At 48.9% G+C, this 57671-nt stretch carries 55 protein-coding genes, 1 tRNA gene and 1 pseudogene (1 of these 57 running past the window's edge); 53 read left to right on the top strand and 4 right to left on the bottom strand.

The annotated features are described in order from the left end of the window. The 5 genes from IEW11_RS07000 to IEW11_RS06980 form a co-directional block, all read left to right on the top strand. A protein-coding gene (locus tag IEW11_RS07000; RefSeq protein WP_188530350.1) for an alpha-N-arabinofuranosidase crosses the window boundary here: on the top strand, nt 1–302 show its 3' end. Its footprint begins 1183 nt before the window's first position; 302 of the gene's 1485 nt are visible here — the last part of the coding sequence; the start codon falls outside the window, past its left edge; its stop codon occupies nt 300–302. A 14-nt stretch (nt 303–316) separates the two neighbouring features. After that, complete coding sequence (locus tag IEW11_RS06995; protein ID WP_188530349.1) at nt 317–586, top strand: DUF6171 family protein; 270 nt, start codon at nt 317–319, stop codon at nt 584–586. Between the two features lie 141 nt (nt 587–727). Beyond that, nucleotides 728–895, top strand: a complete 168-nt coding sequence (locus tag IEW11_RS06990; protein WP_188530348.1) for a hypothetical protein — start codon at nt 728–730, stop codon at nt 893–895. Between the two features lie 144 nt (nt 896–1039). Beyond that, nucleotides 1040–1564, top strand: a complete 525-nt coding sequence (locus IEW11_RS06985; protein WP_229724997.1) for a DUF420 domain-containing protein — start codon at nt 1040–1042, stop codon at nt 1562–1564. A gap of 209 nt (nt 1565–1773) precedes the next feature. Then, the gene (locus IEW11_RS06980; protein WP_188530346.1) at nt 1774–2934 is read left to right on the top strand and encodes a methyl-accepting chemotaxis protein; all 1161 of its coding nucleotides are present in this window, start codon (nt 1774–1776) and stop codon (nt 2932–2934) included. An 89-nt stretch (nt 2935–3023) separates the two neighbouring features. Here the strand turns inward: IEW11_RS06980 and IEW11_RS06975 are convergent, their stop codons facing one another. Then, entirely contained in the window at nt 3024–3893 is an 870-nt protein-coding gene (locus IEW11_RS06975) for a LysR family transcriptional regulator (RefSeq protein WP_188530345.1), read from the bottom strand. Between the two features lie 181 nt (nt 3894–4074). On the opposite strand from IEW11_RS06975, the gene IEW11_RS06970 reads away from it, so the two are divergent. The 12 genes from IEW11_RS06970 (at nt 4075) to IEW11_RS06915 (ending at nt 15248) form a co-directional block, all read left to right on the top strand. Continuing rightward, nucleotides 4075–4998 (top strand): phosphate ABC transporter substrate-binding protein, encoded by a 924-nt coding sequence (locus IEW11_RS06970; RefSeq protein ID WP_188530344.1) that lies wholly within the window; start codon nt 4075–4077, stop codon nt 4996–4998. A gap of 76 nt (nt 4999–5074) precedes the next feature. Continuing rightward, the gene (gene pstC / locus IEW11_RS06965; protein ID WP_188530343.1) at nt 5075–5974 is read left to right on the top strand and encodes a phosphate ABC transporter permease subunit PstC; all 900 of its coding nucleotides are present in this window, start codon (nt 5075–5077) and stop codon (nt 5972–5974) included. Then, nucleotides 5974–6861, top strand: coding sequence for a phosphate ABC transporter permease PstA (gene pstA / locus IEW11_RS06960; protein WP_188530623.1), 888 nt, complete (start codon nt 5974–5976; stop codon nt 6859–6861). The genes pstC and pstA overlap by 1 nt, the downstream gene beginning before the upstream one ends. A gap of 15 nt (nt 6862–6876) precedes the next feature. Further along, a complete protein-coding gene (gene pstB, locus IEW11_RS06955; RefSeq protein WP_188530341.1) occupies nt 6877–7635 on the top strand; it encodes a phosphate ABC transporter ATP-binding protein PstB in 759 nt (252 codons plus the stop codon). Between the two features lie 17 nt (nt 7636–7652). Next, the gene (gene pstB / locus IEW11_RS06950) at nt 7653–8408 is read left to right on the top strand and encodes a phosphate ABC transporter ATP-binding protein PstB (protein WP_188530339.1); all 756 of its coding nucleotides are present in this window, start codon (nt 7653–7655) and stop codon (nt 8406–8408) included. A gap of 72 nt (nt 8409–8480) precedes the next feature. After that, nucleotides 8481–9140 (top strand): phosphate signaling complex protein PhoU, encoded by a 660-nt coding sequence (phoU, locus tag IEW11_RS06945; protein WP_188530337.1) that lies wholly within the window; start codon nt 8481–8483, stop codon nt 9138–9140. Between the two features lie 192 nt (nt 9141–9332). Continuing rightward, nucleotides 9333–9509, top strand: a complete 177-nt coding sequence (locus IEW11_RS06940; protein ID WP_188530336.1) for a hypothetical protein — start codon at nt 9333–9335, stop codon at nt 9507–9509. Nucleotides 9510–9623: 114 nt separating this feature from the next. After that, entirely contained in the window at nt 9624–12278 is a 2655-nt protein-coding gene (gene polA, locus IEW11_RS06935) for a DNA polymerase I (protein WP_188530334.1), read from the top strand. A gap of 38 nt (nt 12279–12316) precedes the next feature. Further along, nucleotides 12317–13177 carry a DNA-formamidopyrimidine glycosylase gene (gene mutM, locus IEW11_RS06930; RefSeq protein WP_188530332.1) on the top strand — a complete coding sequence of 287 codons (861 nt, stop codon included), beginning with the start codon at nt 12317–12319 and terminating at the stop codon, nt 13175–13177. Nucleotides 13178–13285: 108 nt separating this feature from the next. Beyond that, complete coding sequence (gene ytaF, locus IEW11_RS06925) at nt 13286–13987, top strand: sporulation membrane protein YtaF (RefSeq protein ID WP_373289310.1); 702 nt, start codon at nt 13286–13288, stop codon at nt 13985–13987. Nucleotides 13988–14082: 95 nt separating this feature from the next. After that, nucleotides 14083–14685 carry a dephospho-CoA kinase gene (coaE, locus tag IEW11_RS06920; protein ID WP_188530330.1) on the top strand — a complete coding sequence of 201 codons (603 nt, stop codon included), beginning with the start codon at nt 14083–14085 and terminating at the stop codon, nt 14683–14685. 89 nt (nt 14686–14774) lie between these two features. Next, nucleotides 14775–15248 (top strand): lytic transglycosylase domain-containing protein, encoded by a 474-nt coding sequence (locus IEW11_RS06915; protein ID WP_308422711.1) that lies wholly within the window; start codon nt 14775–14777, stop codon nt 15246–15248. Nucleotides 15249–15326: 78 nt separating this feature from the next. Here the strand turns inward: IEW11_RS06915 and IEW11_RS06910 are convergent, their stop codons facing one another. Further along, nucleotides 15327–15545, bottom strand: a complete 219-nt coding sequence (locus IEW11_RS06910) for an alpha/beta-type small acid-soluble spore protein (RefSeq protein WP_188530326.1) — start codon at nt 15543–15545, stop codon at nt 15327–15329. A gap of 139 nt (nt 15546–15684) precedes the next feature. Between IEW11_RS06910 and nrdR the strand changes: the two genes are divergently transcribed. Then, the gene (gene nrdR / locus IEW11_RS06905; RefSeq protein ID WP_188530324.1) at nt 15685–16167 is read left to right on the top strand and encodes a transcriptional regulator NrdR; all 483 of its coding nucleotides are present in this window, start codon (nt 15685–15687) and stop codon (nt 16165–16167) included. Between the two features lie 71 nt (nt 16168–16238). Next, nucleotides 16239–16314, top strand: a tRNA-Ala gene (locus IEW11_RS06900). Between the two features lie 906 nt (nt 16315–17220). Here the strand turns inward: IEW11_RS06900 and IEW11_RS06895 are convergent. Continuing rightward, nucleotides 17221–17901 (bottom strand): transcriptional regulator, encoded by a 681-nt coding sequence (locus IEW11_RS06895; protein WP_188530322.1) that lies wholly within the window; start codon nt 17899–17901, stop codon nt 17221–17223. Nucleotides 17902–18124: 223 nt separating this feature from the next. Here IEW11_RS06895 and IEW11_RS25305 point away from each other — a divergent pair, with 223 nt between their 5' ends. From IEW11_RS25305 to IEW11_RS06800, 19 genes and pseudogenes are all read left to right on the top strand, one after another. After that, on the top strand, nt 18125–18406 hold the full coding sequence (locus tag IEW11_RS25305; protein WP_373289309.1) for a helix-turn-helix domain-containing protein: 282 nt from the start codon (nt 18125–18127) through the stop codon (nt 18404–18406). 58 nt (nt 18407–18464) lie between these two features. Further along, nucleotides 18465–18659, top strand: coding sequence for a hypothetical protein (locus IEW11_RS06885; protein ID WP_188530318.1), 195 nt, complete (start codon nt 18465–18467; stop codon nt 18657–18659). A 270-nt stretch (nt 18660–18929) separates the two neighbouring features. Beyond that, complete coding sequence (locus IEW11_RS06880; protein WP_188530316.1) at nt 18930–19883, top strand: helix-turn-helix transcriptional regulator; 954 nt, start codon at nt 18930–18932, stop codon at nt 19881–19883. 472 nt (nt 19884–20355) lie between these two features. Then, complete coding sequence (locus IEW11_RS06875; RefSeq protein WP_188530314.1) at nt 20356–20889, top strand: FmdE family protein; 534 nt, start codon at nt 20356–20358, stop codon at nt 20887–20889. Between the two features lie 169 nt (nt 20890–21058). Further along, complete coding sequence (locus tag IEW11_RS06870; RefSeq protein ID WP_188530313.1) at nt 21059–22702, top strand: ABC transporter substrate-binding protein; 1644 nt, start codon at nt 21059–21061, stop codon at nt 22700–22702. A 113-nt stretch (nt 22703–22815) separates the two neighbouring features. Next, a complete protein-coding gene (locus tag IEW11_RS06865) occupies nt 22816–23748 on the top strand; it encodes an ABC transporter permease (protein ID WP_229724996.1) in 933 nt (310 codons plus the stop codon). Beyond that, complete coding sequence (locus IEW11_RS06860) at nt 23745–25457, top strand: dipeptide/oligopeptide/nickel ABC transporter permease/ATP-binding protein (RefSeq protein ID WP_188530311.1); 1713 nt, start codon at nt 23745–23747, stop codon at nt 25455–25457. Before IEW11_RS06865 ends, IEW11_RS06860 begins: the two co-directional genes overlap by 4 nt. A 92-nt stretch (nt 25458–25549) precedes the next feature. Continuing rightward, on the top strand, nt 25550–26368 hold the full coding sequence (locus tag IEW11_RS06855) for an ABC transporter ATP-binding protein (RefSeq protein WP_188530309.1): 819 nt from the start codon (nt 25550–25552) through the stop codon (nt 26366–26368). A gap of 85 nt (nt 26369–26453) precedes the next feature. After that, nucleotides 26454–27101, top strand: coding sequence for a phosphate starvation-inducible protein PhoH (locus tag IEW11_RS06850; RefSeq protein ID WP_188530307.1), 648 nt, complete (start codon nt 26454–26456; stop codon nt 27099–27101). After that, nucleotides 27098–27706, top strand: a complete 609-nt coding sequence (locus IEW11_RS06845) for a hypothetical protein (protein WP_188530305.1) — start codon at nt 27098–27100, stop codon at nt 27704–27706. Before IEW11_RS06850 ends, IEW11_RS06845 begins: the two co-directional genes overlap by 4 nt. Nucleotides 27707–28132: 426 nt before the next feature. Continuing rightward, complete coding sequence (locus tag IEW11_RS06840) at nt 28133–29146, top strand: LLM class flavin-dependent oxidoreductase (RefSeq protein ID WP_188530304.1); 1014 nt, start codon at nt 28133–28135, stop codon at nt 29144–29146. Nucleotides 29147–29420: 274 nt separating this feature from the next. After that, nucleotides 29421–30305 (top strand): alpha/beta fold hydrolase, encoded by an 885-nt coding sequence (locus tag IEW11_RS06835; protein WP_188530302.1) that lies wholly within the window; start codon nt 29421–29423, stop codon nt 30303–30305. Between the two features lie 98 nt (nt 30306–30403). Further along, the gene (locus IEW11_RS06830; RefSeq protein WP_188530300.1) at nt 30404–31666 is read left to right on the top strand and encodes a substrate-binding domain-containing protein; all 1263 of its coding nucleotides are present in this window, start codon (nt 30404–30406) and stop codon (nt 31664–31666) included. A 71-nt stretch (nt 31667–31737) separates the two neighbouring features. Continuing rightward, nucleotides 31738–33234 (top strand): sugar ABC transporter ATP-binding protein, encoded by a 1497-nt coding sequence (locus tag IEW11_RS06825; RefSeq protein ID WP_188530298.1) that lies wholly within the window; start codon nt 31738–31740, stop codon nt 33232–33234. Continuing rightward, a complete protein-coding gene (locus IEW11_RS06820; RefSeq protein ID WP_188530296.1) occupies nt 33215–34198 on the top strand; it encodes an ABC transporter permease in 984 nt (327 codons plus the stop codon). The genes IEW11_RS06825 and IEW11_RS06820 overlap by 20 nt, the downstream gene beginning before the upstream one ends. 235 nt (nt 34199–34433) lie before the next feature. After that, the gene (locus IEW11_RS06815) at nt 34434–35984 is read left to right on the top strand and encodes a response regulator (RefSeq protein WP_188530294.1); all 1551 of its coding nucleotides are present in this window, start codon (nt 34434–34436) and stop codon (nt 35982–35984) included. Then, entirely contained in the window at nt 35981–37654 is a 1674-nt protein-coding gene (locus IEW11_RS06810; RefSeq protein WP_188530292.1) for a sensor histidine kinase, read from the top strand. Before IEW11_RS06815 ends, IEW11_RS06810 begins: the two co-directional genes overlap by 4 nt. 425 nt (nt 37655–38079) lie before the next feature. After that, a complete protein-coding gene (locus IEW11_RS06805) occupies nt 38080–39918 on the top strand; it encodes a UbiD family decarboxylase (RefSeq protein WP_188530290.1) in 1839 nt (612 codons plus the stop codon). Nucleotides 39919–40431: 513 nt separating this feature from the next. Further along, a pseudogene (locus tag IEW11_RS06800) lies at nt 40432–40545 on the top strand (IS1595 family transposase); the annotation flags it as partial. Between the two features lie 89 nt (nt 40546–40634). Here the strand turns inward: IEW11_RS06800 and IEW11_RS06795 are convergent. Continuing rightward, nucleotides 40635–41777, bottom strand: a complete 1143-nt coding sequence (locus IEW11_RS06795) for a zinc-dependent alcohol dehydrogenase (protein ID WP_188530288.1) — start codon at nt 41775–41777, stop codon at nt 40635–40637. Nucleotides 41778–42078: 301 nt separating this feature from the next. Between IEW11_RS06795 and IEW11_RS06790 the strand changes: the two genes are divergently transcribed. The 15 genes from IEW11_RS06790 to IEW11_RS06720 all read left to right on the top strand — a co-directional run bounded on the left by IEW11_RS06790 (nt 42079) and on the right by IEW11_RS06720 (nt 57565). Then, nucleotides 42079–42321, top strand: coding sequence for a hypothetical protein (locus IEW11_RS06790; protein WP_188530287.1), 243 nt, complete (start codon nt 42079–42081; stop codon nt 42319–42321). A gap of 24 nt (nt 42322–42345) precedes the next feature. Continuing rightward, entirely contained in the window at nt 42346–42576 is a 231-nt protein-coding gene (locus tag IEW11_RS06785) for a hypothetical protein (RefSeq protein ID WP_188530285.1), read from the top strand. 179 nt (nt 42577–42755) lie between these two features. After that, complete coding sequence (locus IEW11_RS06780) at nt 42756–43445, top strand: ABC transporter ATP-binding protein (RefSeq protein ID WP_229724995.1); 690 nt, start codon at nt 42756–42758, stop codon at nt 43443–43445. Further along, nucleotides 43408–44469 carry an efflux RND transporter periplasmic adaptor subunit gene (locus IEW11_RS06775; protein ID WP_229724994.1) on the top strand — a complete coding sequence of 354 codons (1062 nt, stop codon included), beginning with the start codon at nt 43408–43410 and terminating at the stop codon, nt 44467–44469. The genes IEW11_RS06780 and IEW11_RS06775 overlap by 38 nt, the downstream gene beginning before the upstream one ends. Nucleotides 44470–44518: 49 nt before the next feature. Continuing rightward, complete coding sequence (locus IEW11_RS06770) at nt 44519–47410, top strand: ABC transporter permease (RefSeq protein WP_188530281.1); 2892 nt, start codon at nt 44519–44521, stop codon at nt 47408–47410. A gap of 2 nt (nt 47411–47412) precedes the next feature. Beyond that, complete coding sequence (locus IEW11_RS06765; protein WP_188530279.1) at nt 47413–48303, top strand: ABC transporter ATP-binding protein; 891 nt, start codon at nt 47413–47415, stop codon at nt 48301–48303. 233 nt (nt 48304–48536) lie between these two features. Then, complete coding sequence (locus IEW11_RS06760; RefSeq protein ID WP_188530277.1) at nt 48537–49676, top strand: Gfo/Idh/MocA family protein; 1140 nt, start codon at nt 48537–48539, stop codon at nt 49674–49676. A 37-nt stretch (nt 49677–49713) separates the two neighbouring features. Next, a complete protein-coding gene (locus IEW11_RS06755) occupies nt 49714–50472 on the top strand; it encodes a sugar phosphate isomerase/epimerase family protein (protein ID WP_188530275.1) in 759 nt (252 codons plus the stop codon). A gap of 58 nt (nt 50473–50530) precedes the next feature. Next, nucleotides 50531–51361, top strand: a complete 831-nt coding sequence (locus IEW11_RS06750; RefSeq protein ID WP_229725045.1) for a sugar phosphate isomerase/epimerase family protein — start codon at nt 50531–50533, stop codon at nt 51359–51361. A gap of 238 nt (nt 51362–51599) precedes the next feature. Next, complete coding sequence (locus IEW11_RS06745; RefSeq protein ID WP_188530271.1) at nt 51600–52400, top strand: IclR family transcriptional regulator; 801 nt, start codon at nt 51600–51602, stop codon at nt 52398–52400. A gap of 125 nt (nt 52401–52525) precedes the next feature. Then, nucleotides 52526–54925, top strand: coding sequence for a xanthine dehydrogenase family protein molybdopterin-binding subunit (locus tag IEW11_RS06740; RefSeq protein WP_188530269.1), 2400 nt, complete (start codon nt 52526–52528; stop codon nt 54923–54925). Beyond that, nucleotides 54912–55709, top strand: coding sequence for an N-acyl homoserine lactonase family protein (locus IEW11_RS06735; RefSeq protein ID WP_188530267.1), 798 nt, complete (start codon nt 54912–54914; stop codon nt 55707–55709). Before IEW11_RS06740 ends, IEW11_RS06735 begins: the two co-directional genes overlap by 14 nt. A gap of 1 nt (nt 55710) precedes the next feature. Further along, nucleotides 55711–56100: a VOC family protein gene (locus IEW11_RS06730; RefSeq protein ID WP_188530265.1), complete on the top strand. Its 390-nt coding sequence runs from the start codon at nt 55711–55713 to the stop codon at nt 56098–56100. 25 nt (nt 56101–56125) lie between these two features. Next, nucleotides 56126–57064, top strand: a complete 939-nt coding sequence (locus IEW11_RS06725; protein WP_229725044.1) for an FAD binding domain-containing protein — start codon at nt 56126–56128, stop codon at nt 57062–57064. Then, nucleotides 57065–57565 (top strand): (2Fe-2S)-binding protein, encoded by a 501-nt coding sequence (locus IEW11_RS06720; RefSeq protein WP_308422709.1) that lies wholly within the window; start codon nt 57065–57067, stop codon nt 57563–57565. Nucleotides 57566–57671: the final 106 nt, after the last annotated feature.

Raw genomic sequence — 57671 nt, 5'->3', positions numbered from 1 at the left:
GTCGCAATCTTCCGAAGGTATCGGTGTCCGCTTCCAAGGATGCGGAAGGCCGGATGCATATCAGCCTATGCAATTTGGACCATAAATCGGGAGCTGAGGTCCACATTGATCTTCGCGGACTCAATGGACGCAGTGTGCGTATCAGCGGTACGGAGTTGACTTCAGATAGGATGGAGGCTCATAACACCTTCGATCGTCCTGATGCCGTGAAACCTTCCGAATTCAAGGCATTTTCCTTGGAAGGCTCGACGCTTACGGCGAATTTGTCCCCTATGTCCGTCACGGTGCTTGAACTGACCTAAAGGATGGTAGCGAGATGAAAGATAACCGATCCTGCAAGGGCTGTGATGACAGCTACCGCGTGATGGAGGAGCAAATCTCCCGGATGCTGCTTTCGCCTATGTTTCAGTCGCCTGAACGATGCGTTCCGGAGCCGGTTTATGAGAAGCGGCTGGAGGCCTGTATGGACTGTCCTAATCTATTGGAAGGCACGACATGCTCTCTATGCGGGTGTATCGTCCGAATAACAGCCAAGCTTAAAGAACGGAGCTGCCCGAAGCCAGGCGATAACCGCTGGACGTATTGACCGGGAAAATATACTGGGCTGTCTTGAAGTTTCGACTTCGAGGCAGCCTATTTCTTTTAGCCCCTTGACGTTATCTTTAAAGTTAAAATGCAACGTTTTGCCGGCTGCATCCGTATAACGAAGTATTGGAGGTGGACCGTTATGAAAATGAACCCGTTTATGTTATCGATTTCTTCAACAATATTCATTTTGGCCGGAATCGTATTGTATTGGCAAGAGATGGTGACACTTGGTATACCGCTTGTTGTAATCGGCTTATGCATGAGTGTTGTCAGTTCCGTTATCAGGTGGCGGCAGTCAAAGGAATAAAGTTACAGCCCCCAATAGGTTCAAGATTCATAATTTTGTTACATTCAAGCAGTGTTGGATGTTGTTTATGTTGGAGGGATTGTCTATTCTAATATAGACAATGTTAATATGAGCTATAGCCTGAACATATTGGGGGGAAAGGAATTGAGTAAACCACGTAACTTTACACCATTGATCGCCGCGTTTTCCGTCGTTCTTATCGGGGTTATCACCCTTTTGTTTTTTCTTCCGGAATATGATGGCACGCTGCAATTTGATGTGACCATTTTTCCGCTGCTGAATGCGATCTTCAATCTGTTCACTTTCTCTTTCCTGGTAATTGCACTGGTTGCCGTTAAGAAAAAGAACATCCCGATGCATCGCAATTTTATTTTCTTGGCTTTTGTATCGACTGCGTTTTTCCTCGTTTCCTATGTCATTTATCACTACCTTACCGAACCGACGAAGTTTGGCGGAGGCGATGCGTTAAGATATACGTATTATTTTATCCTGATCACCCATGTGATGCTGGCGATTGTAAACGTGCCGCTTGCTTTGCTTTCGGTTACAAAGGCGCTTAACATGCAGATCGAGAAACACCGCAGGATCGCCCGCTGGACGATGCCGATCTGGCTGTATGTCAGCAGTACCGGCGTAATTGTGTACCTGTTGATCTCACCTTACTATTAAATCGATTATCGATGAAAATGGGACAAGCCGCTTCATTAGAAGCTCTTGTCCTTTTTTTGCGTTGGGCGCAGGTTGGATCACACCAGTACATTTTGTTTGAACGATAGTACATGGAAAGCTCTAATTTAACATGCTCTTTACATTGTCTAACGTTACAGATGATATTAGTGAGGTATAGTAACAGCAAAAAGGTGGACAGGAGAGGGAATATGGCGATGTTGATGAATGATATGATTCCGAGCAATGAGGGAAGCAAGCAGCGGAGCGACGCAGCCCCACCGGGGAAGCCTTCACAACATGATGATTCACTCATACATAAATTTCTTAGAAGATCACCATCCGTATTGCCATCCCAGAAGTGCGGGGAGATCATTACTCTGTTTGAACAAAAGCAAGATGGAGAATGTGTTGTCGTATGCGATGAGAAGCTGCGCCCGCTTGGACTGGTTATGCGCGATAAATTTTTTCGGAGCTTGGGAAAAAGATTCGGTGCGGCGTTGTATAATGAACGTTCGATTGCAAAGCTTATGGACAGGCAGCCGCTTCAAATTGATATTCGCATTTCTGTACAGCAATTGATCGGCCAGGCGTTAAGCAGGAATGAACATACGCTTTATGATTGTGTAGTCATTATCGACCAAGGGAGCTATGAAGGGATTCTAACCGTTGCGGATCTGCTGAAGATCTCCAGCATGCTGCAACATCAGGCGGTTGCTTCGCAGGTTGAGACGATTAAGGGAACGGAAGCCATGCTGGGCGAGATTGATGCCGCAATCTCCAAGGTCAGGCAATCGACGGAGCATGGAGAGGCGTTATCGCAGGATATGGTTGATCTGACATTGCGGGGCAAGAATGAATTGGACAAGGTGACGCAGGCATTCAGGCGGATCTCCGATAATGCAACCCAGCAAGAAAGTCAGATTCACGAGCTGCAGGGGAGAGCAGATGCGATCGGCACTGTCTCGGAGCTGATTCGCGAGCTGGCCGATCAATGCAATCTGCTAGCTGTCAACGCGGCCATCGAAGCGGCGCATGCGGGCCAGCACGGACGCGGCTTTGCCGTTGTTGCCGATGAGGTGAGGCAGTTGGCCGCACAAACGAAGCAATCCGCTGAGGAGATTAATAAGCTGATTCGCTCCATTCATGAAGCGGTAGCCAAAACCGCGGCACTTGTCGGCTCAGGCCGCGAGGAGAGCTTATCGAGCGAGGCCTTTGTGAGTGAGGCGTCACTGCTGTTCGAACAGCTGTTCCACGCTGCCGCCGATAATCAGAGCAGCAGCAAGGAAATTGTGTCCATGACGGATCGCGCTTATCAGCACTCCGAGCGGGTGACCAAAGAGATCAATCGCTTATTAACTGAAATGCAGTGAACTGGAAGTAGCGAGTAACCCATGTCCGCGACGAAGCGGGCATTTTTTTGTTTTTTGTAGATGTAGAGAATGACAAGACGGAAGGAAGGTTAGAATAACGTTAGAATTTGCTGTAACAGGGAAGGATTCCAATAATCTTTCCTCCAGCTTGCATAAAGGGTCCATTCCGGCAGATTGCCGGGCAGATGGATGCCGCTAACTCTTCTGGCGGGATCCGAGAGCACACAATCGGGCAGAATGGAGAGCCCCATCTGCGCATGGACAGCTCCGATAACCATTTCGACAGATTCCAGCGTCACCCGGATATCCAGCGGCTGCTCAAGCCCGGTTTCCCACAATCTTGTCCGTTCATTAATTGATGGATCGGAATGAGCAATAAAGGGGTATGCATACAGGTCGTTTGGACTGATCTCATCGTTATCCGCAAAGGTATGGCCGGTGGGCACAACAAGCTTCAGGGGAGAGGAAAGGACAGGTTCATACAGCAGGGTAACCGAAGATGCATGTACTGGAGGTTTCCCGCACAGCACAAGATCGAGCACACCGGACTGTAAGCTGTTGTAAAGCTCGTCTTCACTGCCGGTCCGCATCGTTAAGCCGATATCCTTAATCGCTCCGATTTTTGTCATCCAGTCAGAACGCGCTAAGGTGGCAGCGGCACAATCAGTAAATCCGATAACAAACCGATTCCTCCCGCTTCCGCGCATTTCGGCTATTCTCGATTCCGCCTCTTCATGCAGCGCTACAATCTGAGAGGCATAAGGCAGCAGCATTTTACCTGCGCCTGTCAACATAATTCGCCCGGTTCGCGCTTCAAACAGCTTCACTCCCCAATCGGCTTCCATCTTCTTCATATGAAAGCTGACGGAGGGCTGCTTCAGGTTCAAGGCATTTGCGACGGCTGTCACTTGTTTCAATCGATCGATTAGGACAAGTAATCGCATTTTTAATACGCTCATTACAGACATCTCTCCTGATTTGCTGAATTATATTATTTATCTATAATATCACCTTTTGTATAGAATTTATCTATTATTTTTTATTATGGAGTTTACATACGGAAAACATCAGTTTAACGACAAGGTTCTACAATGTTCATGTAAACAAAAAACAAGTGGATTAGGAAGGGGAAACAAAAGAATGAAAAAGGCAGTATTGTTGGTGATGGCATTGGTACTTACATTTACACTTGCAGCATGTGGTCAAAGCAACAATGGAGGCACGAATGGTGCAGCTGCAAATAACGGTGGACAGGCAGCAGGTGGTGCAAGCGAGCTGACCGGATCCATTCTTGCGTCAGGTTCTTCCGCACTTCAACCGCTTGTTGACCAAGCATCCAAAAAATTCATGGATCAAAATCCTGGCGTTACAATTCAAGTACAAGGCGGCGGCAGCGGTACAGGCTTAGCGCAAATCACAGCAGGCCAAGTCGACATCGGCAACTCCGACGTATTCGCGGAAGAGAAGCTGGATGCGGCACAAGCTGAAGGTCTTGTTGATCATCAAGTCGCAGTCGTTGCCATGTCAACGGTTGTAAATCCGGATGTAGCAGTAGATAGCTTAACAAAACAACAGCTCGTTGACATTTTCTCCGGTAAAGTTAAAAACTGGAGTGAAATAGGCGGCAACGATCAAGCCATTCAAATCATCAACCGTCCGGCAAGCTCGGGTACACGTGCAACTTTTGAGAAATATGCACTCGGCATGAAAGCGGAAGATCTTCAAGGCTCCATTCAAGAGGATTCCTCCGGTACAGTTAGAAAGCTCGTTGGCGAAACGCCGGGAGCAATCGGTTACCTTGCACTTTCTTACCTGAATGATTCGGTTAAAGCTGTTCAATACGAAGGTGTTGCAGCTACAGAAGAAAATGTGGCAAACGGTACGTATCCGGTATGGGCTTACGAGCACATGTACACAAAAGGCGAGCCAAACGAAGTAACTAAAGCTTTCCTGGATTTCATGATGAGCCCTGAAGTTCAAGACAGTGTGGTTGTTGAAATGGGTTATATCCCGGCCGGCAAAATGCAAGTAAAACGTGATGTTGAAGGTAACATTACAAAATAATATACGGTTCTTATCATGGGCCAAAAAGAGGCAGGATTCATCTGCCTCTTCTGGCTGTTAAAAAAGGGAGAGGTCTATGGCTCAGTCGAAGCAGCATGAATCAAAGCCACATTTAGTGGAAGAATGGGTAGGGAAAGTATATACGGCGCTTTGTATCCTTTTCTTAGTCGTGACCATTTTTTCAATGGTCTATTTTGTCGCGTCAAAAGGTTTAACCACCTTTTTTAAAGACAAAGTAAACGTCATTGATTTATTAACGGGCATAAAATGGAATCCCGGCGGCGATCCGCCGCTTTTCGGCGCGCTTCCATTTATTTTCGGTTCCTTCAGCACATCCATTCTAGCTGCCGTCATTGCAGCGCCGCTTGCATTCTGTGCAGCAGTCTTCATGATTGAGATTGCGCCGAAGTTCGGGCGTAAATATTTGCAGCCGGTCATTGAATTGCTAGCCGGCATTCCATCGGTAGTCTACGGCTTCGTAGGTTTGAGTGTCATTGTTCCGTTATTTCGGGATATATTCCCTGGCCAAGGCATCGGTATTGCTGCAGGGGCACTTGTTCTATCTGTAATGATTCTTCCTACAATTACGACAATCGCAACGGATGCGCTCGCCTCGCTGCCGTCAGGCCTTAAAGAAGGGTCTTATGCGCTTGGCTCCACCCGTTGGCAAACCATATATCGCATCGTTCTTCCAACGATGCTTCCTGCATTGATGACTGGTGTCGTGCTCGGCATTGCCCGGGCGTTCGGCGAAGCGCTCGCGGTCCAGATGGTAATCGGTAACGCTCCTCATATTCCCGGTTCTCTCTTTGAGTCAACGTCTACGCTTACCAGCGCCATAACGCTTAGTATGGGTAACACGGTTATGGGATCAACGCATAACAATGCGCTTTGGTCGCTTGCACTTATATTAATGACGATGACGTTTGTGTTCGTATTTATCGTGCGCTGGCTGGAGAGGAGATCGAAGATATGATGAAAGCGAAAACGGTAGACAAAATTGCAACAGCTGTCATCATTTCGGTTGCGGCATTCATTGTTATTCTGCTGGCCGGCTTACTCGGTTATATTCTTGTGCGGGGCCTCGGACATGTTAGCGTGGATTTCCTTACTTCTCCACCGGAAACGATCAGCGAGGGCGGCGGGATCGGTCCGCAGCTGTTTAACTCGTTGTTCCTGCTGTTCCTGACGATGATTATTACCGTGCCGCTAGGCTTGGGTGCGGGTATTTATATGAGTGAATATGCGAAGCCGGGCCGCGTGACGGATTTTATCCGCTTGCTGGTGGAGGTATTGTCTTCCTTCCCGTCTATCGTCGTGGGCCTGTTCGGTCTATTGGTTCTTGTAAATATGTTCGGTCTTGGATTCTCTCTATTTGCCGGTGCATTGGCTTTAACGGTATTCAACCTGCCTCTGATGGTGAGGATTACGGAGCAGGGATTGAAAAGCGTGCCAAGAGAACAAAAAGAAGCGGGCCTGGCGCTTGGCCTGTCCAAATGGAAGACGATCACATCGATTATGATGCCAATCGCGATTCCGGTCATTCTTACCGGTACGATCCTTGCTTCGGGACGTGTATTCGGCGAAGCGGCTGCGCTGCTGTTCACAGCGGGAATGAGCTCGCCAAGATTGGACTTTTCCGATTGGAATCCGCTCAGCCCGTTCTCGCCGCTTAATCCTTTCCGTCCTGCGGAAACGTTGGCGGTTCATATCTGGAAAATCAACTCGGAGGGTCTGGCTCCTGATGCAGCTGAGATCGCTGCCGGCGCATCAGCGGTTCTGATCATTACGGTATTACTATTCAATCTTGTGGCTAGATGGCTCGGACGCTTAATCCACCGCAAGTTTACCGCAAGCAAATAGGAAGGGGTTCATCGCATGCACGAAATCGGATTATCTGCCAAAAACTTATACGTGTCTTACAATGATAAACCGGCTGTTAAAAATGTATCGCTAGATTTCGCATCCAAGCAGGTGACGGCTTTGATCGGACCTTCCGGCTGCGGGAAATCTACTTTTTTACGAAGCTTGAACCGAATGAATGATACGATTCCAGGGGCAAAAGTAACAGGAGAAATATGGATCGGTGACGAAAATATAAATAGCCCGAAGACCGATGTTGTATCCTTACGCCAAAAAATCGGCATGGTATGGCAGCGGCCTAATCCGTTCCACAAATCGATCTATGAGAATATCGCCTTCGGGCCTCGTTATCATGGCATCAAAAACAAGAAAAAGCTTGATGAAATTGTGGAAGAATCATTGAAAAAAGCGGCGCTGTGGAATGAAACGAAGGATCGGCTGCATACCTCGGCACTCGCATTATCAGGCGGCCAGCAGCAGCGTCTATGCATCGCCCGTTCGATCGCGGTTAAACCAAGCATCATTCTTATGGATGAGCCGGCTTCTGCACTTGATCCGGTCTCCACAGCTAAGATTGAGGAGTTGATTACAGAACTCAAACAGGAGTACTGTATTATTATCGTGACGCATAACATGCAGCAAGCTGCGCGGATTTCGGAAAAAACGGCATTCTTCCTGATGGGCGATCTGGTGGAATACGACAGCACTGACAAGATGTTTACCGATCCTCAGAAAAAGCAAACCAGCGATTATATTTCCGGACGCTTCGGTTAAGGGAAGGAGCAAGACTGATGCAGGCGCTTATCGAGATTGACAAATTAAACTTATATTATGGTGCTTTTCAAGCGTTAAAGAACGTATCTTTAACTATCCCCGAGAAAGCAATTACCGCTTTTATCGGGCCGTCCGGCTGCGGGAAATCTACGCTTTTGCGTACATTAAACCGAATGAACGACATGATTCCCGGCACGCGGATTGAAGGCTCCATTAAAATTTCGGGTAAAGATATTTATTCATCCGAGGTGGAGGTAGAGTCGCTCCGCAAAAATGTCGGGATGGTGTTCCAACAGCCGAATCCGTTTCCCAAATCGATCTATGACAATGTGGCTTACGGCCCAAGACTGCATGGCATGACCAATAAAAAAAAGCTGGATGAAATCGTAGAGTCGAGCTTACGTTCCGCGGCATTATGGGATGAAGTAAAAGACTACCTGAAGCGTTCCGCGCTCAGTATGTCCGGCGGCCAGCAGCAGCGACTATGCATTGCCCGCGCGCTTGCGGTTAATCCGGACGTGCTGCTGATGGACGAGTCGACATCGGCGCTGGACCCGATCTCTACACTGAAGATCGAAGAGCTGGTCCAGGAACTGAAAAGCCAATACACCATTGTCATGGTTACGCACAACATGCACCAAGCCGCACGGGTATCGAATCAGACAGTATTTTTCTTAAACGGAGAAGTAGTCGAATCTACGGACACGGAGACACTCTTCTCGAATCCAAGCGATCGTCGTACGGAAGATTACATTAGCGGACGCTTCGGATAATTGATCGCCAGATTTGCGAATGCCAATTGTATAGCTGCTATGAATCGCTAATATATAGGAGGAACTATTAAGATGACGATACGTAAAGAATTCGATCAAGGACTCCAAGGTATGCATGATTTGCTTGTGGACATGGGCGGCCGTGTGGAAAAGGCACTCAGTGAATCGATGAACGCGCTGCAAAATGGCGATGTAGACAAAGCAAAGATCATTATTAAAGAAGATGCCGAGCTCAATGCAATCGAAGAGAAAATTACCGAAATCGGCTCCAAGCTGATCGCTACGCAGCAGCCGGTGGCGAAGGACCTGCGTCGCATCCTCTCGGCATTCAGAATCGCAAGCGATCTGGAGCGGATGGGTGACCTTTCCGTTGATATCGCTAAAGCCGTGGTTCGCCTGGATGGCCAAAAGCTGATCAAGCCGCTTATCGACCTGCCGCGTATGGCTGAAATTACACAGACGATGATTTATGAATCGATCCAATCGTTTATCCAAGAAAATGTGGATCTGGCCTACAAGGTAGGCAAGGATGATGACCAAGTCGATGCGCTGTACAGTCAAATTCTATCCGAGCTATTCAATCTGATGGCGGAGAAGCCGACGACGATTTCCCAAGCGTCGTTTCTCTGTTTCGTCGGACGGTACATTGAGCGGATTGCCGATCATGCGACCAATATCGGTGAGAACGTTGTGTATCTGGTTACGGGTAAGCGTCCTGACTTAAATCAATAGGTGGTGAAAGGTGTCCGCGGAAGCGGGCACCTTTTTTTTGGCATGGAGACAAATTGATGCTGGTGACATCGTTTGGTCATGAAGGCAAAAGGAATCGAGCAGGACTGATTTGACAAAATGTCAGAATATTTTGTATACTAAAAGCAACCGAAAGCGTTTGCAAAATGAAGTCAAACGGCGGGAGGAATCAAGATGATCTTTGAATCGGAGTACAGAAGACAAGCGATGGATCTTTGGGAGCAATCCAGGGAACAGACCAAGCAGGAGCTTCTTGAGGACATTCAGCATCATCACACGAGGATTCTTCGCATCAAGCAGCGGTTGAGGGATATGTTTGCAGGTCATGCAGGGACAAAACGAACAACTTAATCAGTTGAGGCCATCGATGAAGATGGCCTTTTATTTTGCGCTGGAGCGATTTACCCCGTTGGGCTTGTTTATGCTATGATAGTCGGTAGACATGTTAAAGGGTGAGGTGTCGTAATGGACAAATGGATATTAATTGACGGCAACAGTATCGCCAATCGGGCTTTTTATGCCATGCCGCCGCTGACGAATTCGGCCGGATTACATACGAATGCAGTTTATGGATTTACGACCATGCTTCTGAAGCTGTTGGAAGAAGAAAAGCCGACACATATGCTGGTCGCTTTCGACGCGGGAAAGGTCACCTTCCGACATGAAGGCTACGGTGATTACAAAGGCGGAAGGCAGAAGACGCCGCCAGAGCTGTCGGAGCAATTTCCGCTGATCAAGGAGCTGCTGCAGGCATTCGGCATTGCACAGTTTGAACTGTCGGGTTTTGAAGCGGATGATATTATAGGCACCTTGACACGGATGGCGGACGAAGCCGGCGTGGAAGCGCTCGTGGTGAGCGGGGATAAGGATATGCTGCAGCTGGCATCGGATAAAGTGACGATTGCATTGACGCGTAAAGGTGTCAGTGAGGTGGAACTTTATACGCCTGAGGCAATAGGAGAAAAATACGGGCTGTCGCCTGCGCAAATCATCGATCTGAAGGGCCTGATGGGCGATTCATCAGATAATATTCCGGGCATTCCAGGTGTAGGTGAGAAAACCGCGCTGAAGATGCTGCATGAATTCGGAAGCGTTGAAGATGTGCTGGCCAACATCGACAGCTTAAAAGGAAAGATGAAGGAGAAGGTTGAGCAGCACCAGGAAGATGCTATCATGAGTAAGAAGCTGGCAACCATATATAGAGAAGTTCCGCTTGAGCAGGGCATCGAAGAGATCGTGTATGAAGGATACGATAAAGGGCAGCTGTCCGAAGCGTTTCGCAAGCTGGAGTTCAAGTCGCTTATGGAACGGCTTGATCTTCCGTCCGGAGGCCCGGCCCAAGAGGGAGCAAGTGAGGCCGCAGAGCTGCAAGTGGTTTCGGTGGACAAAGACAAGCTCGGTGATCTGGAAGCTAAGCTGGATCAAGTGAAGAGTATTTACGTCGAAGCCGTTGGTGAAAATCCGCATCACGCTGAATTGTTAGGCATTGCCTTCGCATCCGAAGAGACGATATACGTCGTGCCTGCAGAGCTTATATCAAGCAGTGAGGCGGTTCGCATTCTGGAATGGCTGCAGGACGATACGAAGGAAAAATACGGGTACGATATGCACAAGGCAGCGCTGGCACTTTCCTGGAGAGGGATCGAGCTTAGCGGGACGGCCTTTGATGTCCATTTGGCGGCCTATTTGCTGGATCCTACGGACACCAGTCAAACGCTAAGCGGCTTAACCCATCGTTACGGAATCGGCGCTGTACAGGCCGATGAAGAGGTCTATGGCAAAGGCGCAAAGTTTAAGGTGCCGGACAGCGAGATTCTGCATCGCCATTTGGCCCGCAAAGCGGATGCCATCCGCAAGTTGGTTCCGCTGCAGCAGGAGGAGCTTGAGAAGAGCGGCATGCATAAGCTTTTCTATGAATTGGAGCTTCCGTTATCAACAATCCTCGCAGGCATGGAGAAGCAGGGGATTACCGTGCAATCCGATACATTGAAGCAGCTAGGCCAAGAAATTGAGAGCAAAATTACAGCCTCCATGAATGAGGTTTATAAACACGCGGGGATGGAATTCAATATTAGTTCTCCGAAGCAGCTGGGAGAGGTCTTGTTCGATAAGCTGGGCTTGCCGGTTATCAAAAAGACAAAAACCGGTTACTCCACCGATGCCGACGTGCTGGATAAGCTGGAGCCGTATCATGAGATCATCCCTTCGATCCTTCATTACCGCCAGCTGACCAAGCTGCAATCGACTTATGTCGAAGGACTGCTTAAGGAGATTCGTAAGGAAACCGGGAAAGTGCATACGTATTACCGGCAGACCATTGCCGCTACAGGCCGGTTGAGCAGCCAGTTTCCGAACCTCCAGAATATTCCGATCCGCCTTGAGGAAGGAAGAAAGATCCGGAAAGCATTTGTTCCTTCGAATGAGGGCTGGTATATTCTTGCGGCGGACTACTCGCAGATCGAGCTGAGGGTGCTGGCGCATATCTCAGGCGATGAAGGCTTGAAGGATGCGTTCATCCACGATCTGGATATCCATACAAAAACGGCAATGGATGTATTTGGCGTTGCTGCCGATCAAGTGGATTCAAACATGCGTCGCCAAGCCAAGGCGGTCAACTTCGGCATTGTATATGGAATCAGCGATTTTGGTTTGTCGCAAAATTTGAATATTACGCGTAAGGAAGCGGGACAGTTTATTGAGCAGTACTTTGCCGCATTCCAGGGCGTGCGCAAATATATGGATGACATTGTCCTGCAGGCACGCGAAGACGGGTATGTGACTACTTTATTGGAACGCAGGCGTTATCTGCCGGAAATCAAAGCATCCAATTTCAATCTGCGCTCCTTCGCGGAACGGACGGCAATGAATACGCCGATCCAAGGCACTGCTGCGGATATTATCAAGCTGGCAATGGTCAAAATGGACGAGCAGCTGCGCGAACGCGGTTTGCAAAGCCGGATGCTGCTTCAGGTGCATGACGAATTGGTATTCGAGGTGCCTGAGGAGGAGCTGGAGACGATGAAAAAGCTTGTTCCGGACGTTATGGAAAGCGCGATCGAGCTGGACGTTCCATTAAAAGCCGATGTCAATTACGGCGTCAATTGGTATGAGACGAAGTAGCCTCTAATCAGGTATAATGGATGATGAGGTGATTAAATATGCCGGAATTGCCGGAAGTAGAAACTGTACGCCGAACATTGAACGAGCTTGTCGCCGGCAAGAGGATTCAGAGCGTAACTGTTCATTTGCCGCGGATTATTCAACGCCCCGAAGAACCGGAGTTGTTTGCCGCAGCGCTGGAAGGAAGAACGATCCAAACTGTTGAAAGACGCGGCAAATTTCTTCGCGTCCTGATGGACGGGCTGGTGATGGTGTCTCATCTGCGAATGGAAGGCCGTTATGGCGTATATAAACAGGAAGAGCCTGTTGAGAAGCACACGCATGTCATTTTTCATTTTGATGACGGGACGGAGCTTCGGTATAAGGATGTTAGGCAATTTGGAACGATGCATTTGTTTGAACCGGGGGACGAGCTGCTGAAGCCTCCGCTTAACAAACTGGGCATTGAACCGTTATCCGATGAATTCACAGCGGCCGTTCTGCGCAAATTATTGGCAAAGAAGACAACGCGCTTAAAGCCGCTTTTGCTAAATCAGGAGTATGTGGTGGGACTTGGAAATATCTATGTGGATGAAGCGCTGTTTCTGGCCGGTATTCACCCGGAACGAACCGCAGATTCCCTGAAGACCAAGGAATGGGAACTGCTGTATGAGGCGATTCGCATCACGCTTGGCAAAGCAGTTGAAGCGGGTGGATCTTCCATCAAATCATACGTGAACGGCCAAGGTGAAATGGGCATGTTCCAGCATCAATTTTCCGTTTACGGACGCCAGAACCAACCGTGCAACCGCTGCGGCGGCAGCATTGAGAAAAGCGTCGTAGGCGGCAGGGGCACGCACGTATGCATGGCATGCCAACCACTGCCGCGGGTACGCAGAAACAAAGCCATAGCAAGGTAAGGAAAGATTCGAAGTATGGAGGGCAATGCACGGAGCCGAACTCCCCGCATATGATGTTTACAGACATGGGCGCCTATCGAGAAGGTGCTGCTTAGGGGAGGTACTTCGGTGCTTATGCATCTCGTTTCTTTATTCCTGTTGGCTTTTGCTGTCAGCTTGGATGGCTTTGGAGTCGGAGTAACTTATGGTTTGCGGCACATTCGCATTCCTGTCGCTTCGGTTATGATTATTGCATGCTGCTCGGGAATTGTGATTTTCGTATCGATGCTGTTCGGTCAATTGCTTGCGGGTTATCTATCGCCTGCTGTTGCCCGGATCGCGGGAGCAGCGATCCTGATCGGTATCGGCGGCTTTGCGATCGCCCAGTTTTTGCGAGGGCATGTGTCGGATAAGAGTCGTGAAGCATCGGCCGGGAAAAGGGCAAGCGGTTCTGACAGCAGCGAACCGGTTGAGCTGCCGGTTAACAGCGCAACGCTGCTTAGCTTGGAGTTAAAGAGGCTCGGATTGGTTATTCAGATCTTAAGGACGCCGCAAGCGGCAGACGTTGACCGATCGGGTACGATCTCTGCTTCGGAGGCAATATTGCTGGGCTGCGCACTGTCACTGGACGCGTTCGGTGCTGGCCTGGGCGCCGCACTGCTCGGTTTTTCGCCGCTGCTGACTGCGCTGCTGATTGCCGTTTCCAGCGGGACCTTTCTTCTTCTTGGGATGCGGGTGGGATTTCAATTCTCCTCTTCGCACAGGGCGAGGACTCTGTCTCTGCTGCCTGGACTGATCCTGATCGCGATGGGGATTATCAAGCTGTTATAACGACGAATTAGCTTTATTGCTTAACGCGAAACGATGCTTGCCCGTTCATAACGGGGCAAGCCGTTTACGCTTAATGGTATGAATGAGGTGACATAATGAAGATCGGATTGACCGGCGGAATCGCATGCGGAAAGAGTACGGTTGCTTCGATGCTTGTCGCAAGGGGCGCCGTGCTTGTCGATGCCGATCAGGTTGCCAGGGAGGTTGTGCTTCCCGGCGGACCGGCATTGGATAGCATCGTGAGCCGGTTTGGACAAGCGGTATTAAACGAGGACGGAACGCTGAATAGAGCTGAGCTGGGCTCGATTGTCTTTGCGGACAAGGAGAAGCTGAAGGAATTGGAGTCAATTCTTCATCCGGCGATCCGCGAACGAATGCAGGGCAGATTGAACCAATACGAAGCGGAGGACCCTGCGCGTTTGCATATTGCGGATATTCCGCTGCTCTATGAGACGGGACAAGCCAGCCTTTATTCCGGAATCTTAGTCGTCTACGTTCCAAGAGAAGTTCAGGTGGAGCGGTTGATGAAACGGGATCCGGAGATGACGCTTGAGCAGGCGGAATCCAGGGTTAGGCTGCAGATGGATATCGAAGAGAAGAGGCAGAGGGCGGATTGGGTCATCGATAACAGCGGTTCGTTGGAAAATACCGAGCGGCAAGTTGATGCCTTTGTACACCAATTCCCACAACACATATGAAGAAACTGCGTAGAAAAAGGGTTTTGCTCGTCCTTTTCATTGGTTTGCTGGTATTGCTATTTATTAGATCCGAATGGATGGGGCAGTGGTTGTACCCCATTCATTACCGGGATGACATCCGGGCCAGCGCCTCAAATTATGATGTCGACCCCTATCTGGTGGCGGCAATCATCAAAGCCGAGACGAATTATCAGACCGGCAGGGAATCCAGAAAAGGCGCGCTGGGCATCATGCAGATCATGCCGGATACGGCGCATTGGATTACCGAGCGCGCAGGCTTCACCGACGTTACGCTGGATGATGTTCACCAGAGGGCAGATGTAGGCATTGAGATGGGCACTTGGTATCTCGCTTCGTTGAAGCATCAATTCAATCATAATACGATTACAGCGATCGCCGCCTACAACGCGGGACCTGGGAACGTGACGCGCTGGTTGAACGAAAAGATATGGGATGGCGAGTTTGACACGGTGTCACAGATTCCATTTGGTGAGACAAGGCACTATGTACAGAAGGTCGTTTACTATTATAATAAGTACAAGGAATTATACGCTGAATTTTAAATGATGATGTAGAAGAAAGCCTTGGCTTTCCACTTGTTCCAAGCGGTCAGCCAAAGCTTTCGTTATTAAGCCACAAGATTATTTAAATTGACCGGCAAGAGATTGCTCGGCGATTTGTACAAGCTTACGGGTAATGTAACCCCCGAGGGAGCCTGCGTCACGGGTAGCCATGTTGCCATAGTAACCGTCTTGTGGAATTTGGATACCAAGCTCTTGAGCGACCTCATATTTCATTTGGTCCAGAGCTGCTGTCGCCTGTGGTACAACCAATTGGTTGCTGCTGCGATTTTGACTCATTGTTGTTCACCTCCTTGCGGTTGGTACTTGTATTATGCGCTTTATTTTCGACTTCATTACAGGTAAGGTATGGGAAATCACTGGCGGCATTTTTAGATGCCGAATTTACTTGCAGCATGGTTTGGAGGCACGATAACTTATGAAATGTCCATATTGTGATTTTGGAGGCACGAAGGTACTTGATTCGAGGCCGGCCAACGAGAATAAATCAATCAGGCGCAGACGTGAATGTGAGCAGTGCAGCCGTCGTTTTACAACGTTTGAGATGATTGAGGAAACGCCGCTGATCGTCATCAAGAAGGACGGCAGCCGCGAGGAATTCAGCCGGGACAAGATACTGCGCGGTCTCATACGCGCCTGCGAGAAGCGTCCTGTCTCCGTCGAGAAGCTGGAGGTTATCGTCTCCGAGGTGGAGAAAGAGCTTCGCACGACCGCTAAAGCTGAGGTAGAGAGCTTTGAGATCGGCGAGCTGGTCATGGAGCAGCTGTATCCGATCGACGAGGTCGCTTATGTGCGATTTGCGTCCGTATATCGCCAGTTCAAGGACATCAATATGTTTATGAAAGAGCTCACCAACCTGCTCTCAAAGCATCCGCTCTCAGGCAATGATAAAAACGGTTGACAGCCTAATCCCCACTGTGATATTATCATCTCTGTTGTCACTCTTCATTCAACTGAGATGTTATAACATCTGGGGCCATAGCTCAGCTGGGAGAGCGCATCGCTGGCAGCGATGAGGTCAGGGGTTCGATCCCCCTTGGCTCCACCATACATAAGAAACCAACCACGTCAATTGTGACGTGGTTTTTTGTATGGTGGAAGCCCCGCAGGGGGCGAACCCGGGTTCGCCCGCGCGCAAGGAGCGAAGCGGATGAGCACGGCGTCTGAATCTACCGCTGCGGTCTGCTTCGTTGAATGGGCTCCGTCAGCACGTTTAATCAGGATTCATACATCCCCCTTGGCTCCACCATACATATAAACCAACCACGTCAATTGTGACGTGGTTTTTTGTATGGTGGAAGCCCCGCAGGGGGCGAACCCGGGTTCGCCCGCGCGCAAGGAGCGAAGCGGATGAGCACGGCGTCTGAATCTACCGCTGCGGTCTGCTTCGATGAATGGGCTCCGTCAGCACGTTTAATCAGGATTCATACATCCCCCTTGGCTCCGCCATACATATAAACCAACCACGTCAATTATGACGTGGTTTTTTGTATGGGCGTGCCCAGAGGCACGCATCTTCCAGCCGGTGCAAGTCCGGTCAAAGGAGGGGCCAAGCCCCTGTATAGCCAGGATACCTACGTATGGTGAAATCTGTGCGTAGAAGCGTATCGAAAAGTATCTGTCTGAGGCAGGGCGAGCGACAAGTCAGGCCGTAACATCAAGTGAATCCTGCCGCGTCGTCAAATAGGCCTCGCAAGTCTACCCGGGTTAGTCAACGCGGACAGAATGAAGTGGAGGGACTAGGTGTTTTATTTTCTGTTATGCGCTGCCTCTCGGAAATGAGTTCTAAATGGACATGGGTGACCGTTAGAAGCATTTTTTCAAACTTTTGAACCTCTTACGGACATGGGTGACCGTAAGGGACGAATATGCTTGTCAAAATGTTGGGTTATCGATTCTTATGGTCAGAAGTGACCGTTACATCTTTATTTTCTGAATTGAGGTGCTCTAATGGTCATGGATGTCCGTTACTATACGCTTTCACTGAGTCAGTTAGGAGCTGATAGTTACGATATCGTTGCTTGTCGTTGATAACGACCAGCATATTCATAGAAACAAGCTTGTCCAGTATACGTCTTGCTTGCCTGTCAGAACGCTGCAAGTGTGACGCGAGTTCAACGGAAGTGAAGGGGCGCATGATTCCGCGAGCAAATCGCAACGATTCTGTATCAATCCAACCGAGCGAATGATCGATGGCAGTAGAAATAAACTTGCCGGCAAAAGAGAGTACTAATTGCTTGCAAACCTCCGGTTCATCGATGATTGACAAATAAGCGACCGGAAGAAACATCCACCCGTCCAGTGTTAAATAGGCTTGTTTCATACATAAATCTTTAAATCGCCAAGCTTCAATGTCTCTGGCATGCGATCTGTATCCATGGATTTCGATGCAACCTTTTGAGCCGCCTGGCATATAGGCCAGATCCAAATATCGATATCGGTTGCCATAATCCCTCACTTCCCATTCCGGATACAAATGATTCAAATTGCCTATAGCAGGATACCAAATGTTTCTCAGAAATTCCTGTGTGCCATGGCCGAGTCCCTTTTCAAGTAATTCGCGTCTTCTTGGATTTTTTGCTTCCGTAATCTGTTTGGATAACCAATCGTTCATTATTCGTTCAAAACCGCTCAAGTGCAATCAACCTCTCTATCAAATCTTCAAACAAAAAGCCGCTTCGACCAAGAAACCGTAACTGGTTTCATTGAATCAAAGCGGCATGTGCTTCACGCCGTTTCCAATGCTTAATCTATAGTATAATTCAAGATATGATACAAGTCGATATCGGGGTTGTTTGCACACCACGTATTGGCTTAGCTTCCTGCGCGGACGGAACCGAAAGTATAACCTTTAAAAGATGGCATTGAGTGGAGGAGTACGGGTCATTTGCAAAGACAGCTCAATCACACCGATTTATTCTGGACCCTTTTGGAATCAGCTGGTCGATTATGCTCGAGCTGAGGATATTGAGGGAAAGCTACTCGGCATGATACGAGACATTCACATAAACAGCCATAGGATCTACGGGTCACTGCAAATCACCAAGAACCTATCGGCTGACCAGAAAGCAAGTCGAGGCCGTATAGACCGCCTTATGCGAGCAAACGGGATCCGATCTAAAGTAGTTAAGAATTACTGAGCAACTACGAATTCCAATCATAATCTACCGGTAGCGGATAACTTGTTGAATCAAGATTTTGAAACAACTAAACCGGTTGAAAAATGGCTTTCTGACATTACAAAATATCCCCACAGAGGAAGAATGGCGCTACCTCGCTGGAGTAATGGAACTTCATGGCCGCGCTCTTGCAGGATGGGCCAAGGACAGTCGTATGAAGACGGAACTGGTTGCCGATGCGCTTAAACAAGCCATTGGCCGTACAGGAGCCTAAGAACGTTTAATCGTCCATTTAGATCGTGACGTTCAATACGCCAGCAAGAAATACCAACGACTTTTGAAGAGTCATGGTATATCCCACCGTTACAGCTATCCAAGGCGATTTAAATTATTAGGCTAACGGCTGTAACTGAGGCTTTCTTGCTGTCTGCCTTTTCAATGCAAGGTAACTCACTGATATCCTGATCTGAAATACATAAAAGAGCACTAATTTGTGTTAAAATGAATTGAGGTTTGGAATTTAGAACGATAGCGGGAGGATTTTATGTCCGATGTTTCTTACACGACGGAGGAAATCGCTAAGCTTTTGAAGATTTCTAAAGTCACAGTTTATGATTTAATCAAAAAAGGGGAACTGCCTTCTTACCGGGTCGGTAAACAAATGCGTGTAGACGCGGCCGATCTTGAGGCTTATAAGCAACGGGAGAGAGGGGGCTCCTTCAGCGTACTGGGGGATGCATCGGATCGAACTTCATCCTACACTCCTATGCAATCCTCCGTTATCAACGGCTCACGTACGATCGTAATTACCGGACAGGATATCAGCGTAGACATTTTATCCCGGCATATCGAGAAGACGGTTTCAGGGATTCGCCCTCTGCGCGCCTATGTTGGAAGTATGGACAGTCTCATTTCCATGTATCGCGGGGAGTGTGATATTGTCAGCACGCATTTGTTTGACGGAGAGACCGGAGAGTACAATATTCCGTATGTTAGGAGAATTTTTACAGGTTTTTCTTACTTGATCGTTAATTTGCTTTCGCGTCAGTGCGGATTCTTTGTCCAAAAAGGAAACCCTCTCGGTATGCATGGTTGGGCCGATCTCAAAAAAAACGGCCTCCGGGTAGCAAATCGTGAGAGAGGTGTCGGCTCCCGCGTACTGTTGGATGAACAGCTGCGGCTTCTTGGGATAAAAGGGGACCAGCTGGAGGGATACGATAGGGAGGAGTCCAACCAGATCGGTATTGCAGCCAAAGTAGCCTCCGGGGAGGCCGATTTCGGTATAGGCAACGAGAAAACGGCGGCCACGGTCGGGAATGTCGATTTTATTCCATTAATTGAAGAGCGTTATGACCTGGTTATGATGAAACGGCAGGAAAATCGGGAGTGGATCCGGTCGGTGATGCAAATATTGAACTCCCAGGTCTTTCTGAACGAATTGCGCTCCATCCCCGGGTATGATTTATCAAAGACTGGAAAAATTATGTTTGAGACGTAACCGGTAGTCGAATTCGAGATGGAATCGGATAAAGTTATTCGTCTCTTTTTGAGACGGACCTCTTAACCTTAGAGGCACTGTTTTGATAATATCAACGAACAGGTCCTTCGGCTAGGCTGAAGGACCTGTTCGTTTATTTTAAAGAAAAGTTTCAACCGGGACTAATATAATGATCTATTAAACAATGAGAACCTGCTAATGCCGTTAACTGGTGTAGCAGGTTCCTTCCGTTTATACCTAAAATCGTAGATCCAATGGTTCTGCTATCGCCTGAGAAAGGTAAAAAAGATGCCAAGAGATTCTACAAAAGCAAGATAGATTTTATATAATCTGACGTTAGTTATAAGTGATATTTAGTGTTGTTTTGTTTGGTTTAAATAATATTAGACAAAATTAGTTTAGAGTGATATGATAAGAAACGTAGTGAATGATTATCATTCTCAATTATATAAAAGGACTAGGAGGAATTGCAATGTCAATCATACAAATTCGGGATGGGCGTACAGGAGAGCATTTGAAAAAGATCCGATTTGAGGATGTGGAGAAATATCATTCCGGGGAATTCCTGATGGCTATTGCTGTAGGCTATCTCAGCATGCAGGCAGGTATTGAAGCATTAGCGGAAGGGGAAATTCTTGATAGAAAGGATATCTCCGTACTAAGCGGTCACGGAGGACCTGGCTTTCGAGATGCGATCGAATATGTAACGAGGGCACAAACACGGGGGGCGCTGACTATAGATGTGGATTATCCAGTTGCTCAATACGATCCGCATCGAGCGCAGTCCTATGCTTTTGTGCTTACCTTAAAGAACGGCGCATCTGTGGAAGTGTCCTTGAAGGAAGAATTCCTTCCCTTGGAATTTTATGATTTGTTAAAGAAGGGACGCGAAGGCACAAGAACGGAAGCGGATGAACTGCGTTTGGACCAACTGAAAAAAGAGCTTTGCGACCGTGCGTTGTCTATGCCTAGAGAAGATTTGCTTCAAGTCAAAAGATTAGCTTAGCCTTCTTGCAAGGAAAGTATGCCGTAAGACATGACCAGATGGTTGGGCGGAGAGAAACTCAGCTCAACCTTGTTTTCCAAATATAATTGACAATGATAATCATTATCGTTAATATTTCTAAATAGACTGCACCTGATAGAAAAGCAAACTGTTTCGAAGGAGTTTACTTATGAAAAATCATACGCGAATCGTTCTTTCTGCCTTATTCCTTTCTTTTGTTTTTATTCTTGCTGGTTGTTTTAGCAGTGAGCTGGAGAAGAGTGAATCGCAGAAAAGTGAATCGGAATCAAAGAAAGAGGTTTCAACGCTAAGGATTGCCATTCCTAAAGATGCCGGGCCACTCAACATCTATACAAGCAACAGTGATTTTGATTACTTGGTGGAACTTGTTTTTGACAAACTATTCGCACCATCCCCTTACGTTGCGGATCCAGAACCGTGGTTAGCCGAGTCGGCAAGTCAGATTGATCCGCTCACATGGGTAGTGAAATTGAAACCGGGTATTACGTGGCACGACGGTCAGCCATTTACCGCAGAAGATGTAAAATTTACGTTCGAGTATTACCGTGATGGAACGCCGAATCGCCATTCTCATCATGTAAGTGAAGCGCCAAGCATAACGAAAATCGAGGCCACGGATTCGCAGACCGTTCGTTTTACATGTGAATATGCTTGTCCGACATTGGCGCATATCACATTGGCGGATTTGCCGATCCTGCCCAAACATATCTGGCAGGATGTAAAGGAACCTTTAAACCATACGGGGTTGCCGGTCGGAACAGGTCCTTTTCGATTGGTCGAGCATAAACCGGATGAGCTGTACCGCTTTCAAGCCAATGAGCAGTACTTCAAAGGCAGTCCTGCAGTTAAGGAGCTGGTGATGCCGGTCATTAAAGATCCTTCTGCAACCTTCAATGCTTTGCGCGCGGGTGAAATCGATATTGCGGCTCGCGAGGTGTCACCGGAACTTTTAGATACATTTAAAAATTTGCCTGATATGAAAGTTGTCCGCACCGCACCATTATCTCTAGTCGACTTGCGCCTGAATTATGAAAGGCCTCCTTTTAATCAGCCGGAATTCCGCCGAGCCTTGTCGCTGGCAATCGATCGCCAAAAGCTGGTTGACACGGTTCTTCTTGGCCAAGGTCGCGCGGGTACCAAGGGTTTTCCGCACCCGGATTCACCTTGGACCAATCCTGATTTAAACACACCGTTTGATCAAGATGAAGCGAAGCGTATATTGGAACAATTGAATTTCAATGATCACGACGGAGATGGCATACGTGAAACTGTCTCAGGCACGCCTCTCGAATTTACGCTGAAGGTTGCTTCGACAGAACCAACGTGGATTCGCACTGGAGAACTCGTTAAAAATCAGCTGGAAGATGTGGGCATACGATTAACCATACAGGCCCTTGACCCGGGAGTGGTAAGAGGTTTAACTAAATCCCGTGAATTCGATATCTTTATTAGCAACTCTACACCGCATTCAGCGGCCGATCCAGATCAGTTCATTACGATGCAGCGTTCCGGAAACCTCTGGAAGAAGGAGCTGCCTTATCCTGAGATGGACGCGTTATTTGAAGAGTGGAAACAGACAACAACTATAGAGGATCGAAAGAATGTATTGTTTAGAATGCAAGAATTGTTTAACCGGCAGCCGACAAGCGTTGTCTTGTACTATCCAGATGAATATTGGGCTTATCGTACAGACGCTTATGACCAATGGATGGAGTCTCCCGGATACGGGATCGTTCACAAGTATTCATTCTTACCCTCTGATGCTCGCGGCGGAGCTGTCGTTCATGAATAAGAAGAGGGGGATACGAGTTGCATATATCTGGTGTTCGAACAAGGGGAAGGAGCTTTTCTTCTAGGCGATTATTTATCCGGATATCCCAGTATATATTGGTTGTTTGTGTAGCGTTGACAATTAATTTCACATTGCCCCGGCTGGCGCCTGGCGATCCATTGAACTACATCCTCGGTGACGAAGCTAATTCACTGAACGCTGAACAGCGCCAACAGATTTACCGCGAACTCGGACTGGACCGTTCGGTACTGCAACAATACGGGGACTATTTACTTGGAACCTTAACCTTTGATTTGGGCGATTCTATCCGTTTCGGCCGCCCGGTTAGTGAAATTTTGGTAGAGCGATTACCTTGGACCGTGCTGATGATAGGACCGGCAATCATACTAAGCGCCTTATTAGGTATAGTTCTCGGCGCTCTGGCAGCGTGGAAGCGGGGCAAGGCGGGCGATGCTTCTCTGTTGACGGGAATGATTATTTTGGAATCGATGCCTAGTTTCTGGATCGGCATGCTGCTAATCGCTGTCTTCGCGGTAAATTTGGGGTGGTTTCCATCCTTCGGTGCGGTACCGTTTACGGGAACCGAAGGAGGTCTGGCCTATTTTGTTGAAGTGGCGCGAAGGCTGGTGCTGCCGGTAACGACGATTACCTTGGCCACGATCGGCAGCAACTTCCTGCTTACGCGAGCATCCATGTTAAACACCCTGGGTGAGGATTACGTACAAATGGCTGAGGCCAAAGGTTTAAGTGAACGCGCCGTGTTGTTTCAGCATGCTTTGCGCAATGCGCTGCTCCCCGTCTATACCAACGTAACGCTGAGTCTGGGCGCTTTGGTTAGCGGGGCCGTCACAGTCGAGACGGTCTTTGCCTATCCGGGGGTGGGGAGATTGCTGTATGAAAGTGTACTGGCACGTGATTATCCATTGCTGCAGGGTGTATTCCTGTTGATCACGATTGGGGTAATTGCCGCCAATGTGCTGGCCGATCTGACCTATCCTTTGTTGGATCCGCGGGCAAGATCAGGCACACGATCGGAGGTATCATGAATACTCCGATTGCTAGATATTTGGGATTTACGGGTTTCGCGATACTGGTATTCATGCTTCTCCTGGCGATATTAGGCCCTTTCATCGTGCCTTATGATCCCAATGAGCTGATCGCTCCCGCGTTCCAACCGCCAAGCTGGTCATATCTGCTGGGCACCAATGATATTGGACAGGATATTTTCAGCGAATTGATCATGAGTGCTCGCGTCTCCTTGCTTGTTGGCGTTGTCTCCGCGCTGATAGCAACGTTGTTCGGTGTGATTGCAGGTTTGGTCGCAGGTTATTTCGGAGGATGGGCTGAAACGATATTGATGCGGTTAGTGGATGTAAAGCTGACATTGCCTTTTCTGCCCTTGATGATTGTGGTGGCGGTATTCCTCGGACCAGGTCTGATTACTCAGATTCTGGTAATTGCATTGGTTATTTGGGCTCCGATGGCGCGCGAACTGCGCTCGCAGGTGCTTACGGCACGCCGGCGGGGCTTTGTCGAAGCGGCCGAGGCAATCGGTGCGGGCGGGAGATACATTTTACGGCGGCATTTGTTGCCGAATGTGACACCGCTAATCATTCCGCAATTTGTACGGGCAGCCAATACGGGTATTTTGATGGAAACCTCGCTTAGCTTTTTGGGGCTTGGCGATCCGACGGTGAAAAGCTGGGGGATGATGCTGTTTTACGCTAATTCCCGCAGTGCATTCCTTACGGATGCCTGGCTATGGTGGTTGCTTCCTCCTGGCATATGCATTACGTTGTCGGTGCTGTCTTTTTCGTTACTGGGTTATGCGCTGGAAGAACGTGTTAGACCGAGGCTGCGCACCTCATGGAGATTCGGCGCCTCCGAGCGGTCAGCCAACAAAGTCCGGCCATTGAAGAGGGAACCTCAAGAACAAGATCCTGAATCTCCCGAGCCGCTTCTTTCCGTACAACAATTATCCGTTGAATACGTAACAGCGAATGGAGCCATTCGTGCGGTGGATTCGGTCAGCTTTTCCGTTCGCCGGGGAGAGGTGCTGGGTATAGTCGGGGAATCAGGAAGCGGTAAAACAACGATGGCAGCGGCATTGATGCAGCTGCTCAAACCGCCCGGCAGATTAACTGGCGGCCGTATGCTTTTTGCAGGAAACGATCTGGCTTCGTTAGATGCGGCGGAGCTTAAGAGATTACGGAACAATCGAATTGCTCTCATTCCTCAGGCGGCAATGAATGCACTGAATCCGGTCTACACGGTACAAAAGCAGTTAGTCGAGGCTATTCTCGCGCACCAGAAAATAAGACGGAGTGAGGCAAGAATACGGGCCAATCATTTGCTTCAATTAGTTGGCATAACACCAGATAGGGCTCGGGCTTATCCCCATGAGTTGAGCGGAGGCATGCGCCAGCGAGTGGTGATTGCGATCGCTTTGGCAAATAATCCGAGTCTTGTCATCGCCGATGAGCCAACCACCGGCCTCGACGTCATCGTGCAAGCGGAAATCCTTGAACTGTTGACTGATCTGCAATCACGACTGGAGTTGGCGATGATTTTCATTTCCCACGATCTCTCTGTTGTTTTGAGTGTAGCGGACCGGATTGCGATCATGCTGGAAGGAAAAATCGTTGATCAAAGCAGCGTGAACTCGGGGGTGTTTCATCCCAATCATCCATATTCACAGCGGCTTCAAGCAGCTTTACCACGTTTGAAGAGCAAGCATACTATTCCGTTCTCTTGATTGTAAAAGATGGAAGCTGTGATTTGGAAAGCACGTTGGAAAGGAGCACGGGGATGTCTGTTGATGTTATATCTTCTCAGGGAGAACCCATTTTGCAGCTTAAAGAGATTCGTAAATCTTTTGATAGACATGGAGCGCGATTAGAGCGGTCAATGGTCCTCAAAGATGTAGAATGTTTCATTCATAGAGCCGAGGTAGTAGGGCTTATCGGGGGCAGCGGCACAGGAAAAAGCACGCTCGCACGGCTGATCATGGGACTTGAACGTCAGGACTGCGGGAGCATCTTATTCGAAGGACGGGATCTTGAACAAGTTACCGCTAGAGAAAGGCAGGCCATGAGGCGGTTTATGCAGATGGTTTTTCAGGATCCCTATGACTCTCTGGCTCAAGGTTTGACGGTGGAGGAAATCGTTGCAGAACCTTTAATCATCCATCGAATTCACCGTTATGACAGAAAAAAGCGTCGAGAGCTTGTCGAAGATGCGCTTGCCGAGGTCGCCTTGGCGCCAAGCAGCCTTTTCATAAATCGTTATCCTCACGAGCTCTCAGGCGGACAACGTCAGCGTGTGGCTCTTGCAAGGGCATTGATTCTGCGGCCGCGTCTAATTATCGCTGATGAGCCTACGTCCATGCTTGATGTCTCTCTACGGTTGGAGCTGATCGATTTGATGAAACGCCTTAGGGAACGACATGGGATTGCTTACCTGTATATTACACATGATCTTGCTCTCGCCCATAGATTTTGCGACCGTCTTCTAGTCTTGAGCGAAGGGCGAATTGTAGAGCAGGGCTTGGCAAATGAAGTCATTGAACGTCCCCGCCATCCCTATACCCGGGCTTTAATGCAAGCGGCGATGCGATTCATGCCTGCTATACAGAGTTCGAACCCTGTGGAGCTGACGGCAAAATGAACCCAAAGTTGCGAGAGGATTTAATTTTTGTAGGTATTAGCGCTAAAAGATAGATGAATGCTCACTTATTAAGGAGGAAATATTTATGTGTTGTTACTTACGAATGCACCAGGTTTTAGCCGGAGTTATGATTCCCAAAGGCGAGATCGATTGGGATCACGTTTTCAGTAAATGGCAAACCGCCACGACTGTAGCTGACCGCGATGAGCTCTTGTCGACGATGGAACTCGTGCCCATTGACGTATACGATTTGGGAAAAGTGGACCTCAGCCAGTTCTGCGGACTTATCGTATCGGACAGAGTAGACCAAGACTTCCTGTATCAGGAAAGAGATTCTATTCGAAAGTTCCTTGATGCTGGTAAGGTGGTAGCTTTCAGCGGGGGACTGTTCCGCGAGTGGCTGCCGGGCGCGCAGCCGTTTGTTTCTTGTGAAGATGGCGCCATCACCGAAAGGGCCTTAATCGTGGCTCAACATCCGATTTTCGAGGGGATCAAACCTGAGGATATGGGAAACAACTTTGCTTATGGGTATCATCCTGCCCCCGAAGGAGTCGAGGTCCTCATTTCTCATGCCGACGGCGGAGCCGTCGTTTATGTGGATAGAGTCAGCACAGGCGGGGTCATCCTGGTTCATACAGGCCACTCTTTGCTGGGCTATGGGGCTTCAGAGGGACCGGGCCGATGGATTGTACCGCAGCTCCTTTCGTGGTTTTGGAAGGAGGCCCAACAATGAGCCGTTTGGCCATACTGTATGGCGGATCATTGCCGGAATATGCGGTTCTAAACCGGCCCAAGTACAGCCGTTGGCTAGCGGGGACCATACACTTGACAGACCTGCCTTCCACTGACCTTAGCAAGTTCGACGGGCTATTGATCCCTGAAGGCTTGCATCACTTGAGGCTGCAGGCTTCATCTGACCAGATTTGTAAATTCTTAGACCAGGGTGGTACGGTGCTCATATTCGGTGACCAACCGCTTTCGTGGCTCCCTGGCCTCGACTGGGAGTTTCGGCCGGTGATGAAACCGGAATCCGGGAAACTGCTTATCCAAAGCCCCGATCATAGTTTCCACAGGCATATAGGGCTCGAGGATATCTTGCACTTTCATGGTGTCTTTCATCCACCTGCCGGTGTCCAGACGCTCCTAGCCACCCCGGATGGCGGCTCAGTACTGTACATCGACCGGGTCAGCACTCGCGGAACATTGTTGGCCACATCCGTGGATTGTTCGAGACACGTTGGGACAATGACGAATCGCATCTCCGAGAGATTCCTGGATCGCTTGCTTCCATGGGTTGTCGAAGAGCTGCTCACACCATCAACAGCGGGTGATAAGTAAAGGATACTACTTTTTTTCATAACGCGTGCCTAGCCCATTTAGGAACAATTAGACGGTGTGAGTCTTATCGAGATAGGGGCGACGCCTCGCAGCTGACTAGCAAATGGTGGCTCATTAGAGATTGCTTCCAACATGCTCCATCGTTGGGTGAAGGAATTTGAAGAAGGTAAATACGAGGTCACTTCACATGATGGGATAACGCCGTTAGAATCCAAGGTGCTTGCCCGGTAAAATGATCAATTGAAAAAATTGCTTGGTGAACAAGCATTAGAGATCGAGATCCTGCGTGATTTAATAAATCGTCGGTCGAACAGGCTTCGTCAGCCATTAAATCAGGATTCATACATCCCCTTTGGCTATACCTTAATTTTTCTTTACAATGATGCTGATGTTATAATGAGTGCAAGCAGAGGAGTTGTATTCATTATGATTAAATTAGGCGTACTTGACCAGGTATATGTCTCAGAAGGCAGAACAGCCGCAGAAGGACTGCAGCAATCGACTCGTCTCATTCAAGCAACGGAGGCTCTAGGTTATTCCCGGTTTTGGGTGTCCGAACATCATTCCATGCCTGCTCTGGCTTTCTCGAGTCCTGAGGTGTTGATTGCCCATTTAGCAGCAGCTACCTCACGTATTCGTGTAGGTTCTGGCGGCATCATGCTCCCGCATTACAGCGCGTACAAAGTTGCAGAGAATTTTCGGTTGCTTGAGGCACTCCATCCCGGCCGCATTGACCTGGGTCTGGGTAGGGCGCCGGGTGGTACGCCACTTGCTACGAGAGCTTTGCAGCAGGATAAGTACGTTGATGTGAATAAATACCCTCAGCAAGTGCTTGATATTATCGGCTATTTGCATGATTCCATGCCTGCTGGACACCCCTTCGAGAAACTGCTGGCATCTCCAGTGATTTCGACGGCTCCTGAAATATGGCTGCTCGGTTCCAGTGGCGAGAGTGCGAGAATTGCGGCGATGCTGGGTACTTCTTACGCGTTCGCGGAATTCTTTGGGACGCCTGGGGGAGAAGAGGCGACAAAGTATTATAACGAGCATTTCGAGCCCAACAACGTTTTGAAGGATCGTCCGCGCTCGATGATTGCAACACTTGCGATCTGCGCTGAAACGGAAGAAGAAGCGAACCGGTTGGCGTTGAGCGGAGATTTGTTATTCCTCGGTATTCGAACTGGTCGGGAGGTTCCGTTCCTGCCTTCTGTGCAGACTGCACTTGATTATCCATACACGGAGATGGATCTGCTGCATATTCAGCAAACTCGCCAGCGGAGGATTATCGGTACACCGGATCGGGTGAAGGAGCAATTGCTTAAGATGAGCAAGGATTACAATGTTGAAGAGATTCTCATCAACAGTCCAATATACGACGAGAACGCGCGAATTCATTCCTACAGGCTGATCGCGGAAGCATTCGGGATGAATATGCAGTAATATGAAAAACACGCCAAATTAAGGCGTGTTTTTTTATGCTTGCTACCCCAATCCTTCTCCTTGTACTCCCATCAATATCCAAAAAAAATCAGTATAAAGACTCTTTTTATCAAACACACTATGACAACCTTGAGAAACATTATATGCCTCATGTTAAAAGAAATGGCCGGTACAGGTATGATTGAATTGTGAGAAGGACATAAGAGAATACAGCCCCAAACGGACATTTCTCAATACTTTCTTACAATAACCCAGAAGAAAAGAGGAGAAAAAAATGGCTCAAAAGATTGTTGATCACAATGGAAATCCTGTCACTCATGGTCGCGAAACCGTAAATGGTGTCCGCCTTCATTATTATACTGCTGGAGAAGGCGAGCCGATTGTCCTGCTGCACGGTGTACCGAAAACCTCCTACTACTGGCGCAACGTATTGCCACAGTTGTCACATAAATACAAGGTAATCGTTCCAGACCTTCGCGGTTTCGGCGACTCGGCTCGGACTTTGACCGGTTATGATATGCCTAACATGGCAGAAGATATCGCTCAACTGATGACGGCTCTCGGACACGAGAAGTTCTTCCTTGTCGGTGAAGACTGGGGAGCGGCGGTAGGTATGGCGCTCGCAATGAAGTATCAAGAGCGGGTGAAGAAGTTCGTATATCAAGAAATGCTTCTCCCTGGATTCGGGCTGGAAGATTGGTCGCACCTGACGGAAGAGAACGTGCGCACGAACCACTGGATCTGGCACATCAACTTTTACAATGTACGTGATTTTCCAGAACTGCTTATCTCTGGTCGGGAAATGCTGTACTTCTCTCATTTCATCCGTCATGAGTGTTATGATCCTACCGCTGTTTCCGAAGAATCCATTGCAGAGTATGTACGCTGCTATGCTGCACCGGGCGGACTGCGGGCGATGTTCGAAGTTTACCGCGCGACATTCCAGGATGCGGCATTCTTCAAGACAGCAATGGACAACAAGCTGAAAATGCCGGTACTCGCACTTGGAAGCACATACTTCATTGGTGATGAGAATACACGCGAGATGAAGCTGGTTGCGGAGAACGTAGAGGAAGCAAGCTTGCCTTGGGGCCACCAATTGGCAGAAGAATGCCCGAACGAGCTGAGCGAAGTGCTGCTGAACTTCATCAGCAAATAATAACATTTTCATAAGTCGTTTCAACTTAACATCACGTCACATGAAGTGGCGTGATGTTGCAGATTCTAATTCTACCGACAATCGAGGGGGGCAGAAAAATGAAAACAAAGAAGCGGGTTCTTATCAGCATCGTTACTGTGTTACTTTTCATCACCACGGCTTGCGGCAATACGGGCGGTACAAACACCGGTAACACGGATGGGGCATCGGCTGAAGCCGGTAATGCAAGCGCTAACACATCCGGGACATCTGAAGCAAATGGCAGCAATATTGCGGGGGTAAAGCAACCGCCATGGTACCAGGAACCTAATGCCGCACAATTGGAAGCGGTTAAATTGGATAATGCTTCCGATATGATCGTAAGCAGCGGCCCAAATGGTGAAGAGGCGACGAATGCCAGTGACATTGTGATTACTGACGAACAGGCTGCCAAGATCAAGGAAGGAAAATTCACTGCAGCTATTGCCATGGGGTTCTTGGGCGATGACTGGTCCGAGCAGCAGCTCGCCGGCTTAAAGTCGGAATTCGGCAATCTCGGCATCGAAGTTGTGGCTGAAACAAATGCTAACTTCAAGGATACGACGCAAATTTCCGATCTTCAAGCGATTTCAGGCAAGAAGCCGGACATTCTGGTAAGTATTCCACTGAATGCGCAAACAACGGCGAATGCATACAAATCACTTGCTGATCAAGGCACAAAAATTGTCTTTATGGACCAGCCTGCAGAAGGTATGGAGGCGGGCAAGGACTATGTTTCTGTCGTATCCGCAGACAGCTTCGGCCTTGGAATGAACATTGCGGATGAATTAGCGAAGGCGATCGGCGGCGAAGGTGAAGTGGCGGCTCTCTATTATGCACCGAACTTCTATGTAACTAACCAGCGCTATCAAGGGTTCGTAGCTCGTCTGGCAGCAAAACATCCTAATATCAAATTGGTTGAAGCACAAGGCTTCCAAGACCCGAACCGTTCACAGGAAGTAGCTGCAGCTATTATTACAAAATATCCGAACTTAAAAGGGATTTATGGCAGCTGGGATGTACCGGCCATGGGTGCTGTAGCAGCCGCTCGTGTTGCAGGAAAGTCTCCGGAGAAATTCAAGATTACGAACGAAAACCTTGGCAATGAAGCTGCCTTGAACATGGCACAAAACGGCTTCATCGCCGGTATTGGATCACAGCGTCCATTTGACCAAGGCGTTGCGGAAGCGAAATTGGCTGCACTTGCGATGATCGGAGAGCCGACGCCGGCTTATGTTGCGGTTCCTTCGCTCGCTGTTAACCGGGATAACCTTGAAGAGTCATATAAGGTGATTTATCACAAGGATGCACCGGCAGATATTCTGGAAGCATTGAAAAAATAAGAATGGCCACGGCATGGCGGAGGTGAGCGCTTCTGCCATGCCGGCCATTTAATTATGTAGGCGGTGAGACTATGACGATCCCACACATACTTGAAATGGAGAACATCAACAAATCGTTCAGTCGTGTGCCTGTCTTGAAAAATGCACGCTTTGAACTGCGCAAAGGTGAGGTTCATGCCCTGATGGGAGGCAACGGCGCAGGGAAATCAACGCTGATGAAAATTCTTACCGGTGTATACACCAAAGATTCCGGAACCATTACATTGGAAGGCGAAAAGGTGGAGTTCCTCAAGCCGAAGGATGCCGAACGCAAAGGTATCGCAATGATTTTCCAGGAGTTCAGCCTGATCCCGACGCTTACAGTTGCAGAGAATATATTTTTGAAACACGAGCCCAGAAGAGGCATCCCCTATACGATCAACGGAAAAGAGATGGTGAAGAGATCCCAGGCCATTCTCGATGAACTCGAGGTCGACATTGATCCTAATGTTACGGTTGACTCGCTTAGCGTCGGTTACTGGCAGATGGTAGAGATTGCCAAAGCGTTATCGAAAAACGCTCGAATTCTCGTGATGGATGAGCCCACGGCTTCCTTATCGGAAAGTGAAACCCGTTCCCTGTTTCAATTAGTGGGCCGTCTTAAACAAGCGGGAATATCAATTGTATATATTTCTCATCGAATGGCGGAAATTTTTGAAATCTGTGATCGTATCACGGTTATGAAGGACGGACAGAACGTCTTGACGGAGGAGTGCAGCCAGATCTCGATGGACCAGGTTATAGAGTCCATGCTGGGCAAAGAGACAGCCTCGTTCGAATGGAAGGAAAGGCAATATGAGCTTGATCAAGAGCCTGTTGTAAAGGTGCGGAATCTGGCTTACGGAAGCAGAGTGAGGAATGTAAGCTTTGATCTTCGTCCAGGGGAGATTGTAGGCTTGGCAGGTTTGATGGGGAGCGGAAGAACGGAAATTGCGGAAGCGATCTTCGGTATGCGCAAGCCCGAAGCGGGAGACATCCTTATCCAAGGGAAGAAAATCAAGGACGTTCGGGATGCAATCAGGCAAGGGGTTGCTCTAGTTCCGGAGAATCGGCGCAAGCAAGGGTTGATCCTGGATCATACGGTTCGAAGCAACATCATGCTTACAAACATCTATCAATTATCCAAACATTTATTTGTAAATGATTTTGCCGGAACGAAAATGACGAACCAGTTTATTGATAAGCTGAATATTAAAACGGACGGCCCGGAGAAAATTGTGAAGCTGCTGTCCGGCGGGAATCAACAAAAAATCGTGCTGGCGAAATGGCTGGCTAAAAATCCGAGCCTGCTGATCCTGGATGAACCTACGATTGGTGTAGATATAGGCGCAAAATCGGAAATTGTTGAGATCGTCCGTGAGCTTGCCGACAGAGGAATATCCGTTCTTGTCATTTCCTCCGAATTGCAGGAACTTCTGGCGATAGCCGATAGAATTCTAGTGTTATTTAACGGCGAAATCATAAAAGATATATATCGTCGGGATATTCAGACAGAGGAGGTTCTGCATCATGCAATCCAAGGATATTAAAAACATGGAGACGGCTCCGATGTCTCGTTTTCAATTTGTTTTGAATTGGAGAGATTACTTTGTTTATATTGCATTCGCGATCGTACTGATCTTCTTCGCTTTTACGATTTCGGGTGACGGCTTTTTCAATCCATCTAACCTGTTTAACATCGTTCGGGCTACTACTATGATTTCAATTATGGCCGTTGCAATGACCTTCGTCATCTCAGCGGGGGAGCTGGATTTATCGATTGGCTCGACGACGGCGTTCTCCGCTCTGATCTCGGCCATGGCCATGGATGCCGGATACGGAATGGCTGTAGGGGTTATCGCTGGTCTGTTGGCCGGTCTGCTGATTGGCGCTATCAACGGTATCCTTGTTACGAAAGTAGGCATTCCTTCGTTCCTTGTCACCTTGGGAATGATGCAGCTGCTGCGCGGTGTTGATATGTGGCTGACGAATACCAATCCTGTAGTCGTCAAGAACGAGAGCTTCAACTTCTGGTTCGGCTCCGGCAACTTAGGCTCCATCCCCGTCTTATTGTTATGGTCTCTGGTGTTCCTGGGAGCAGGGCATTACGCCCTCAAGCATACCCCATTCGGGCGCGAGGTGCTGGCCACGGGCGGCAACCGGCTTGCTGCAGAGTATTCGGGCGTTAATACGAAGCGTATCAAGTTTTATGCGTTCCTGCTTTCCGGCGGCGCTGCGGCGATTGCAGGCATGCTCTATGCCGGCATGATGCAAAGTGCGCGTTACAGCTTTGGACAGGGCGATGAGCTCAGCGCGATCGCTGCGGTTATCTTGGGAGGGACCAGCCTCTTCGGCGGCGCGGGTACAATCATCGGTACGATGATCGGTTCCCTGCTGATCGGGACCATTAATAACGGGCTCATTATTATGGGACTTAGTGTAAGTCAGCAGATGATTGTCAGCGGTGCGATTATCATTCTGGCGGTTGCGTTTGGTAAAAAACCATCGTCTTAAGCGTTGAATATAAGTCATTCCAGTTTCATTTTTTCGAGAGTGATGCACCCTTTGAACGGATCCTTCCAGGGGTGCTTTCCTATGATCAATTTTAACTTGCATACAGCTTTGTACAGCGAAGGGGTTGTCATTTTTTACCTCTTCATTTTTTGATTCATTGGTGTAATGATGATAATAATACGTTTGCCCGTATTCATAGTTTATCCATGATTCCAGGTGCAAGGGGGAGGCCCAGTTGAAAGTCATTCTAGTGGAAGATGAGCCGAATTCATTGATGGGGATGAAAAGAGCCTTCGAAGGTATGGATACGGAAGTATCATTATTTACTTCAAATTTTGCTGAAGAGGCAATGGAAATCATTTCGGAGCATAAGCCGGAGTTAATCGTTACGGACATTATGCTGCCAGGTATGACAGGATTGGATCTTATCGAGCATTCGATTGGTGAGCACTACCGGCCTAAAATCATAATCGTAAGCGGTTACAATGATTTCGAGTATGCGCAGAGAAGCATTCGCTTCGGGGCTGTCGATTATTTGCTGAAGCCATTCCAAACGATGGAGTTCTCTGAGAAAATCCGCAAGGCGCTGCTGTTGATCCAGCAGGAAAAAGAACAGAGCAATTATCAGCAGCAGCAGCATACGTTTGCCCGGATGGGCAATCAGTTGATGCGCGATAACTATTTGACGGATTTTTGCATGAAGCATACCCCGCTTGACGAGCATAACTATCAAAGATTAAAGCTATGGAACCTGGAATGGCTTGCGGAACAGAGCTATTCGATTTTTGTACTTGATACCAAGGGTTATCCGGACGGCAAGCCGAGCGGGCGCAATTATGCGCTGCAAACCTTTGCGATTGGCAATATCCTGGCTGAAGTGTTGAGGGAATGTACACAGACGGTATTTTTCAAAGATTTAAAGCATCGATGGATCGTTATAACCGGGAATGATCATGTTCCTGAGCTTATGGAATCGGTAATCTATAATGTGAGAAGGTTCCAGAAGATTGAGCTGGCTATAGGACTCAGCGCCAAGATGGAGTTTTTTGAGCATATCCATCTCGCTTATCTGGATGCGATGAGAGCTTTTCGGATCCATTCTTTATCCGGTCCTTCGGAGATGTCAAGCGAATGCGATTCCTCGGAATCCATCGGTTATATGACACCGGAGCAGATGGCTTCATTGTTATGTGAACAGAACGAGGAGTCGATTACACGGGCCGTCAATCAATTCATCCGGGAAATGGTAATGCTCGAAGGGACGGAAAGCGGCAGGGATATCATTCGCGGCATCTTAAATTACCTATCGGAAGTTCATGACAGCCTGAGGGGTCTGAAGAGCGATTACTCCGGCGAAATTCCGATGAAGCTCTGGGAGACGCTCGAGGAGTGCAGCACGATTCAAGATTATCAGCATGTCTTGAGCGACCATCTCATATCGGTATCCCGAAAGCTGTTCACTCCGAAGATCAATGCAATTGTCGAGCGTGCATTAGAGAAAATCTCCGCCAGCTATATGGAGGATATTACATTAAGCAGAATCGCGGAAGAGATCTCGATCCATCCCGTGTGGCTAAGCCAGCTGTTCAAGAAAGAAACCGGACAGACCTTCACCGAATATCTTGCCGATTTTCGGATTAATCGCGCGAAGACGCTCCTGAGAGATACAAGCATGAAAGTTTATGAGATTTCCACTGCGGTTGGCTACAACGACTTACAGTATTTCGGCACGCTGTTCAAAAAGAAAACAGGCGAAACGCCGAAAGAGTTCAGGTACGGCAAATGAGGAAGAGAAGAAATTTAAATACGCTGTTCAACAAAATGCTTCTGATTATGACTTTATCGATGTTAATCCCGATCGCAGTGCTGGGCTTGCTGTCATTTACGAAATCCAAGGAGCAGATCGAATCCATCACGGCCCAGTTTCTTCAGGACAACCTTGGACTAAATGCAACACAGGTCAGACGAATATTGGTCAGCGTGGAAGAGGAAGCGCGCCGTTTGGGCACGTCAGCAGAAATTCGCAGCTATCTGGCAACCTATTACGCTGCTGACGAAGCGGAAAAAGTTCCATTCTCCGTGGTGGAGCCAAGGCTTCAACTCAAGCTAACCAGCGCTTACCGTATGAATGTAATAACGAATGATTCGGAGTCTTACCGGAAGTTTTCCGATCTGATTTATGCAACGGGAGACCGGGGGGTTTGGATTCATGAATGGGATCGGGCTATGGCTAGTCCGGTGTTCACCTATGCGGCATTCATCAGAGATGCCAGCTTCAATGCAATTGGGATTCTCAAGTTAGAGATCCCGGAATATTTAGTCCGCGGGGGGATCGTTTTCCCGTCTTCGTTTAAGAACTATAAAGTGATGATCGTGGATAGCGGTAACCATATTATTTCCGATACCGATACAAGCTTCTATAATAAGAAGTTTGAATATGAAGCGTATTTTCCGATGAAGGACTGGCAAATGGGGCAAATGCAGCTGAATCGGGACGGATGGAAGATCGTTGCGGCTGTTCCTAATAATGAGCTTGCAGGAAAGGTGTATCAAATCAAGGATTTCACGATCTGGATTGTTATCATCAGCATGGTTGTGGTTACCTTACTGCTTGTTGTGCTTGTGCGTACCTTTACCATCCCGATTAAAAATCTGGTTCTGCATATGAATGAAGTGAAGCGGGGACTGCTCAATCCGTTTGCACTGTATAAAGAGAGGCGGGATGAAATCGGCCAGCTTGTACGCGGCTACAATCAGATGGTCTCGGGCATGCTGGAACTGCTCCACATGACAAAGGGCATGGAGGCTGATAAAAGACAGCTGGAGTTGCAGACCTTGAATCATCAGATCAACCCCCACTTCTTTTATAACACGCTGGATGCGATTAAATGGATGGCTGAATACAGCAATCAGCACACGATTGCCGCGATGGTCACCAAATTATCCAGCCTGCTCAGGTTCAGCCTGAACAATGGAGAAGAATGGACGACTGTGGAGCGGGAAATTGAGCATGCGCGAACTTACCTTGACATTGAGCTTCTCCGGAGCAACCGGTCATTTGAGGTGTTCAGCCATATCGGATTGGATATTCGCAAACGAAAGATCATTAAACTCATTTTGCAGCCGATTATGGAGAATGCGGTGAAGCATGGCATCAGCAAGCTTCCGGAAGGAAAAGGAAAAATTAAGCTGACCGTGAAACGGGATGGCAATGAAATTGTCTTCATTATTGAAGACAATGGGCCTGGATATCAGGGCGGACCATTACTTGATCTGGACAACCCTCCTGAGAAGGATGGGATTGGCGGCATCGGATTAGTGAATGTTCATAAACGGCTGCAGCTGCATTTTGGATATAAGTACGGACTGCTGGTGCATCCGAATCCGGAAACAGGATTTAGAGTCGAAATCCGCCATCCGATTGTCGATGAGCCGCCGGAGAGCAGAAGCGGCTAACTTGCGAGGTCAAAGCCGGTCTTTGCAAGTGTGGTATCAGAGCCTGGAATTACGGAGAGTGATCCACGATCAGACCATATATTCTTTATATATTCATCCGATGAGATGCCTTGGCAGTTTTAATCTGTAATTTAACGCTGTCCAAAATTCTCAGGTCAGGGAATACGAGGCGCAGCAAATTAATAGAAGAGTCAGCATTCAAAGTAGAATGCCGGCTCTTTTTCTATTTCGCACTCCTTTCAATGGACCAACCATGCGATAATAATAGGGTGCTGGATAACTTCGTTGACCTGGGATTTGAACTCATTGATAATATAGTGAGACATCCTGTAGTCCGTAAACATTTTGGGAATAATAAATTTGAAAGTGACCCCGCATACGGAATTGGAAATATGTTCACAGATTCTGGAGATTGGAGCAAACATATGATATACAGCAATTTAGAAGAATGTATCAACGATTTAGAAAAGCATGGACATTTGATTCGTATTCACGAAGAAGTAGATCCTAATCTTGAAATGGCCGCGATTCATATGAAAGTTTTTGAGGCCGGCGGCCCTGCATTATTATTTGAACATGTTAAAGGTTCGAAATATCGTGCGGTATCCAATCTTTTCGGGACCGTTGAGCGGAGTAAGTTTATATTTCGAGATACATTGGAATCGGTACAAAAAGTAATCGCTTTGCGCAACGATCCCGTTAAAGCGCTCAAAAATCCTTTTAAATACATTGGAACGGGACTCGCGGCAAGTAAAGCTCTACCGTCAAAAAAATCGGGCAGCCTGCCCGCCGGGTTTCAGGAAATCCAAGTATGCGACCTTCCTCTCATTAAACACTGGCAAGAGGATGGAGGCGCTTTTGTCACCCTGCCCCAAGTGTATTCGGAAGATCCCGAAAAGCCGGGAATTATGAATTCCAATCTCGGTATGTACCGTGTTCAACTAAGCGGCAACGAATATGAAATGAACAAGGAAGTCGGAATCCATTACCAGATTCACCGCGGCATCGGTGTTCATCAGGACAAAGCTAACAAACAAGGCGTCCCGCTTAAAGTGAGTATATTTATAGGCGGTCCTCCAGCGCACACGCTGTCAGCCGTTATGCCTTTGCCGGAAGGCATGAGTGAGTTGACCTTCGCGGGCCTGCTTTCAGGGCGCCGTTTCCGCTACAGCTATGTCGATGGTTACTGTATCAGCCATGATGCCGATTTTGTAATTACAGGGGAAATCCATCCGGGCGAGACGAAACCTGAGGGCCCTTTTGGCGATCATTTGGGCTATTACAGCCTTACACATCCTTTTCCTGTCATGCGAGTGCATAAAGTGTATGCTAAACAAGGCGGCATATTTCCGTTTACCGTCGTAGGCCGGCCGCCTCAAGAAGACACCGCATTCGGCGAGTTAATTCATGAGCTGACAGGGGATGCGATCAGGCAGGAAATCCCAGGGGTAAAGGAAGTTCACGCAGTTGATGCTGCAGGCGTACATCCATTGCTCTTTGCGATTGGCAGCGAGCGTTATACTCCTTATCAACAAATTAAACAGCCGGCCGAGCTTCTCACCATCGCCAACCGGATTTTAGGAACGGGACAGCTGAGCTTAGCCAAGTACTTATTCATTACGGCAGAGGAGAATCGGGCATTAAGCACGCATCATGTCGAGGATTTTTTAACGTATATCCTGGAGCGTATCGATCTTCATCGCGACATTCATTTTCAAACCAATACGACAATCGATACCCTTGACTATTCAGGAACCGGGTTAAACACCGGCAGTAAGGTTGTATTCGCAGCTGTTGGAGATAAAAAAAGGGATTTGTGCACAGAGGTCCCAGACATTTTGAATGGGCTGCAGGGGTTTGCAAATGCATCTTTGGTGATGCCGGGCATCGTAGCCATCCAAGGGTCCAAATTCATAAATTACACCGAAGCGCAGCAGGAGTTAAAAGGGTTATGCGAGGCCATTCAGGCAAAAGGCCAGCTGTCTTCTTGTCCGATGATCATTCTATGTGATGACAGCCGGTTTATAAGTGCGGAGATTAACAATTTCCTTTGGGTTACATTCACGCGCAGCAATCCTTCCCATGATATTTATGGTGTGAACAGTTACTATGAAAATAAGCATTGGGCTTGCGATAATGTTATTATTGACGCCCGTGTTAAACCGCATCAAGCACCGCCGTTGATACCTGATCCAACTGTTGCAAAGAACATCGAACGATTATTTGTAAAAGGCGCCAGTTTGAGCGGCATTCAGATATCGTGAGTGTCGATAAACCCTTCATATGATGAGTTAGAACAAATAGGGGCGAGGGGTGTCCGAAGGGGAAGGGAGGACACCCGCCACGGAATCGGATACCCCCGCCACAAAAAAAGTTCTAATGCTCATCATTTGGGTTTATCGAATAAGCTCAACCACGTCCCCTGGACGTGGTTCTTTTTGTGTTCTCATAGACAAAAAAATCCGCTCAATACTTTTCTTGCACTGTAATGATGAATATTACTGAAACGACGGGTTCAAATGTTCAAGAATGCGGTAACTGCTGTAATTGCTTCTCGGTCTGGTGATCACTTGCCTGATTGATATCCACGTTGACGAATATAGTTTATTCTAGGGGCTCCTTCGTGGGCTTCTTGATCGGAATTTATTAAGGAGTTGAGCTTTGGTGTGTACAGTATGATGCGAAAACAAAGGGGAAATCAGGATCACGAAGAAGCAGCGGATCACATCATTGTCGAAATTAAAAGGATACTCCCTGCGTAAATCTGCTAAAATTGTGCAGAAGAGAAAGGTTTGGAACATTATCGCATTAAGTCTGACGTTGGCAAGCATGTCATTAAAGGTATTTACCATATTCAGAATGTGAATGGTGTGAATGGTCGTTTAAAACAGACTCAACATTCAGGCGGGAGCGAGGTCGTATGCAAAAAATCCCCATTCAGCAGCAATATTCTGCCAAAGGGGGATCTGTTATACCTGTACTATGGTTTCAACACGAATTTGATGCATTCATCCTGATGGTTATAAAAGGTGTTATACGCATCATGTGCTTGATCCATCGGCACCCTGTGCGTAATGATCTCCGTTGGATCGAACTCCCCTGCCGTAATCTTTTGGAACAGCATCGGCATATAGTGGATAACGGGTGCTTGTCCCATTTTGATCGTAATATTTCTTTCCCACAAATTGCCGAACATGAATTGATTATATTTGGAGCCATATACGCCTGTCATTTGAATGGTACCGAATTTCTTAACGGCGTTCATCGCAATATTGACTGCGCTCAGCGTTCCGCCAACCAGCTTAGCCTTCTGCTCTTCCGCCTCCACTGGTGTCTTCTTGCCGTCCATACCGACGCAATCAATGACAGCATCGGCTCCTCCGCTTGTGATTTCTCTAATATGTGTACCCGTATCAGGGAAATCCTCAAAATTGATAATTTCGACGTTGTTTATTTTTTTGGCATAATTCAGCCGGTAAGGGAGATTATCAACCGCAATGACTCGTTTTGCCCCTTTCATCCAGGCAAATTTCTGTGCCATTAAGCCGACAGGGCCGCAGCCAAGGACTACAACGGTATCGCCTTGCTTCACGCCTGCGTTGTCCACGCTCCAATATGCGGTAGGCAGTACATCAGACATAAACAGCAGCTTCTCATCTTCTAATTCACAAGATTCCGGAATGACAAACGGCATGAAATTACCGTAAGGTACATACAGTAATTCAGCTTGTCCGCCTTGATAATTCCCATATCGCTCGGTAAAACCAAAATAAGCGCCAGTATCGACCTGCGGATTGGGATTGGAGTTGTCACATTGGCTTTCCATTTCATGCTGGCAGTAATGGCATTGACCGCATGAGATATTGAACGGCAGTACGACGCGGTCGCCTTTTTTGACGCGTGTCACCTCAGGTCCTACTTCTTCGACGATGCCCATCGGTTCATGGCCGATTACATAATTTGGTTGGGCCTGAACAGCACCTTGATAAATATGGAGATCGGAACCGCAAATGGCCGTTGACGTAATCCGGACGATAATATCGTCTTTGTTCTTCTGAAGCGTTGGATCGGGCACCTGTTTAACCTGCATATTCATTGGCGTTTGGAAAGTTACGGCCTTCATCATCATCCTCCTGATCATCGGTGTATACGCCTGATGGATTACTTAGAAATTCATTATATATTGTGTATCGATGTTATAGAAATATACCAATGCATGCCACGCAATTGATTGTTTTTTAAAATTTTACGTTCCCAAGCCGCTTTCTTGGGAGTGCTACTCTCCAAGGGAGTGGCTTTTGTCTGTTTACTTGCGGGAGCTTAACTTTATCTATTTTGGGTAAGTAGTATAGACAAGTTGTTCATTTTATTGAAGTGGATCCCTTCCCCTGCAGCGATGTTAAATTCTGAGGAGGCGAAGATACATGGGGCAAATGGTTAAGAACGAAGACATTATCTATGTGTACGATGAGGACGAGCTGATCATGGAGCTGACGGGAAAAGACATGAGGAAAATGATCCCGACCTGGTCCGGAACGCTGAGCATCGGCGACACGCTGATTGGCATTGGCAGAGAGATGAGTATAAAGGAACTGCAAATCGATTATCCCGGCCCGGCCGAAGCGGCAACGAAATACAAGGTGTATATCGAAGAGTATGCTAAGTGACGAATCGTTTCGGAGGTGGATCATTTGAAGTATGTAGTGACGTTTACGATGATAAGCGGCAGGCAGGAAGTGTTTGAGATCGAAAACGAGTCCTATCAAAATGTAGCTGAAGATATTATGAATCATGAGCAATGGTACGGGACTAATGGCAGACTCGTTAATAAGAACAACGTTGAAATTATTGAGATAAGAGAGACAAAGACATTTTTTGAGAAAAAAGCGGTTGCTCAAAGCCAAAATATTGCTGTGAATTGACGCACCTCTGGGTGCTTTTCTTGTTTCAAAAGGGGCTGAAAAAACACACATGAATCTGTAATAATTTGCTATAATAGGTATCGGACAAAAAAATTAAAGTGTTTACATCTGCGATGTTTGGAGGAATCTACGTGCCCGCTGCCGCAAATGCTGAAACCCCTTTGCCGGGAGACGCCATATTGCAAACCATAGGTGTCTTGCGTATATTTGGCAAAGGGAATCGTGCCGTTAAGGCGCTTGAGGATATCGATCTGGTTATCCCGGCAGGATCGATGGTTGCCCTGGTCGGGCGTTCCGGATCGGGAAAAACGACATTGCTCAATATTTTGAGCGCACTGGATGAACCAACGGAGGGACAAGTTTATTTTTGCGGGAAGGATTTGGCCGGGCTTTCGGGCTCGGAGCGAAGCGAGCTGCGCCGTAAACAGATCGGGCTCGTATTTCAGTCGTTTGGCTTGATAGGGCTCATGTCCGCTTACGAGAACGTTGAGTTCGGGCTGCGTATTGCGGGAATGCCGGTTAAAGGCAATCGTGAGGCGGCAGAACGGGCGCTGGAGAGGGTCGGCATGAAGGAACGGATGAAGCACCGTCCGACCGAACTATCGGGGGGAGAGCAGCAGCGCGTCGCAATCGCGCGGGCGATTGCCCATGAACCGGTACTTCTAATCGCCGACGAACCGACGGCGGAGCTCGACAGCAGAATGGGACTGCAGGTAATGAAGGTGTTCCGCGATCTTGTGAAACGTTTAGGAATGACAGTAGTGCTTACCACCCACGATCCAGGCATAATGGAGCTTGTCGATCATGTCATCGCATTGGAGGATGGTAGAATTGTGTCGAACTCGATTAAAGCATCGCCCCTGGTCTAATTTGAAAGCGGATTCATTGAAGTTTATGGCAGCCGCCGCTTTGTCGGCGGTTATACTGTCGGGGTGTGCCTTGCTTCCTGTGGAGGATGCGGTACTGGAACCGCCGCTCGTTCAACCGGCGCAGGAGACGTACGATCTTGCGGAGGTTAAATTGGGAAGCATTGCGACCAATCTGGCAGGGACCGCTAATTTTGTTGCGGCACGGTCGGAGTCTCTGTTCTTTACGGAGACCGGAGGGCGTGTGAAAGAGGTGCACGCAAGTCTGGGGCAGACGGTCAAAGCCGGCGACCTGCTCCTCGATCTTGATACCGGCGACCTGGAGACACAGGTGCAGATGCAGAGGCTGAGCCTGGAGCGGGCGCAGATCCTGTATGAGCAGGCAAGGCAGTCTGGCGCGGACCGAAGTGATATCAGGCTGCGCGAGATCGATGTGGAGCGCGAGCGGATCTCGTTGGAGGCGTTGCAATCCCGTCTGGATAAAGCAAAGCTGCTGTCGCCGATCGAAGGGCTTGTTACGTATATCGGTGAGATCAAAGCCGGCGATAACGTTAATGCTTATCAACCGCTCTTGTCCGTCGCTGATCCTTCACGCGTCCATCTGGCTTATTCCGCTATCAATACAAAGGATCTGGTGGAGGTCCAGGTCAATATGCCGGTTGCTATCAAATACAATGATGAGGAATACACCGGGAGGGTGCTGCAAACGCCATCCAGTGCTCCATTCACGACTGATTCGGCTGCAGCCGAACGCAACAGCAGGCTGCTGATCCTGGGGATCGAAGAGGGGCTTGAAACCGCAGAGATTGGAGACATCGCTAGCTTCACGATCCCGCTGCAGAAGCGCGAAGATGTGCTTGTGCTGCCTCGCGCCGGCGTCCGTTCGTATATGGGCCGTACCTATGTGCAGGTTATAGAGGGTGACCGCCGCAAGGAAATCGACGTTGAAGTCGGGCTCATGACGTCGACCGAAGTAGAGATTATCCGCGGTCTGGAAGAGGGACAGCAGGTCATTCTAAATAACTGATACTAACCCGAATATCGCTCGCTTTGAAGTATGAAAATGGGGTGAAAGCATGGCCTTATGGACAATGATCCTGCGGAAAATGGCCAACAACAAATGGCTGCAGCTGAATCTCTGGTTCGGTCTGGCGATCTGTGTTGCGTTATTCAGCTCCATGCCGCTGTACTCGCATGCCATCTTGCAGCGGACATTGCAAAAAGAGCTTCAGTTGATCCAACAGGATTTATCCGTCTATCCGGGGTATGTCCGGATTAGTACGTCCATTGCCTCCGATACAATGAATGAGGAGACGATTCAGGCCATCCAGCAGGCGGATCGCTATGTCGAGAATATCCCGAATCGGATGGGACTGGATGATTTGTCGAGCTACCGTATGCGCATTACCCAAAATCTAAAGGTATACGGCGCTGATGCCACGGAGCAGGAGATCAAAGCCCAAAATACATACGGCAACTTCAAGGCGGTTACAGACCTGGAACAAAGAGTCCGGCTAATTGACGGCCGCATGCCCAATCCTGACCGGAACGACGGGGTCTATGAAGCCTTGGTTACGCAAAAGTTTCTATTGAATATGAAAAGGGATATCGGCGATGAAATCATTGGCTTTGTAAACCAGACGAAGGAGCAGTTCAGGATCATCCCGGTTGGGGTTATCGATACAGCTCCGGAAGCGGACCGCTACTTGCCGTTTCTCGTAAATTCATCGGGCAATGGTTTCTTTATCCCGTTCTCGCAGTTTGAAGAGGAGTTTATTTTTGGCGGGAAAATAAAGGTATCGTCGCTCGATTGGCGCATAGCACTGGATTACAACCAATTGAAAGTGGATCATGTTGACCATTTTTCCGCTGTAGGCAACAGCGTACGCAGCTATTTTCAGTCGCGGCTCGGCATCTCCAGCGTCGATATCCCTTCGTTAGCTACTGTGGAGACTTATAAGGAGAAAAAGGAAAAGCTCGATGTCATGCTGCTCTCCCTCTACTCTCCGGTCATGCTTATGCTGGCCTTTTATTTGTACATGTCCGCCAATCTGATCATTGAACGGCAGAAAACGGATATATCCGTGCTTCGCAGCCGCGGTGCAAGCCGTTTGCAAATTATGCTCAGCTATACCGCGGAGAATCTGATATTGGGATTGACGGCGTTAGCCGTGGGACCGCTTCTTGGCGTGTGGTTCACGAAGCTGCTGGGTGCGTCGAACGGGTTCTTGGAATTCGTGCAGCGTGCGGCGCTGGATGTGACCTTGAACAGCAGCGCTTACAAGGTAGCGGCAGCTGCCGTCCTGTGCGCAATCCTGTTAATCCTCATCCCCGCATTTCTCGCGACGCGGGTGTCTATCGTTGGCCAAAAGCAGCAGATGAACCAACTGACGCGAATGTCCTTTTGGCATAAGACAGGACTGGACCTCATTCTTGTCGGTTTGGCGGTCTATTTACTGTACGGCTTCAACAAGCGGCAGGAGGACCTGCGCAAGCTGGCGCTCGATTCCGATGCGCTTCAGGTGGATCCTTTGCTGTTTCTTATGCCCGCTCTGTTCGCCTTGGGCAGCGGACTGCTCATTCTGCGGATCTATCCCTGGTTCATCCGTTTCGTGTATTGGATCGGACGCAAATGGTGGTCGCCGGCGATCTATCACACACTGATCCAGATTAGCCGTTCCTCCGGGCAATATTTGACGATCAAGGTATTCCTGATCATGACTGTTGCCACAGGGCTGTTCAGCGCAAACGCAGCGCGTACGATTAATGAGAATATGGAGAACAAGATCCGGTATGCCGTTGGCGCGGACATCGCTTTGTCGATCCTTTGGGAGAACGATGCCCCTCCGCCAATGGCTGGTCCATCCGGCCCTGTTGGCGGGGAAGGAGAGACAGACGTTTCAGCAGGCCCACCCAAGCGGGTCCAGTACACCGAGCCGCCATTTCTTCCCATGAAGGAGCTGGAGGGCGTTGAATCGGCTGCCCGGGTGTTCCGGAAGGACCAAATTTCATTCAGCTTGGAAAGAGGGGGCGACGGATCGGCGATGCTGTACGGCATCGATACGGTGGACTTCGGCCGGACGGCTTGGCTGCCGTCAGGGTTGCTCGATCATCATATCAACAGCTATCTGAACCTGATCGCCTCCGACCCAAAAGCGGTGTTGATATCAAGATCGCTGGCAGAAGCGAATGACGTGAAGCCTGGCGACCCCATACGTTTGAAATGGGAGGGATTGGATCAAGCGCTGTTTACGGTATACGGAATTATCGATTATTGGCCCGGCTGGAATCCGCTTCCGATATTAGGAAGCCCTGCTGCAGATGAGGGAGAAACCGCGGCCCGTCCGCATCTGGTCGTCGGCCACTTGGACACGATTCAGAATAATCTGGCTCTCGAGCCGTATGGCGTATGGCTAAAGCTGAAGGACGGAACAACCAGCGGCGATATTTATGAGGAGCTCTCGACCCGGAAGATTCCGGTGACGGGCATTCAGGATACGAGCCAGGAGCTTATCCGTTCCAATAACGATCCGTTCAGGCTTGCCATCAACGGGGTCATGACACTCGGATTCGTCATCTCCATGCTGATCAGCTTCTTCGGTTTCCTGATCTTCTGGCTGCTTACCCTATCCGGCCGCACGCTGCTGTACGGCGTGCTTCGTGCGATGGGGATTCCGTTCCGGCAAATCATCGGCATGCTGGTCAGTGAACAGCTCCTTACCTCCGGTGCAGCCGTTCTGATCGGCGTTGTCATCGGCAATACCATAAGCAAGCTGTTCGTTCCGCTCTTCGAAATGTCCTTTGCGACAAGAGAGCAGGTGCCGCCGTTCAAAATCGTCTATCAATTGAGCGATTATATCCAGCTTTACAGCATTGTCGCATTTATGCTTGCGGCAGGACTGTTGATTCTGGGCTACCGGTTGTCGCGGATTCGGATCAGCCAGGCGCTTAAGCTGGGAGAGGAGTAATCATGATACAAAGCGACGGTCTCGTCAAAATTTACAAAACGGCGGAGCTGGAAGTGGTGGCGCTGCAGGGACTCGATCTTCATGTCGAGGATGGGGAGCTGATGGCCATTATTGGAAATAGCGGCAGCGGAAAATCAACGCTCCTCAACATGCTTGGCGGCCTTGACCGGCCCTCGGCCGGCAAGCTGTTTGTAGACGGCAAGGATCTTCTCTCCTTTACCGAAAAGGATCTTGTCCGATATAAACGGGAAACAGTGGGCTTCGTCTGGCAAAACAATGCGCGCAATCTGATCCCTTACCTGACCGCGCTTGAGAACGTGGAGCTTCCGATCCTGCTGCGGGGGAAGCGCCGCCGTGACCGCGCCATGGAACTGCTGGAAGCGGTCGGACTCAGCCACCGCCTGAAAAACCGGCTCAATGAGCTGTCGGGCGGGGAACAGCAGCGGGTGGCGATAGCCATCGCACTTGCGAATGAGCCCAAGCTGCTGCTTGCCGACGAACCGACGGGGGCGCTCGATACGAAAACATCGAACCAGGTGCTCGATCTGTTCCGCACGCTTAATGGGCAGCTGGGTATCACGATCGTGATCGTCACACATGATCCTTTGATTGCCCGCAAGGTCGACCGGGTCGTTGCGATCCGTGACGGCAAGACGTCATCGGAGATGATTCGGCGGGTATCCTATGCGGAGGAGCTGGAGCAGTTGGAACGCGAGGGCGCCGCGGCGGAGGGGGAGAGCCATATCGAATACGCGGTGATCGACAAGGCTGGACGGCTCCAGATCCCCGCCGGTTATCTGGACGCCGAATCATTTAAAGACAGCAACAAAGTCCGGGTCGAGATGGAAGAGGGCAAGATCATTTTATATCCTCCGGAAAAGAAAACGAGCTAAGACACGTGAATAAGGGCCGGCAGGAAATGCAGGCCCTTGTTCAATACGTAGAACCGCTTACCCAAAAATTTGAGACAATATCAGAAAAATGGATCCTTACGCCACACAGTTTCAAACGCCCATAATAAAGTGATATGGACAAATTCAACTTCCTCCATTGATTGCGGTTACACCTTAACGGAAGTCATAGTCATGGAAAAACAAACTTACATAATAAAGGATGGCGGAGCGATATGAATAGAGTCAAAGTTGGCGTAATCGGATGCGGCATGATCAGCGGCATTTACCTGAAAAATTGCACGCAGGTTTTTAATCATATTTTGGAAGTCGCAGCAGTTGCCGACCTAGTCCCAGAGCTGGCAAGCAAACGAGCCGAAGAGTTCAATATTCCCGCAGCTTGCACGGTCGAAGAGCTGCTGGCCAATCCGGAGATCGAGATTGTGTTGAATCTTACAGCACCGATCGCACATGCGCCGATCAATTTGAAAGCGCTGCAGGCGGGCAAGCATGTCTATACAGAAAAGCCGTTCGCGTTGAATAGAAACGACGCTGAAGAAGTGCTGGCTCTCGCGGAATCCAAAGGACTATTGGTTGGCTGCGCACCCGATACCTTCCTCGGCGCAGGCCTCCAAACCTGCATCAAGCTGATCAAGGACGGATGGATCGGCACACCGTATGCAGCCAATGCGGTTATTATGATGGGCAATGCTTGGAGCGGAACCCATCCCAACTTCCAAAACTTCCTGAAGCTTGGCGGAGATCCGCTGATGGACATGGGGCCTTATTATTTAACGGCGCTTGTTGCCATGCTGGGGCCCGTACGCAGAGTGACCGGCTCCGCGCAGCGACTTCAAGAGAAAGTGACTGTCCAGAATCCTAGGTCCCCGCGTTTTGGTGATACGGTTCAAGTTGAGGCGCCTACCAATGTTTCGGCGACGCTGGATTTTCATAGCGGCGCCATTGCAAGCCTGCAGGCGGGGAAAGAAAGCTTCGGTTACAAGCCTAGGCTTGAAATATACGGAACCGAGGGCAATCTGTCGGTGCCTGACCCGAACTTTTTCGGCGGTCCTCTGTCCATTCCCGGTGTCGAAGGTGAGATAAAGATCCAGTTCCCGAATATGGAGATCAAATCCGTTCCTCTGACACACGGATATTGGGAAGACAGCAGAGGGATTGGACTTGCCGATATGGCATATGCGATCCGGTCCGGAAGGAAGAACCGTGCAAGTGGACGATTGGCCAGCCATGTGCTGGACATTTCACTGGGCATTTTCGAGTCGTCGGATTCGGACCGGCATGTGTACATCCAGTCGAAGGTCGAACGCCCTGCTCCACTGCCGCTCGGCTTGAAATACAATACGCTTGACCTGTAACGGATCAACAATAAAGCAGCAAGGGGATGAATCAACATTGAAGAAGTTTCCTGTGGGCGTACAGCCCTATACGATTCGAGATGCCATGGCAAAGAATTACGTAGGAGCAATAGAGAGAATCGCCGAGATTGGCTATAAGGGCATTGAGCTGGGACTTCCGCCGGAAGGCATAACGATAACACAGCAAAAAGCATTGGTAGACCGTTTGGGCCTCCAGGTCGTCGGCTGCCACGCAGGGTTCAACACCCTTGAATTTGATGTTGAATCGATTGCCGATTATCTTGAGGAAATAAACGGGGGCAAATATGTTGCCATCTCGATGCTCTTCGATTCCAAGGAAGACCTGCTGGAAAAAGCGAAAAAGATGAATGCCATCGGCGAGCAGTTCCGCAAGCGCGGCGTCACCTTCTTATACCATAACCATGATTGGGAGTTTGTGAAGTATGATGGCGAATACGCGCTCGACATTCTGCTTCGCGAGACGGATCCGGAGCTTGTTCAGACGGAATTGGATACCTACTGGATCAAAAAAGGCGGCGAGGATCCAGTGGCCTACCTCTCGAAGCTGAAGGGCCGCGCTCCGCTGCTTCATATCAAGGACGTGGAGGCGGGAGAGGAGCAATTCTTTGCGGAGGTCGGCGAAGGCATTCTTGACTTTAAGGCCATTGCAAAAACTGCGGAGGATATCGGCACGGAATGGCTGATCGTGGAACAGGACCAGAGCCGAAGAGATCCTTTTGAGAGCCTGAAGATCAGCTATGACAATCTTGTAAAACTGGGTCTGATCGAATCATAAGAACATTTTAATAGCTGCTCTACGAGCAGTAGGCTTTGGAAGGAGAGTGAGAGGTTTGGTGTTTCCGTTTCAAACGGCTTTGAATGCGTCAACTTTATTTCCCTTCAAATTAAATGTGCTTGAGCAGGTTCGTGAAGCCGCGGAAGCGGGTTATGACGGAATCGAGCTATGGGTTCGCGATATTGAAGATTATTTGGCAAATGGCGGCACGATAGCAGCATTGAGTGAATGCCTGGAGAAGTCGGGGATAACGCTTGTTGGCGCGATTGCTTTCTTCAAATGGGCGGATAAAAGCGCTGAGGCAAGAGAGCAGGGATTCGTGCAGGCTGAGAGGGAGATGAAGCTCCTTGCGGAATTGGGATGCCGCGCGATTGCGGCTCCCCCTTATGGCGATGTGGAACAGGTTACGCTTGCAGAGATGGCGGCTTACTTTGCGGAGCTGGCATCATTGGCGCGCGGCATCGGCATTGAACCCTACCTGGAGTTTTGGGGAAGGGCAAAGCAGCTTTTCCGGATTGACGATGCCGTCTTTGTCGCACAGAAAAGCGGTGTGAACGAAGCGAAGCTGCTGCTCGATCCGTTCCATATGTACACAGGCGGCAGCGATTTTGAAACATTGAAACAGTTAAAAGGTTCCCAAATTGGAATCTTTCATGTCAATGATTATCCTTCGAATCCGGGCAGGGAAACGATAACAGATGCGGATCGCGTTTTCCCGGGCGAGGGGATCGCTCCCAGCCGTGAGCTTGCAAGGATATTGCATGAAATCGGCTATCAAGGGTATTTGTCCCTTGAATTGTTCATCGATAATTATGATGGGCTAACCGCGCTTGAAGTCGCACAAAAAGGGTTGTATGCGATGAAAAATGCCTATCAAATTGAAGGATAATAGTGCGGTAAATATCGAGCCGTCCCAAAGGTTGCATGCCTTTTGGGCGGCTCGTTCTATCTCCCGCCCCACAAGATTGGCCTCAGCTTTTTCCGATTGTGGAACAGCTTCATTATATGAAAATGAAAGCGTTGACATTTGGATATGCTTCTTATATCCTTTTAATTGGAACGACGTTCCGATATTGCATCCATGTATAGCCACACCTTCATTTCCTAATCAGAGAAAGGAGTGAGTTGTGACTTTGGAAGGTAATGAGAGCCAGCTTCAAGTGAATTCCACCGTTGAACGAGCATTAATTCTGCTGGAGATGGTAGCAATACGTGGCGAAGGCGTATCACTTGCTGAATTAGTAAAGGAAGCGGATCTTCCGAAGACGACGGTCTTCAGGCTTTTGGAAACATTGAAATCCCGCGATTACGTACAATTCGATCCGAACACCGAGAAATATACAATTGGCCTCAAGTCGCTAGAGATCGGTGTTTTTGGACTGCACAAACTGCCGATCGTTGAAGTTGCCTCCAGATCCATGCGCGAATTGTCAGAGCTGACAGGTGAAACGTCTTTTCTTGCCACTTACAGCTCGGGAGAGACCGTCTATCTGAACAAGATTGAAGGCTCGCAATCCATCAGCATCAGGGCTGAATTAGGCATGAGAAGGCCTGTTCATTGCACAGCCGTTGGTAAAGCCATCCTATCCACTTTTTCCAAGGAAGAGGTTGATCGAATCTTGGAAGAAAAAGGGATGGCGAAATATACGGATCATACGATTGTAAACCCGGAGGAGTTCCATCTGGAGCTGGGACGTATCCGTAAAGCGGGATATGCAGTGGATAATGAGGAAATCGAGATGGGGCTAACCTGTTACGCAGTACCGATCTATAACTATACCGGACGATCGGTAGGCACGATAAGCCTGGGCGGACCTACGAAACGCATGGTAGATAACAAGGCCGAATTAACATGCAGGTTAAAGGAAGCCGCATTGCAAACCTCGCAAAGACTGGGGCTTGTTCCAGGCATCCGTTCCATTCTATAACCGTACACCATTAGAAATTGCACACTAGGAACCGGCAATTTCTATTTTTTATGCAGTTGTGATAACGCTTGCTTTTTCGACTGATTGCAGGAGTCTAATTTTATGTTCCAAGGAGGCTGCATACTATGGAAGAGACGAAGGCTGGACTGGGAGTCAGTATGAAACGAAAGGAGGATCCGAGATTTCTAACGGGTTATGGCCGGTATACAGATGATATTGAAATGAATGGCATGCTCCACTTGGCGATTCTGCGAAGCCCGCACGCTCATGCCCGTATCGTCAGCATTGACACCAGCAAAGCGAAGCAGCTGCCCGGCGTGGCGGCCATACTGACTGGGGAAGAATCGCTGAAATACACCGGCAAATTAGCGACGACGATTGATATTTTCAATAAGGTCCCTGAAGTTTACCCTATTGCCCATAAAAAGGTCCGTTTTGTTGGCGAGCCCGTAGTCATTGTTGCGGCAACCGACCGTTACATAGCAGAGGACGCTGTGGATCTGATCGAAATAGAGTACGACGTCCTCCCATCCGTAGTAACCATCGAAGATGCCGTAAAGCCGACTGCACTGCTCTATGAAGAGTGGGGCGATAATGTTCAGCAGGATTGGAAAAGCAATATAGGCGACGTCGAAGCCGCTTTTGCAAATTCAGCCCATATCTTTGAAGAGACAATCACCCACAGCCGTTATACCGGAACTCCGATCGAATCACGGGTATGTATTGCAGATTACAACCCCGGCTCCAAAAAGATGACCGTGACATGCTCCACACAAGCCCCTCATCAGATTCGCACATTAATTGCACAAACGCTGCAAATACCAGAGCATACCATTCGGGTAATCGCACCGGATATCGGAGGCGGATACGGAAGCAAGCTTCAGGCAGATGCCGAGGTCATTGCTTGCATCATGTCCCGCATGCTGGGCAGACCCGTAAAGTGGACGGAAGACCGGGTAGAGAATATGTTGTCCGGCATGCAGTCGCGCGACTATTCGTGCACGGTCAAAATCGGTCTGGATAAAGATTATATCATCACTGGCATGCAGGTTAAGCTGCTTGCAAACATAGGGATGGACGGAACCTGTCACGGTCCGGGAACGCCAGCTCTGCTGGTAGCGGGCGTGTATTTTCCGGGGGCCTACAAAATTCCGGTGTACGACGTGGAAGTGCTTGGTGTCGTGACAAACAAAGGTCCATATGGAGCCCATCGCGGTTATGGCAAGGACATCGCCAGCTATCCTGTGGAACGAATGATGGATATTATGGCCCAAAAGCTGGGCATTTCGCCAATCGAACTGCGTATGCGCAATTTCATAAAAAAAGATGAATACCCGTACCAAAATATCGCCGGCCCGATCTATGATAGCGGGGATTATGAGCAACTGATGAAAATCGCCCTGGAAAAGGCCGATTATGACCGGCTGAAAGAAAAGCAAATTGAACTGCGCAAGCAGGGCATCTACATGGGCGTTGGGATCTCAGCGATGCTGGAGCCTTCAGGGGCAGCAGTATTTAACGGAATCTTCAATGGTTTCCAGGCTGCTACGGTGCGTATGACGCCGGAAGGAGATTTTCAAATCCTGACCAGCCATCAAAATATCGGGCAGGGCGTGGAAACCACGCTGCCGCAGGTCGCGGCCAATGTGCTGGGTGTAGATATTCAAAATATTACTTATCTGTATGGAGATACCGATGTCACTCCGTATGGCTTGGGGCCATTTTCGTCAAGGGGAGCAACCTTTACCGTATCCGCCGTCCATGAGGCGACGAAATTGCTGAAGGAGAAACTACTCAAGATTGCCGGCCATTTGCTCAAAGTGGATCCAGGCGAGCTTGAAATGGTTAACGGTTCGATACGAAAAACGGGCAGTCTGTCACCCGAGGAATCAATCAGCCTCAAGGATCTTGGAAACCGTATCCATCTGTGGCCGGGGCCTTATGGCACACTTCCTGAAGGGCTGGATGTTAATTTGGAATGCACGTATACATGGACCAGTCCATCCGCAAGATGGGAACCGGACGAATACGGCCGCGTCAATCTGTATACAACGCATCCGACAGGCGTATTCATTGCAGTCGTTGAGGTGGATATCAAAACAGGTCAGGTGAGAATCGAAAAATTCGTATGCTCCCATGACTGTGGAACGATTATTAATCCGATGATCGTCGACGGCCAGATCGAGGGCGGGATTGCTCATGGCATCGGGGGCGCTTTAATGGAGAATTTGGAATATAACGAGAGCGGTTCGTTAGTCAATCTGGATTTCCAAAGCTACTTATGCCCGACTGCGATGGAGGTTCCGGTCATTGAATCCCATCATCTTCAAAGTCCGTCCCCCTTCACGCCGCTGGGTACAAAGGGAATGGGAGAAGGCGGGACCATTCCATCGCCGGCAGCAATAACGAATGCGCTTGAAGATGCTTTGGCGCCGTTCAATGTAAGAGTGAAAGATTTGCCGCTGACGCCTGAGCGGGTATTGGGGTGGATTAAACAAGGTGAAAGAGCTTATGCAAAGGTTTGATTGGCGAATATATCCTCTGATCGTAGGAGAAGCGGATGTACCTCAGGTATTGGATGCCTTCTGGTCGCTAACGCGCGAAAAGTCACTTGTAAGCGTCCCGATTATGGCATGGCTGCTGATGCCGATGTTTGAAGGCGAGCCCATATTAGTAGATACGGGGTTTCGTGATGCTGACCGCTGTATGAAAATCCAAGGACTCGGTCCGCATCGCATGAACCCGGAATGGACATTGGAGACGCAGCTATCCAAGCATGGACTGAAGCCGGAGGATATCAAAACGGTCATTTTAACCCATCTGCACTATGATCACGCTGGGGGATGTGCGCTGCTGTCGCATGCAAAATTCATTATTCAACGGACGGAACTGCAGGCGGCAGCTGCGCCAATGGTTTCGCCCCAGCTTGATTTTGGAGGAGGCGCCCTATTCTACGACCGCAAAGACATTGCTGACTTGATCGATCCGCTGTGGCCCAGGGTTCAATTGATAGAGGGAGATGAAGAGGTTGCGCCAGGTGTGACATGCGTTCTGTTTGCCAATACGCATACGCCTGGAAGCCAAGCCGTCTACGTTCAAACCTCGAGAGGCAACGCTGTTATTTTGGGTGATATTGCACGAAAAGTGGATTTAAACATCAACAAAGGGATTCCGCCAGGCCTGTTTTACGATTTGGAGGCGACGTATCGGGCGATGAAGCAAATCAAGAAGGATGCGGATTTTATTCTGCCTTCCCATGACTATGAGGAGGTAAGAAAATATTCAAAGGGATTGCCTTCGGAGGAATAACATGAAAATCAAGGGAATCGAACGCGTTGCGCTGCAGGTTCAAGACATCGAAGTGTCGGTTGAACGCTTTTCCCGGCTTCTGGGCACGAGTTTTCAGCGTCACGACTTACAGATAGGAGAAGCGGTGACAAAGCTGGCATTTAGTCCTCTAGGGATTGAACTGCTGGAGGATCCATCGAGCGAACAGGAATTCCTCCGCAGCTTCCATCTTCGGGTAGAGAATATCGATGAGGTTCGACGATCAGTCAAGGAGGCCGGCGGTCAGGTGCTTTCTCAAATTTGTGTAGGGTCAATGGAACATGTTATTACGCAGTTTGGAGCTTTCCGGATTGTCTTTGTATGTTACAGCGGCCAGGAAGCGCTTCAGGCTTTGGCCGGCTCGGACATCTAATATTTAGGAAGGACAGGTGAATAAGATGAAACCCGCACCTTTTGAATACGTGGCTGCACAAAGTGTTAACGATGCGATTAATGCGCTGCAGAAATACGGGCCCGATTCCCGTATTCTTGCCGGCGGACAGAGCCTCCTTCAAGAAATGAACATGCGCCAGGTTCGGCCTTCTTTTATTGTGGATATTAATGGGATTAAGGATTTGGACTACATTCGGCAATCCTCTGAGGGTCTAGCGATTGGAGCTTTGACGCGGCATCGGACAGTGGAGCGTTCAGAGCTGGTCAAGCAGCATTGCCCGATTTTACGGAATGCAGCCGAGAATATCGCGCATTTTCAGGTCCGCAATCGCGGAACGATCGGAGGGAGCCTTGTGCAGAACGCGCCAGGCGCGGAGTTTGGCGTAACGGCTCTATTACTGGATGCCCAGATGGTGGTCGTAGGGCCGCAGGGCGAGAGAATTGTACCGGCGTCAAGCTTTTTCGTCAGCCATTTCACCACTGTATTGAAACCCAATGAAATGCTGACTGAAATCCGGTTCCCTACGCTTACGAAAGATACGGGATATTCCTTTATAGAAGTAACGCGCCGCCATGGCCATATCCCGATCGTCTCGGTAGCGGCCATTCTAACCCTGGATCATAACGAAACAATTACGGATGTGAGGGTTGCACTCGGCAATGTGAGCCCTGAAGGCATTCCTTACCGTGCGAAAGCGGCTGAGCAGCTGCGCGGCTTGAAATTCAGCGATGAAGCATTGGAGAAGCTCGCTAAGGATATTAAGGATGAAGTGAATCCTGATGTTGAAGCGGATACCAATGCAGCTTTTGTCAAGCAATTTTCCAATATCAAGGGGCGCCGTGTATCGGAAATCGCAAGCAGCGAGTATAGGAAAGAGGCGGCAGGCAATTTGAGCAGCAAGGCAGTGAAGCACGCTTACGAACAAATCAAGGGAGGGATGTAAATGGCTGAAGCGATTGCAACTCAAAAGATAGCTGTCACGGTAAACGGCGTGAAATATGAACGGGAAGTGAATGTACGTACCCTGCTGGTGGACTTCGTTCGACGGGAACTGGGTTTTACAGGAACACATATCGGATGTGAACAAGGTGTTTGCGGGGCGTGCACCATCCTGCTGGATGGGGAAGCTGTACGATCCTGCTTAACATTGGCTGTCCAGGCCAACGGCAGAGCAATCTCTACTATAGAGGGAATGGGGTCTCCTGAAAAGCTTCATCCCATTCAACAGGCCTTCATGGAAAACCATGGTTTGCAGTGCGGATTCTGTACATCCGGATTTGTGATGACCGTCTCCGCATTTCTGAATGATAACCCTGACCCTACGGATTATGAGATTCGCGAAGCCCTTTCGGGCAATTTATGCCGATGCACAGGGTACCAGAACATCATCAAATCGGTGAAAGCCGCAGCAGACAAATTAAATCAAACCGAACCAGTGAGCTGACGCTGGCTAGGGTGGAGAGGCCTTTTTAAGGCCTCTCTTTTTAAAATGGCGTGCCCAGCTAAGCACGCATTCTCTAGCCGGTGAAAGTCCGGTCACAGGAGGGGCC

The organism is Paenibacillus abyssi (genome assembly GCF_014640295.1).
Taxonomy (GTDB): domain Bacteria; phylum Bacillota; class Bacilli; order Paenibacillales; family Paenibacillaceae; genus Paenibacillus_D; species Paenibacillus_D abyssi.
Note: the sequence above shows the minus strand (reverse complement) of the source record. Positions and strands in the feature narration are given on the sequence as shown.

Bases quoted from the DNA above. Each gene is read 5' to 3' on its own strand.
- nrdR (WP_188530324.1), top strand. From the start codon at position 15,685: ATGAAATGTCCATATTGTGATTTTGGAGGCACGAAGGTACTTGATTCG.
- IEW11_RS06860 (WP_188530311.1), top strand. From the start codon at position 23,745: ATGAATACTCCGATTGCTAGATATTTGGGATTTACGGGTTTCGCGATA.
- mutM (WP_188530332.1), top strand. From the start codon at position 12,317: ATGCCGGAATTGCCGGAAGTAGAAACTGTACGCCGAACATTGAACGAG.
- IEW11_RS06995 (WP_188530349.1), top strand. From the start codon at position 317: ATGAAAGATAACCGATCCTGCAAGGGCTGTGATGACAGCTACCGCGTG.
- IEW11_RS06795 (WP_188530288.1), bottom strand. From the start codon at position 41,777: ATGAAGGCCGTAACTTTCCAAACGCCAATGAATATGCAGGTTAAACAG.
- IEW11_RS06970 (WP_188530344.1), top strand. From the start codon at position 4,075: ATGAAAAAGGCAGTATTGTTGGTGATGGCATTGGTACTTACATTTACA.
- IEW11_RS06820 (WP_188530296.1), top strand. From the start codon at position 33,215: ATGCAATCCAAGGATATTAAAAACATGGAGACGGCTCCGATGTCTCGT.
- polA (WP_188530334.1), top strand. From the start codon at position 9,624: ATGGACAAATGGATATTAATTGACGGCAACAGTATCGCCAATCGGGCT.
- IEW11_RS06725 (WP_229725044.1), top strand. From the start codon at position 56,126: ATGAAACCCGCACCTTTTGAATACGTGGCTGCACAAAGTGTTAACGAT.
- IEW11_RS06975 (WP_188530345.1), bottom strand. From the start codon at position 3,893: ATGAGCGTATTAAAAATGCGATTACTTGTCCTAATCGATCGATTGAAA.
- IEW11_RS06790 (WP_188530287.1), top strand. From the start codon at position 42,079: ATGGGGCAAATGGTTAAGAACGAAGACATTATCTATGTGTACGATGAG.
- IEW11_RS06910 (WP_188530326.1), bottom strand. From the start codon at position 15,545: ATGAGTCAAAATCGCAGCAGCAACCAATTGGTTGTACCACAGGCGACA.
- phoU (WP_188530337.1), top strand. From the start codon at position 8,481: ATGACGATACGTAAAGAATTCGATCAAGGACTCCAAGGTATGCATGAT.
- IEW11_RS06770 (WP_188530281.1), top strand. From the start codon at position 44,519: ATGGCCTTATGGACAATGATCCTGCGGAAAATGGCCAACAACAAATGG.
- IEW11_RS06825 (WP_188530298.1), top strand. From the start codon at position 31,738: ATGACGATCCCACACATACTTGAAATGGAGAACATCAACAAATCGTTC.
- IEW11_RS06730 (WP_188530265.1), top strand. From the start codon at position 55,711: ATGAAAATCAAGGGAATCGAACGCGTTGCGCTGCAGGTTCAAGACATC.
- IEW11_RS06840 (WP_188530304.1), top strand. From the start codon at position 28,133: ATGATTAAATTAGGCGTACTTGACCAGGTATATGTCTCAGAAGGCAGA.
- IEW11_RS06805 (WP_188530290.1), top strand. From the start codon at position 38,080: ATGATATACAGCAATTTAGAAGAATGTATCAACGATTTAGAAAAGCAT.
- IEW11_RS06810 (WP_188530292.1), top strand. From the start codon at position 35,981: ATGAGGAAGAGAAGAAATTTAAATACGCTGTTCAACAAAATGCTTCTG.
- pstB (WP_188530339.1), top strand. From the start codon at position 7,653: ATGCAGGCGCTTATCGAGATTGACAAATTAAACTTATATTATGGTGCT.
- pstA (WP_188530623.1), top strand. From the start codon at position 5,974: ATGAAAGCGAAAACGGTAGACAAAATTGCAACAGCTGTCATCATTTCG.
- IEW11_RS06940 (WP_188530336.1), top strand. From the start codon at position 9,333: ATGATCTTTGAATCGGAGTACAGAAGACAAGCGATGGATCTTTGGGAG.
- IEW11_RS06720 (WP_308422709.1), top strand. From the start codon at position 57,065: ATGGCTGAAGCGATTGCAACTCAAAAGATAGCTGTCACGGTAAACGGC.
- pstB (WP_188530341.1), top strand. From the start codon at position 6,877: ATGCACGAAATCGGATTATCTGCCAAAAACTTATACGTGTCTTACAAT.
- IEW11_RS06735 (WP_188530267.1), top strand. From the start codon at position 54,912: ATGCAAAGGTTTGATTGGCGAATATATCCTCTGATCGTAGGAGAAGCG.
- IEW11_RS06830 (WP_188530300.1), top strand. From the start codon at position 30,404: ATGAAAACAAAGAAGCGGGTTCTTATCAGCATCGTTACTGTGTTACTT.
- IEW11_RS06980 (WP_188530346.1), top strand. From the start codon at position 1,774: ATGGCGATGTTGATGAATGATATGATTCCGAGCAATGAGGGAAGCAAG.
- IEW11_RS06990 (WP_188530348.1), top strand. From the start codon at position 728: ATGAAAATGAACCCGTTTATGTTATCGATTTCTTCAACAATATTCATT.
- IEW11_RS06875 (WP_188530314.1), top strand. From the start codon at position 20,356: ATGTCAATCATACAAATTCGGGATGGGCGTACAGGAGAGCATTTGAAA.
- IEW11_RS06760 (WP_188530277.1), top strand. From the start codon at position 48,537: ATGAATAGAGTCAAAGTTGGCGTAATCGGATGCGGCATGATCAGCGGC.
- IEW11_RS06870 (WP_188530313.1), top strand. From the start codon at position 21,059: ATGAAAAATCATACGCGAATCGTTCTTTCTGCCTTATTCCTTTCTTTT.
- IEW11_RS06765 (WP_188530279.1), top strand. From the start codon at position 47,413: ATGATACAAAGCGACGGTCTCGTCAAAATTTACAAAACGGCGGAGCTG.
- IEW11_RS06845 (WP_188530305.1), top strand. From the start codon at position 27,098: ATGAGCCGTTTGGCCATACTGTATGGCGGATCATTGCCGGAATATGCG.
- pstC (WP_188530343.1), top strand. From the start codon at position 5,075: ATGGCTCAGTCGAAGCAGCATGAATCAAAGCCACATTTAGTGGAAGAA.
- IEW11_RS06880 (WP_188530316.1), top strand. From the start codon at position 18,930: ATGTCCGATGTTTCTTACACGACGGAGGAAATCGCTAAGCTTTTGAAG.
- IEW11_RS06835 (WP_188530302.1), top strand. From the start codon at position 29,421: ATGGCTCAAAAGATTGTTGATCACAATGGAAATCCTGTCACTCATGGT.
- coaE (WP_188530330.1), top strand. From the start codon at position 14,083: ATGAAGATCGGATTGACCGGCGGAATCGCATGCGGAAAGAGTACGGTT.
- IEW11_RS06740 (WP_188530269.1), top strand. From the start codon at position 52,526: ATGGAAGAGACGAAGGCTGGACTGGGAGTCAGTATGAAACGAAAGGAG.
- IEW11_RS25305 (WP_373289309.1), top strand. From the start codon at position 18,125: ATGGCATTGAGTGGAGGAGTACGGGTCATTTGCAAAGACAGCTCAATC.
- IEW11_RS06850 (WP_188530307.1), top strand. From the start codon at position 26,454: ATGTGTTGTTACTTACGAATGCACCAGGTTTTAGCCGGAGTTATGATT.